At 71.6% G+C, this 57,671-nt stretch carries 44 protein-coding genes, 1 rRNA gene and 1 pseudogene (1 of these 46 running past the window's edge); 33 read left to right on the forward strand and 13 right to left on the reverse strand.

Going from position 1 to position 57,671, the window contains the following annotated elements:
* A 5S ribosomal RNA gene (rrf, locus tag BC793_RS09840) occupies nucleotides 1-88 on the forward strand; the annotation flags it as partial.
* 99 nt (nucleotides 89-187) lie between these two features.
* Here the strand turns inward: rrf and BC793_RS09845 are convergent.
* Complete coding sequence (locus BC793_RS09845; protein WP_239169834.1) at nucleotides 188-844, reverse strand: hypothetical protein; 657 nt, start codon at nucleotides 842-844, stop codon at nucleotides 188-190.
* A gap of 432 nt (nucleotides 845-1,276) precedes the next feature.
* Between BC793_RS09845 and BC793_RS09850 the strand changes: the two genes are divergently transcribed.
* The 3 genes from BC793_RS09850 to BC793_RS09860 are packed head-to-tail and all read left to right on the forward strand — an operon-like array spanning nucleotide 1,277 to nucleotide 5,675.
* Nucleotides 1,277-3,916: a valine--tRNA ligase gene (locus BC793_RS09850; protein ID WP_109591540.1), complete on the forward strand. Its 2,640-nt coding sequence runs from the start codon at nucleotides 1,277-1,279 to the stop codon at nucleotides 3,914-3,916.
* Nucleotides 3,917-3,957: 41 nt separating this feature from the next.
* Nucleotides 3,958-5,283, forward strand: a complete 1,326-nt coding sequence (locus BC793_RS09855) for a bifunctional folylpolyglutamate synthase/dihydrofolate synthase (protein ID WP_109591542.1) — start codon at nucleotides 3,958-3,960, stop codon at nucleotides 5,281-5,283.
* Nucleotides 5,280-5,675, forward strand: coding sequence for a DUF4233 domain-containing protein (locus BC793_RS09860; RefSeq protein WP_109591544.1), 396 nt, complete (start codon nucleotides 5,280-5,282; stop codon nucleotides 5,673-5,675). The genes BC793_RS09855 and BC793_RS09860 overlap by 4 nt, the downstream gene beginning before the upstream one ends.
* Nucleotides 5,676-5,723: 48 nt before the next feature.
* Here the strand turns inward: BC793_RS09860 and BC793_RS52775 are convergent, their stop codons facing one another.
* Nucleotides 5,724-10,124, reverse strand: a complete 4,401-nt coding sequence (locus BC793_RS52775) for a VOC family protein (RefSeq protein ID WP_239169835.1) — start codon at nucleotides 10,122-10,124, stop codon at nucleotides 5,724-5,726.
* 144 nt (nucleotides 10,125-10,268) lie between these two features.
* On the opposite strand from BC793_RS52775, the gene ndk reads away from it, so the two are divergent.
* On the forward strand, nucleotides 10,269-10,685 hold the full coding sequence (gene ndk, locus BC793_RS09875; RefSeq protein WP_109591546.1) for a nucleoside-diphosphate kinase: 417 nt from the start codon (nucleotides 10,269-10,271) through the stop codon (nucleotides 10,683-10,685).
* Between the two features lie 9 nt (nucleotides 10,686-10,694).
* Here ndk and BC793_RS09880 read toward each other — a convergent pair whose 3' ends face one another.
* From BC793_RS09880 to BC793_RS09895, 4 genes are read right to left on the reverse strand one after another with little or no spacing between them, the layout of a single operon-like run.
* Entirely contained in the window at nucleotides 10,695-11,480 is a 786-nt protein-coding gene (locus tag BC793_RS09880) for an ABC transporter permease (protein WP_109591548.1), read from the reverse strand.
* A complete protein-coding gene (locus BC793_RS09885) occupies nucleotides 11,477-12,247 on the reverse strand; it encodes an ABC transporter permease (protein ID WP_170167220.1) in 771 nt (256 codons plus the stop codon). Before BC793_RS09885 ends, BC793_RS09880 begins: the two co-directional genes overlap by 4 nt.
* Nucleotides 12,244-13,221 (reverse strand): ABC transporter ATP-binding protein, encoded by a 978-nt coding sequence (locus BC793_RS09890; protein WP_109591552.1) that lies wholly within the window; start codon nucleotides 13,219-13,221, stop codon nucleotides 12,244-12,246. Before BC793_RS09890 ends, BC793_RS09885 begins: the two co-directional genes overlap by 4 nt.
* Before the next feature lie 29 nt (nucleotides 13,222-13,250).
* Entirely contained in the window at nucleotides 13,251-14,249 is a 999-nt protein-coding gene (locus BC793_RS09895) for a helix-turn-helix domain-containing protein (RefSeq protein WP_109591554.1), read from the reverse strand.
* Nucleotides 14,250-14,530: 281 nt separating this feature from the next.
* Here BC793_RS09895 and ileS point away from each other — a divergent pair, with 281 nt between their 5' ends.
* Together ileS and BC793_RS09905 are read left to right on the forward strand one after the other, a co-directional pair.
* Nucleotides 14,531-17,671 (forward strand): isoleucine--tRNA ligase, encoded by a 3,141-nt coding sequence (gene ileS / locus BC793_RS09900; protein ID WP_109591556.1) that lies wholly within the window; start codon nucleotides 14,531-14,533, stop codon nucleotides 17,669-17,671.
* Nucleotides 17,672-17,805: 134 nt separating this feature from the next.
* The gene (locus BC793_RS09905; RefSeq protein ID WP_109591558.1) at nucleotides 17,806-18,480 is read left to right on the forward strand and encodes a lysophospholipid acyltransferase family protein; all 675 of its coding nucleotides are present in this window, start codon (nucleotides 17,806-17,808) and stop codon (nucleotides 18,478-18,480) included.
* 335 nt (nucleotides 18,481-18,815) lie between these two features.
* Here the strand turns inward: BC793_RS09905 and BC793_RS49500 are convergent, their stop codons facing one another.
* Nucleotides 18,816-20,210, reverse strand: coding sequence for a hypothetical protein (locus BC793_RS49500; protein ID WP_158319215.1), 1,395 nt, complete (start codon nucleotides 20,208-20,210; stop codon nucleotides 18,816-18,818).
* 299 nt (nucleotides 20,211-20,509) lie between these two features.
* On the opposite strand from BC793_RS49500, the gene BC793_RS09920 reads away from it, so the two are divergent.
* The 18 genes from BC793_RS09920 (at nucleotide 20,510) to BC793_RS10005 (ending at nucleotide 41,041) form a co-directional block, all read left to right on the forward strand.
* Nucleotides 20,510-21,283: an alpha/beta fold hydrolase gene (locus BC793_RS09920; RefSeq protein WP_307784566.1), complete on the forward strand. Its 774-nt coding sequence runs from the start codon at nucleotides 20,510-20,512 to the stop codon at nucleotides 21,281-21,283.
* 29 nt (nucleotides 21,284-21,312) lie between these two features.
* Nucleotides 21,313-23,814 carry a SpoIIE family protein phosphatase gene (locus tag BC793_RS09925; protein ID WP_239169836.1) on the forward strand — a complete coding sequence of 834 codons (2,502 nt, stop codon included), beginning with the start codon at nucleotides 21,313-21,315 and terminating at the stop codon, nucleotides 23,812-23,814.
* An 11-nt stretch (nucleotides 23,815-23,825) separates the two neighbouring features.
* The gene (locus BC793_RS09930) at nucleotides 23,826-24,155 is read left to right on the forward strand and encodes an STAS domain-containing protein (RefSeq protein ID WP_239169837.1); all 330 of its coding nucleotides are present in this window, start codon (nucleotides 23,826-23,828) and stop codon (nucleotides 24,153-24,155) included.
* A gap of 20 nt (nucleotides 24,156-24,175) precedes the next feature.
* Nucleotides 24,176-26,119 carry a TIGR03960 family B12-binding radical SAM protein gene (locus tag BC793_RS09935; protein WP_109591569.1) on the forward strand — a complete coding sequence of 648 codons (1,944 nt, stop codon included), beginning with the start codon at nucleotides 24,176-24,178 and terminating at the stop codon, nucleotides 26,117-26,119.
* Nucleotides 26,120-26,180: 61 nt separating this feature from the next.
* Complete coding sequence (locus BC793_RS09940; protein ID WP_109591571.1) at nucleotides 26,181-26,906, forward strand: TIGR03936 family radical SAM-associated protein; 726 nt, start codon at nucleotides 26,181-26,183, stop codon at nucleotides 26,904-26,906.
* 136 nt (nucleotides 26,907-27,042) lie between these two features.
* Entirely contained in the window at nucleotides 27,043-30,396 is a 3,354-nt protein-coding gene (locus BC793_RS09945) for a ribonuclease E/G (RefSeq protein WP_109591573.1), read from the forward strand.
* 109 nt (nucleotides 30,397-30,505) lie between these two features.
* On the forward strand, nucleotides 30,506-30,997 hold the full coding sequence (locus BC793_RS09950; RefSeq protein ID WP_109591575.1) for a hypothetical protein: 492 nt from the start codon (nucleotides 30,506-30,508) through the stop codon (nucleotides 30,995-30,997).
* A 164-nt stretch (nucleotides 30,998-31,161) separates the two neighbouring features.
* Nucleotides 31,162-31,476 (forward strand): 50S ribosomal protein L21, encoded by a 315-nt coding sequence (gene rplU, locus BC793_RS09955; RefSeq protein WP_106316506.1) that lies wholly within the window; start codon nucleotides 31,162-31,164, stop codon nucleotides 31,474-31,476.
* An 8-nt stretch (nucleotides 31,477-31,484) separates the two neighbouring features.
* The gene (gene rpmA / locus BC793_RS09960) at nucleotides 31,485-31,742 is read left to right on the forward strand and encodes a 50S ribosomal protein L27 (protein WP_109591577.1); all 258 of its coding nucleotides are present in this window, start codon (nucleotides 31,485-31,487) and stop codon (nucleotides 31,740-31,742) included.
* A 135-nt stretch (nucleotides 31,743-31,877) separates the two neighbouring features.
* Complete coding sequence (gene obgE, locus BC793_RS09965) at nucleotides 31,878-33,386, forward strand: GTPase ObgE (RefSeq protein ID WP_109591579.1); 1,509 nt, start codon at nucleotides 31,878-31,880, stop codon at nucleotides 33,384-33,386.
* Between the two features lie 57 nt (nucleotides 33,387-33,443).
* Nucleotides 33,444-33,881, forward strand: coding sequence for a GNAT family N-acetyltransferase (locus BC793_RS09970; protein WP_109591581.1), 438 nt, complete (start codon nucleotides 33,444-33,446; stop codon nucleotides 33,879-33,881).
* Between the two features lie 104 nt (nucleotides 33,882-33,985).
* Nucleotides 33,986-36,481: an aminopeptidase N gene (gene pepN / locus BC793_RS09975; protein ID WP_109591582.1), complete on the forward strand. Its 2,496-nt coding sequence runs from the start codon at nucleotides 33,986-33,988 to the stop codon at nucleotides 36,479-36,481.
* Nucleotides 36,482-36,549: 68 nt separating this feature from the next.
* Nucleotides 36,550-38,052: a hybrid sensor histidine kinase/response regulator gene (locus tag BC793_RS09980; protein WP_109591584.1), complete on the forward strand. Its 1,503-nt coding sequence runs from the start codon at nucleotides 36,550-36,552 to the stop codon at nucleotides 38,050-38,052.
* 25 nt (nucleotides 38,053-38,077) lie between these two features.
* On the forward strand, nucleotides 38,078-38,683 hold the full coding sequence (nadD, locus tag BC793_RS09985) for a nicotinate-nucleotide adenylyltransferase (RefSeq protein WP_275416147.1): 606 nt from the start codon (nucleotides 38,078-38,080) through the stop codon (nucleotides 38,681-38,683).
* Between the two features lie 40 nt (nucleotides 38,684-38,723).
* Nucleotides 38,724-39,119 (forward strand): ribosome silencing factor, encoded by a 396-nt coding sequence (rsfS, locus tag BC793_RS09990; RefSeq protein WP_109591588.1) that lies wholly within the window; start codon nucleotides 38,724-38,726, stop codon nucleotides 39,117-39,119.
* The gene (locus BC793_RS09995) at nucleotides 39,116-39,748 is read left to right on the forward strand and encodes a histidine phosphatase family protein (protein ID WP_109591589.1); all 633 of its coding nucleotides are present in this window, start codon (nucleotides 39,116-39,118) and stop codon (nucleotides 39,746-39,748) included. The genes rsfS and BC793_RS09995 overlap by 4 nt, the downstream gene beginning before the upstream one ends.
* Before the next feature lie 34 nt (nucleotides 39,749-39,782).
* Nucleotides 39,783-40,166, forward strand: coding sequence for a hypothetical protein (locus BC793_RS10000; RefSeq protein WP_239169838.1), 384 nt, complete (start codon nucleotides 39,783-39,785; stop codon nucleotides 40,164-40,166).
* A 29-nt stretch (nucleotides 40,167-40,195) separates the two neighbouring features.
* Nucleotides 40,196-41,041: a DegV family protein gene (locus BC793_RS10005; RefSeq protein WP_109591592.1), complete on the forward strand. Its 846-nt coding sequence runs from the start codon at nucleotides 40,196-40,198 to the stop codon at nucleotides 41,039-41,041.
* A 711-nt stretch (nucleotides 41,042-41,752) separates the two neighbouring features.
* Here the strand turns inward: BC793_RS10005 and BC793_RS10010 are convergent.
* Both BC793_RS10010 and BC793_RS10015 read right to left on the reverse strand, forming a co-directional pair.
* Complete coding sequence (locus tag BC793_RS10010; protein ID WP_109591594.1) at nucleotides 41,753-42,784, reverse strand: hypothetical protein; 1,032 nt, start codon at nucleotides 42,782-42,784, stop codon at nucleotides 41,753-41,755.
* A 7-nt stretch (nucleotides 42,785-42,791) separates the two neighbouring features.
* Nucleotides 42,792-43,571, reverse strand: coding sequence for a putative protein N(5)-glutamine methyltransferase (locus BC793_RS10015; protein ID WP_109591596.1), 780 nt, complete (start codon nucleotides 43,569-43,571; stop codon nucleotides 42,792-42,794).
* A 457-nt stretch (nucleotides 43,572-44,028) separates the two neighbouring features.
* On the opposite strand from BC793_RS10015, the gene BC793_RS10020 reads away from it, so the two are divergent.
* From BC793_RS10020 to BC793_RS10035, 4 genes and pseudogenes are all read left to right on the forward strand, one after another.
* Complete coding sequence (locus BC793_RS10020; protein WP_373871198.1) at nucleotides 44,029-44,760, forward strand: ComEA family DNA-binding protein; 732 nt, start codon at nucleotides 44,029-44,031, stop codon at nucleotides 44,758-44,760.
* On the forward strand, nucleotides 44,760-47,252 hold the full coding sequence (locus BC793_RS10025; protein ID WP_109591600.1) for a ComEC/Rec2 family competence protein: 2,493 nt from the start codon (nucleotides 44,760-44,762) through the stop codon (nucleotides 47,250-47,252). The genes BC793_RS10020 and BC793_RS10025 overlap by 1 nt, the downstream gene beginning before the upstream one ends.
* Before the next feature lie 207 nt (nucleotides 47,253-47,459).
* Entirely contained in the window at nucleotides 47,460-48,443 is a 984-nt protein-coding gene (holA, locus tag BC793_RS10030; protein WP_109592385.1) for a DNA polymerase III subunit delta, read from the forward strand.
* A pseudogene (locus BC793_RS10035) lies at nucleotides 48,440-48,679 on the forward strand (hypothetical protein); the annotation flags it as partial. The gene holA and the pseudogene BC793_RS10035, both read left to right, overlap by 4 nt.
* Nucleotides 48,680-50,232: 1,553 nt before the next feature.
* On the opposite strand, the gene rpsT reads toward BC793_RS10035, so the two are convergent.
* A complete protein-coding gene (rpsT, locus tag BC793_RS10040) occupies nucleotides 50,233-50,499 on the reverse strand; it encodes a 30S ribosomal protein S20 (RefSeq protein WP_109591602.1) in 267 nt (88 codons plus the stop codon).
* A 163-nt stretch (nucleotides 50,500-50,662) separates the two neighbouring features.
* Nucleotides 50,663-51,667, reverse strand: coding sequence for a phosphotransferase (locus tag BC793_RS10045; RefSeq protein WP_109592387.1), 1,005 nt, complete (start codon nucleotides 51,665-51,667; stop codon nucleotides 50,663-50,665).
* 54 nt (nucleotides 51,668-51,721) lie between these two features.
* Here BC793_RS10045 and BC793_RS10050 point away from each other — a divergent pair, with 54 nt between their 5' ends.
* The 4 genes from BC793_RS10050 to BC793_RS10065 all read left to right on the forward strand — a co-directional run bounded on the left by BC793_RS10050 (nucleotide 51,722) and on the right by BC793_RS10065 (nucleotide 55,506).
* Nucleotides 51,722-52,255, forward strand: a complete 534-nt coding sequence (locus BC793_RS10050) for a DUF4240 domain-containing protein (protein ID WP_109591603.1) — start codon at nucleotides 51,722-51,724, stop codon at nucleotides 52,253-52,255.
* Nucleotides 52,256-52,318: 63 nt separating this feature from the next.
* Nucleotides 52,319-53,173 carry an MOSC domain-containing protein gene (locus BC793_RS10055; RefSeq protein ID WP_109591605.1) on the forward strand — a complete coding sequence of 285 codons (855 nt, stop codon included), beginning with the start codon at nucleotides 52,319-52,321 and terminating at the stop codon, nucleotides 53,171-53,173.
* Nucleotides 53,174-53,261: 88 nt separating this feature from the next.
* The gene (gene lepA / locus BC793_RS10060; RefSeq protein WP_109591607.1) at nucleotides 53,262-55,142 is read left to right on the forward strand and encodes a translation elongation factor 4; all 1,881 of its coding nucleotides are present in this window, start codon (nucleotides 53,262-53,264) and stop codon (nucleotides 55,140-55,142) included.
* An 82-nt stretch (nucleotides 55,143-55,224) separates the two neighbouring features.
* A complete protein-coding gene (locus BC793_RS10065) occupies nucleotides 55,225-55,506 on the forward strand; it encodes a GlsB/YeaQ/YmgE family stress response membrane protein (protein ID WP_109591609.1) in 282 nt (93 codons plus the stop codon).
* A 253-nt stretch (nucleotides 55,507-55,759) separates the two neighbouring features.
* Here the strand turns inward: BC793_RS10065 and BC793_RS10070 are convergent, their stop codons facing one another.
* Entirely contained in the window at nucleotides 55,760-57,400 is a 1,641-nt protein-coding gene (locus BC793_RS10070) for a PAS domain-containing protein (RefSeq protein WP_109591611.1), read from the reverse strand.
* A gap of 113 nt (nucleotides 57,401-57,513) precedes the next feature.
* Nucleotides 57,514-57,671, reverse strand: partial view of a hypothetical protein gene (locus BC793_RS10075; RefSeq protein ID WP_109591613.1) — the 3' end only. It continues 703 nt past the right edge of the window; only the last 158 of its 861 coding nucleotides appear in the window; its start codon lies beyond the right edge, outside the window — the gene reads right to left on this strand; it ends in the stop codon at nucleotides 57,514-57,516.

Consider the following 57,671-nt stretch of genomic DNA (forward strand, 5'->3'; position numbering starts at 1 on the left):
CGGTTACATTCCGAACCCGGTAGCTAAGCCCTCCAGCGCCGATGGTACTGCACTCGGGAGGGTGTGGGAGAGTAGGACGCCGCCGGACTCAACGTAAGGAAAGGCCCACCCGGGTAACGGGTGGGCCTTTTCTTTTTGTGCGGATTCGCCTTTCTGAGGCCTGTGGAATGCAGGCCTCAGAAGAAGTTCAGCCGCGGGTCTGAATGGCGCTGCGAAGCTCGCGCATCAGCGGGGCGGCTTCAGCCTCGGTCCGGCTCGGGAACAGGGCCAGGGCGATGCTGCCGTGGTCGGCCCAGCCGCAGACCGTCATGTCGCCGTCGGTGGAACGGGAGACGCCGCATTTCATGACTCCGCCGAAGTCGCCGGCGTCCACTTCCTGGAGACCGCTCACCGTGCCCTGGTTGTCGTCCACCAGGTTGAAGGACGAGTCCAGGTCGCTTTCGGGCGACCACAGCAGAGTGGTTCCGCCGAAGAACAGAACGGACCTCTCGTCGCTGCTGTTGTAGACGGCACCCACCGCCTTGTCCAGGGCGATCTCGGCGGACAGCGCGGACTGGAGATAGTCCGCGGTGGAGGTGGCCTGCTCACTGTCGTCGAGCGACAGGGCGCCGATCGTCGAGGGCGTGGACAGCGTGGTCTTCCGCTGAGTGTTGACCTGCCAGCCGAACCAGGCCAGCGTCGACGCGCCGGCAAGCGACACCACCAACAGGCTCGCCAGCACGACGGTACGCGCGGTGCGGGCCGGCGGCGGTGTCTCTGACTCGGCGTCCGGGCCGGTGAGGCTGAACGGTGCGTCACCGTCGTCGGTCGCGCTGAGTTCGAGCGGGGCGTCGAGGCCCGACACGGGCGGTGACTCCGGGGCGTCAGGCTCCAGCAAAGGGGCGCCCGGCTCGACGGGACGGGCGGCAGGCTCGACGGGAGGAGCGGCAGGGGCCCCGGAAGCGGGATCCTCGGTGCGGTCGGGGACGTCGTCCGCTGGGGTGGCGGAAGAGGAAGTGTGCTGGCCGCGATCCGACATCAGGCGAGCCTATCGCGCGGGCACGAGCGAGGCCGTTCGCCCGAGCGGTGAGTCATGACGTCGTGGTACCGGTCGGGGTACGCGACGTACAAGTACCTCCCGCCACCGACAGCTGTCCCGAGTCGGGGCGGCTGTGGACCCGACGGCGCAGTGGCGGGACACGGCGAAAGGGAGCCGTGAACCGGACGGCGGCGGGCCGGGATCCTACGGAGGAGGTGCGAATTCGGTGTGGTCGGCGGGGCTCCGTAGACTTGTCGGGTGACCGATGCGACCGAAACCCGTACCCCCGACAGCCGGCCCACCGGTGGACTCTCCGCTCAGTACCAGCCGGGCGAGGTAGAGCAGCGGCGGTACGAGCGTTGGGTATCGGAGGGCTACTTCACCGCGGACCCGAAGAGTGACAAGCCGCCCTTCACCATCGTGATCCCGCCACCGAACGTGACCGGATCCCTGCACGTGGGCCACGCCCTCGACCACACGATCCAGGACACCCTGGTGCGTCTGAAGCGGATGCAGGGTTTCGAGGTGCTGTGGCTGCCCGGCATGGACCACGCCGGCATCGCCACGCAGAACGTCGTGGAGCGGCAGCTCGCCGCCCAGCAGCTGTCCCGGCACGACCTCGGACGTGAGGCGTTCGTGCAGCGGGTCTGGGAGTGGAAGGCCGAGTCCGGCGGCGCGATCCTGGGCCAGATGAAGCGGCTCGGCGACTCCGTCGACTGGTCCCGCGAGCGTTTCACCATGGACGAGGGCCTCTCCCGCGCCGTCCAGACGATCTTCAAGCGGATGTACGACGACGGTCTGATCTACCGGGCCAACCGGATCATCAACTGGTGCCCGCGCTGTCTGACCGCTCTCAGCGACATCGAGGTGGAGCACAGCGACGACGAGGGTGAGCTGGTCTCGATCCGTTACGGCGAGGGGGAGAACTCGATCGTCGTCGCCACCACGCGTGCCGAGACGATGCTCGGTGACACCGCGGTGGCCGTGCACCCCGACGACGAGCGCTACAAGCACCTGGTCGGCACCGAGGTGGAGCTGCCGCTGACCGGCCGCCGGATCCCGATCGTCGCCGACGAGCACGTCGACCCGTCCTTCGGGACCGGTGCGGTGAAGGTGACGCCGGCCCATGACCCGAACGACTTCGAGATCGGGCAGCGGCACAACCTGCCCAGTCCGGCGATCATGGACGAGCGGGCGATCATCACCGTACCCGGGCCGTTTCAAGGTCTTGATCGTTATGAGGCGCGTCCGGCGATCGTCGCCGCGCTGCGTGAGCAGGGCCGGATCGTCGCGGAGAAGCGGCCCTACGTGCACTCGGTGGGCCACTGCTCGCGGTGCAAGACGACCGTCGAGCCGCGGCTGTCGCTCCAGTGGTTCGTCAGCACCGGGCCGCTCGCGAAGGCGGCCGGCGACGCGGTGCGCGACGGCCGGGTGAAGATCGAGCCGGCGGAGCTGTCCAAGCGCTACTTCGCCTGGGTCGACAACATGCACGACTGGTGCATCTCGCGTCAGCTGTGGTGGGGTCACCGCATCCCGGTGTGGTACGGACCGGACGGCCAGATCGTCTGCGTCGGCCCGGACGAGCAGCCGCCGTCCGGTGAGGGCTGGCGCCAGGACGAGGACGTGCTGGACACCTGGTTCTCCTCGGGCCTGTGGCCGTTCTCCACGCTGGGCTGGCCGGAGCAGACCGCCGACCTGGAGAAGTTCTACCCGACCAGCGTGCTGGTGACCGGGTACGACATCCTGTTCTTCTGGGTCGCCCGGATGATGATGTTCGGGCTGTACGCGATGGACGGCAAGCAGCCGTTCGACGTGGTCAACCTGCACGGCATGGTCCGTGACCAGTACGGCAAGAAGATGTCGAAGTCGTTCGGCAACGTCGTCGACCCGCTGGACTGGATCGACCGGTACGGCGCCGACGCCACCCGCTTCACGCTGGCCCGCGGCGCCAACCCCGGCTCCGACGTGCCGATCAGCGAGGAGTGGTGCCAGGGCTCCCGCAACTTCTGCAACAAGCTGTGGAACGCGACCCGCTTCGCCCTGATGAACGGCGCGACGGTCGACGGCCCGCTCCCGGACCCCGCGGAACTCTCCGCCATCGACAAGTGGGTCCTCTCCCGCCTTCAGCATGTGACCGCGGAGGTCGACGGCTACTTCGCCGCCTACGAGTACGCGAAGGTCTGTGACGCCCTCTACCACTTCGCGTGGGACGACGTCTGCGACTGGTACCTGGAGCTGAGCAAGCCGGTGCTGGCCTCGGACACGCCGGAGGCGGCCCGCAGCCGGCGCGTCCTCGGGCACGTGCTCGACCAGCTGCTGCGTCTGCTGCACCCGGTCATCCCGTTCGTCACCGAGGAGCTGTGGATCGCGCTGACCGGTGGCGAGACCGTGATGACGGCCGCGTGGCCCACCGTCGACCAGACGCTGATCGACGACGCCGCCGAGGAGGAGCTGGCCGCCCTCCAGAAGGTCGTCACCGAGGTCCGGCGGTTCCGGTCCGACCAGGGCCTCAAGCCGAGCCAGCGGGTGACCGCCGCGCTCACCGGCCTCGGCAACGTCGGCATCGACACGCATGAGCCGCTGATCCGGTCGCTGGCCCGGCTCGACACGCCCGGCGACGACTTCACCACCACCGCCACCCTCACGGTGACCGGCGGCATCACGGTCGACCTGGACACGCGCGGCGCCATCGACGTGGCCGCCGAGCGGGCCCGCCTGGAGAAGGACCGGGCCGCCGCCGAGAAGGAGGCCACCCAGTGCCGGGCCAAGCTCGGCAACGAGGCGTTCGTCGGAAAGGCCCCGGAGCAGGTGGTCGCGAAGATCAAGGACCGTCTGGCGGCTGCCGAGGCGGATCTGGTCCGGATCGCGGCCGCTCTCGAGGCATTGCCGGCCGGCTGACCGCTCACCAGCGATCAGCGGCCGATAGAGAAAGCGACAGCATGAGCGAGTACGAAGAGGTCGAGGCCGCGCTGGACAACCGCGGCTTCACCCGCATGGTCTTCGACATGCAGAAGATCCGGGACCTGGTGGACGTGCTGGGCACCCCGCAGCGGGCCTACCCGGCCATCCACCTGACCGGTACCAACGGCAAGACCAGCACAGCCCGCATGATCGACGCGCTGCTCCAGGCGCACGGGCTGCACACCGGCCGCTACACCAGCCCGCACCTGGAGACCGTCCGCGAGCGGATCAGCCTGGACGGTGAGCCGCTCTCCGAGGAGGGTTTCGTCGCCACGTACAACGACGTGGCGCCGCTGGCCGAGCTGATCGACGCGCGCAACCCGGAACCGCTGACCTACTTCGACATGACGACCGCCATGGCGTACGCGGCGTTCGCCGACGCCCCGGTCGACATCGCCGTCGTCGAAGTCGGTCTCGGCGGCGAGGAGGACGCCACCAACGTCATCGAGGCCGGCGTGTGCGTGCTCACCCCGATCGGGCTAGACCACACCGAATGGCTCGGCGACACCATCGAGGACATCGCCTGGCACAAGGTCGGCATCATCCACCAGGGCGCCACGGTGGTCACCGCGTTGCAGACCGAGGAGGCCATGCGGCCGATCCTGGAACGCTGCGCGGACATGGGCGCCACCCTCGCCCGGGAGGGCAACGAGTTCGGTGTCGTCCACCGGGCCCAGGCGGTCGGCGGGCAGGTGCTCACCCTTCAGGGCCTCGGCGGCGTCTACGACGAGATCTTCCTGCCGCTCTTCGGCGCCCACCAGGCACAGAACGCCGCGATCGCACTCGCCGCGGTCGAAGCGTTCCTCGGCGCCGGCCCCGGCAAGCAGCTCGAAGCCGACCTGGTCCGCGAAGGGTTCGCCCGGGTCGACTCGCCCGGCCGGCTGGAACGCGTCCGCAGCGCGCCGACGATCCTGCTCGACGGCGCGCACAACCCGCACGGCATGACCGCCACCGTCGCCGCGCTGGAGGAGGAGTTCACCTTCCGGCACCTCGTCGCGGTGCTGTCGGTCCTCGGCGACAAGGACGTGACCGGCATGCTCGAACTGCTCGAACCGGTCGTCGCCCGGCTCGTGGTGACCCAGAACAGCTCGCCGCGCGCCCTGTCGGCCGTCGAACTGGGCCGCCTGGCGATGGAGGTGTTCGGCGAGGACCGGGTGACCGTCACCTCGGACATGCCGGACGCCATCGAAGAAGCCGTCGTCCAGGCCGAAGAGGACGCGTCCGGCGAGCTCAGCGGTGTCGGCGTACTGATCACCGGCTCGGTGGTGACCGTCGCCGACGCGCGGAAACTGCTCAAACGATGACCGGTCCGGAGGAGGACGCGACGCCGGCCGAGAGCACGCCGACAGCCGCGCCGCGGCGTTCCGGTCTCAAGAATCCACAGGCAGCGGTACGAGGACTCGGCGCCGGAACACTGGTGCTGGAGGTGATCGTGCTGCTGCTGACGATCGCGCCACTGACCGTGATCGCGGGGGACCGCAAAGGCCCGGCGATCACGGCGGTGCTCGTCGCCACGGTGCTGGCGATCGTGCTCGCGGGGTCCATGAAACGCGACTGGGCGTGGACCGCCGGGGCCGTACTTCAGGGCCTGCTGCTGGCCGGCGGTTTCCTGCACTGGACACTGGCGGCCGTCGGGGTGATCTTCGGGCTCACCTGGGCGTACGCCATGCATGTCCGTCGAAGCATCCTCGGGTGACGAAAAGGGCGGCCGGAGATCCGGCCGCCCTTTCTTTTGACCCACTGCTCAGAGGATCGCCCGCCATTGGGTTATCGCGATGTTGTGGTTGTCCGGATCGCGGAACGTCGCCGACCACAGCTCCAGCTTGTCGCCGCGATTGACCGGCCGGGGTGAGTGGACGAACTTGACGCCCTTCTCCCGCAACTCGGCGTGGACCGCCTCGATGTCGCCGACCTCCAGGTTGAGGTAGATCAGGCGCCCCGCCTCGGCGGTCAGATTGTGCACGGTCCGCAGCACCAGCCGGGTGTCGCCGGACGCCAGCACCGCGCTGCCGTCACCATTGTCGATCTCGTGGAAACCGAGGATGTCCCGGTAGAACTCCATCGACCGTCCCAGGTCGGTGACGAGCACCGTGATACCGACCCCGTGGATCGAGCCGGCGGTGGCCGGCCGGGCGCTCGGGTAACCGGTGATCACGTCACCGGCGTGCTCGTCGGGACGGCCGCTGAAGTCGCCCCACGGGCCGCTGCGGCGCTGTTCGCCGCCCTCGGCGCCCCGCTCCTGGCCCGCGCTGGGCTGGCCCTGACGCGTGCCGGGTCGTTCCTGGCTCGGGCCGGGTCGCTCCTGGCTCGGGCCGGGCTGTTCCTGGCCCGCGTTGCGCTGGCCGTGGATGGGGCGGGGCTGTTCCTGACCCGCGCCGGGCTGTTCCTGACCCGCGCTGGGCCGGCCGTGGATGGGGCTGGGCTGATCCTGACTCGTGCCGGACTGTTCACCCTCTGTGCCGGCCCGCTCCTGGTGGGTGCTGGGCTGCTGGGTGCCCGCGCCAGGGCGCTCCTGGCCCCTGCCCGGTGCCGGGATGTCGTCGAGGTGTGAAGTCGGGAACGCGTCGGGGGAGACCGCGGCACGGCCCACGGCGACCCCCAGAATGCCGTCACGTAGCGCGGACGGGCGCGGGATCTCCTCGGCGGGCCGGGCCATGATGCCCTCTGCGCGGGCGGCGGCCGCCTGCGGCTCGTCCTCCGGTGGGGGCGTCGGATCCGCATCGATCGGCACGGTGTGGCCGCGCAACGGGAAGTTATCGAGCGGGATGTCGATCTGGTCGATACCGGGCCGGGGTGCGGGGCGCGGGGTGGGCGGGGGGGCGCTCGGGAACGGGCGATCCGGTTCCGGGGCGGTCGGCGGTGGTGCCACCGGCGACGGCGTCGACGCCGCGTACGAGGGGGTGGGCTCCGGGCGCGGCGGCGCAGAGGGTGCCGACTGCGAGCGGGCCTGCTCGGCGTCTTCCGTCTCGAACGACTCCGTCTCCTCACCGGGCTGCGCGAAGAAACGGGTCCGGCTGCCCAACGGCCGGGTCTCGACGTCCGGCGGAACCGTCGAAGCCGCCTGCCGCGCCGCCGAACCGTGGGCCGGTGCCCACCGATCCTCGTCGTCCGGAGCCGACTGGACGGGCGTGGGTCGGGTGGGCTCGGGCCGGGCGGGCTCAGACCGGGCGGGCGAGGGCTGCACCCAAGCGGATCCAGCCGGCGTCGAGCCTGGTTGCTGCCTGAGGGCGTCAGCCGTTGCGGGGCCGGATCGGGTCTGGGCCGTTTCGGTCGGCGCCGGCCCCGACTGCGCCTGAGCTGTGCTGGTCGGAGGCGGGTCGGCCTGCTGCCGAACGTTGTCAGCCGGCGCGGGTCCGGCCTGCCGAACGTTGTCGGCTGGCGTGGGTGCGGGCTGCCGAAGGTTGTCGGCTGGCGTGGGTGCGGCCTGCCGAACGTTGTCGGCTGGCGTGGGTGCGGCCTGCCGAACGTTGTCGGCTGGCGTGGGTGCGGGCTGCCGACGGCCTGTCTCGGCCGGCTCTGAGCCGGGTTCTGGGGCCGGCGAGACAGGACGGTTCGGGGCTGCCCAGCGCTCGTCAGCGGAGGCCGGCGAGCGGGGCGACGGGGTCGGCCGGGCCTCCGGGGTCGAGGAGGCCGGGGACTCGGGCGGGCGGGCCCAGGCGTTCTGCTCATGGGTGCCGGTGCCCGGCCGGGCGGAACGGGACGGGGCCGGGGGCGGCGGAGCGGCGTGGCCGGGGCGCGCGGCCGGCGGAGGTGGCGGGGTCGGTGCGTCCGCACGGCGTGCCGTCGGTGGTGGCGGCGGTGTGAGGCCCGGTTCGCGCGCGCCGGCCCGCGACGACCGGCCCGCCGGCGAGACGGGGTCGATCGGCCCGGTGGTGCGGCCCGCCGGAGAGATCGGGTCGGCGGAGCGGCCCGCCGGCGAGACCGGCTCGGCCGATCCGGTGCGGCGGCCTGCCGGTGACACCGGATCGACCGGCCTGCGGGGACGGTCGTCGGTGTATCCGGTGGTGTGGGCTGCGGGTGAGGTGGGGTTGGCCGTGCCGGTCGTGCGGTCGTCGGTGAATGCGGTGGTGCGGGGTGCCGGTGAGGTGGGGTTCGCCGTGCCGGTGATGCGGTCGTCGGTGTATCCGGTGGCGCGGGCAGCGGATGTGGTCGAATCCCCGGAGCGGGTGTCCGGCTCGGGACGGACATCGGTGGCTGTACCGGCAGAGCCGGTCACGGGGCCCTCCGGAGCGTCCTGAGTCGGGATGCCCGCGGTGGTGGGGCCGCTTCGGCTGGTGTGTTCGGTGGATTCCCGGCCGGTGGATCTGATGCGGCCGTGGGTGCTCTGCGCCGGGATCGGAGAGACCGGGCTGGTGGGTGGGCCGTCCAGGTCCAGGTCGATGTCGATGGCCGGGTCGGGGCGGGACTCGGTGGACGTGCGCTGTGCCGGGGGCACCTGGCCGGACGTCTGCGTCGCGGTGGTCGTGGTTGCGGTCGGTGAGGCTTCGGCCGTACCGGATGGGGTGTCTCGTTCGGCCGTCGCGGTGGCTGAGGCGCCTCGCGGGCGTGGGCTCGGGCGGGAACCCGGCGGGCGGCCGGAGGCCGAACCGGACGCGGGCCATGAGCCGGACGCCGGGCCCGGACCCGTGCTCGGCGGGGCGTCGCCCTGTGGAGAGGTGACGAACGCCGCAGTGGTGCGGGCCGCCGTCTCCGGCTCGGCCGCACCGAACGACCGCGGGCTGGAGGAAGCCGCACCGAACGACCGCGGGCTGGAGGAAGCCGCGCCGAACGACTCTCGTCCGGAAGGGGCGGCATCGAACGACTCTCGGCCGGAAGGGGCCGCGCCGAACGACTCTCGGCCGGAAGGGGCCGCGCCGAACGACTCTCGGCCGGAAGGGGCCGCATCGAACGACTCTCGGCCGGAAGGCGCTGCCTCGAAAGCATCCGGGCCGACCGACGCTGCACGGGAGTCGACATCCGCACGGGAGTCGGCATCGGCAGGGGCTGGGCCGGACGAGGCGGAGGTTGGGCCGGACGAGGCGGAGGTTGGGCCGGACGAGGCCGCGGCGGCGGCGCGGGAATCGGCGGCGGCGCGGGACGTCGCCGTGCCGGACGGGGCGGAAGAGCCGGTGCCCAGATCCGGATCCGGGTCGAGGTCCGGGTACAGGTCGGGGGCGGCCGGGCCGGACGGGGACGGGGCGGAAGAGCCGGTGCCCAGGTCCGGGTCCGGGTCGAGGTCGGGGGTGGCCGTGCCGGCGGGCGCCGGGTCGGCGTCCGGGGAGCGCCAGGGCGGCTCCGGGTCCGGCCAGTCGGCGTCCGGGTCGAAGTCGGGGTCGGGGTCGGTCCGCGCGGCGGGTGCCGGCCGCACCGGCTCCTCGACGGGATCGGCGACGGGGATGCTCTCGGCCGCGTAGGTGGTGGTCTCCGGCTGGACCGGGCGGGCCCGGCGGGGCAGTGGGGACGGTTCCTCGTCGGTGCCGACGACGTGGCCCTCGACGATGGTGCCGGCGGCGGTCTCGCGGACCACGACGGGCGCGCCGGTACGCCGGGCGTACGCGGTCGTGGTGCCGCGCGGACCGGACGACCCGCCGGGACCGTCGGGGTCGACCTCCCAGTCGTCGTCGCGGCCCTCCCAGGGCTCGTCGACGCTGCCGAACACCTCGTCGTCCAGGTCGTCCGGCTCGTTGCGGCCGGCCGGGGGCGGGGGCGGTGGCAGGTCGTCGCTCTCGCGCCGTGCGGGGGCGTCGCGCCAGCTGACCCGGACCCGGCGGGTGTCGTCGACGTCGACGGTGATGGGCACGGTGGCGCCGGGCAGTGGCCATTTCTCGACCGGGATGCGCGGCTCGCGGACCGTCGTCTCGAAGGTGCCGAGCCCGGGGGCGACCACGATCAGCTGGACGGTGGCGCGGCCGTAGGCGCCGGCGACCGGGGGCGGGGTGATCGACCGGACCTCGGCGGTGCCCGCCACCGTGGCGCGCCCGCCTCGCCGGGGCGCCGGCATGAACGCCACCGCGACGGCTATGGCCAGGACGGCCACCCCGAAGAACGCGACCGGTGAACTCGACATGCCGAGGCCGAGTGCGATCACGAAGGCCGCGATCGTGCCGATGATCCAGGCAACCAGCTTTCGCGCCGGGGCGATGGGCCGGCCGGTCTGGTTCTTCACTGTGGACCTCCCGGTAGTTCCCGTCAGGTTATGACCCGGCGGCGCCTCCGCGAAAGTGCGGCAGTCCGGACATCGCCGCTCGCCTGGTTCCCGGTACCGATAGGCTGAACCTCCGCGTGTCTGCCCTTGTAACGGAGGAACTGCGTGTCCAGCACCACCGAGCGTTCGCTCGTCCTGATCAAGCCGGACGCGGTGCGCCGCGGTCTGCTCGGCGAGATTCTGTCCCGTTTCGAGCGTAAGGGCCTGGTCGTCGAGGCGCTGGAGTTGCGCACGATGGACGCGTCGCTGGCCGACGCCCACTACGCCGAGCATGTGGACAAGCCGTTCTACCCGCCGTTGAAGGACTTCATGACGAGTGGCCCGCTGGCCGCGCTGGTCCTCACCGGTGACTCGGTGGTCGAGGTGGTGCGCGCGATGATCGGCGCGACCGACGGCCGCAAGGCGGCCGCCGGCACGATCCGTGGGGACCTGGCGCTCTCCAACCGGGAGAACCTGGTGCACGCCTCCGACTCGCCGGAGAGCGCCGAGCGTGAGCTGGCCCTCTGGTTCCCCAAGCTCTGATCCGGAGGGTCAGAGTGTGTCGAGGCTGGCCCGCCGGCGGGACTCGGCTTCGAAGAACTTGAGCAGCAGCGCGGCCACCACCGCGTAGGCGGCGGCGACCAGCAACTCCTGCCCGATCGCGGGCGCGGCCGCATCGAGGCCGCGCCCCGCGGCGAGCATCCGGGCCGCTTCGGCCGCATGGGTGACCGGCAGGCCCTGCCCGACGACGACCATCCACTGCGGCAGGTTGCCGGGCGGCACGTTCACCCCGGTGAGCAGCAGGAGCACCGCCACCGCCACGTTCGAGATCACGAAGACGTCGCGGAACCGCAGCCCCAGCGCGCCCAGCGTGAGTCCGAAGAAGCCGCAGGCCAGGGAGCCGGCCGCCATCGCCAGGGCCAGGCCGGGCAGGGCGCTGAGCGGGATGCTCAGGCCCAGCATCAGCGACGCCACGGTCAGGGTGAAGACCGAGATCAAGAGCCCGTTCCCGGCGTACGGCAGAACGCGCCCCCAGAAGATGGCGGTGCGGCTGCGGGGCGACAGCAGCACGTGCCCCAGAGTGCCGAAACGGCGTTCGTTGGCGACCGCCATCGTCCCGCCGAACACGCACGCCAGCGAGGCGGTCAGGACGGCGTTGCCGACGAGGAAGAACTGGTCGTCGCCGACGCGCAGCTGCCGTCCCAGGTAGGCGAAGAAGAGCAGCTGGAACAGCGGCCCGATGAACAGGGTGCCGATGAAGAGCGCCGGGCGGGTCCAGTTGAACAGGGCTCGGTAGGCGATCATGCCGCCCACCGTCACCAGTCGCAGCCCGCTCATGCCAGTGCCAGGGTCGCCGTGGCGCGGGCACGCCGTTCGACCACGGTGAGGGCGGCGGCGCCGAGGGCCAGGCAGATGCCGCTGATCGCCAGGCACATCGCGACCGACGGCCAGACCGGGCCGCCGGTGGTCGCCTCGTGCAGGGCGCGGGCGCCCCAGGTGGTCGGCAGCACCGCGGCGATCGGGCCGGTCCAGGTGGGCAGCACGGTCAGCGGTACGAGCATGCCGGAGACCAGCCACACCGGGTATTCGAGGACGTTGGCCAGCGCGTTGGCGTTGCGCATCAGCACGAAGGTGGACGCCAGCAGCAGCCCGAACATGCCGAGCGCGACGATGCAGACGACCGCGGCGATCGGGAAGGCGACGGGGTGCGCGAAGTCGAGCCGGATACCGAACAGCAGCCGTCCCCAGATCAGGGTGGCCAGCAGTGAGTAGGTGCCGGTGATCCCGGTGGCGATGGTCAGCGGGAGGATCACCACGACCGGCCGCCGGGGAGCCATCATGATCATTTCGAGGGTGCCCTGCCAGCGCTGGTTCTGGATGGCGCCGCCGGAGCCGAAGAGGACCGACGACCACACTCCCATCAGGCCGGCACCGACCGCGGCCTGCAGCAGCCGGTCCTGCTCGCCGCCGGAGCGGAACAGGTAGACCGCGAGGACGGCCTGCACCACCGGCACGACCAGCGAGATGGCGATCTCGAACGGCGACCGGCTGAGGTGCTTGGCGTGCATCAGCGTGCCGACGAGCAGCATGCGCAGCGTTCTCATGAGGCGTTCACGATCGTCACGTACGCGTCCTCCAGGGTCGGTTCCCGGCTGTCCACCCGGCCCAGCCGGATCCCGGCCAGCTCCCGCAGCACGTCGCTCTGCACGTCCACGTGCGCGTCCGACTGCACGGTCAGCACCTGGAGCGTGCCGCGGGTCTCCACCGCCGTCTCCCGTACGCCCGGCAGGTCCCGCAGCGCGGCCAGGGCGGTGTCGGGCACCCCGTACGCCTCCACCTCGACGACCCGCCGCCCGTCGGCCCGGCTCCGCAGTTCCGACGGTGTGCCGAGGGCCTGGATCCGGCCGTCGGCGATCACCGCGATCCGGTCGCAGAGTTCGTCGGCCTCGGCCATGTAGTGCGTGGTGAGCAGGACCGTGGTGCCGGTGGCGGCCAGGTTTGCCACGGTCTGGCGCAGCTCGCGGGCGGCGACCGGGTCGACGCCGATCGACGGCTCGTCGAGGAACAGCACCTCCGGCGCGTGCAGCAGCCCACGGGCGATGTGCAGGCGCTGCCGCATGCCCCGGGAGTAGCCCTCGACCCGGTCCTGTTCACGGCCGGCGAGCCGGACCAGGTCGAGCAGTTCGGCGATGCGGCGTCTCTGGTCGCGCGCGGGTACCCCGTAGAGCTCGGCGAAGTAACGCAGGTTGTCCAGCGCGGAGAGACGGTCGTAGAGGCCGCGGTCGCCGCCGAACACGTACCCGATCCGTCGCCGTACCTCCCGGGTCTGCTTCTCCACGTCGAAGCCGCAGATCCGGGCCGTGCCGCCGGTCGGGATGAGCAGGGTGTTGAGCATCTTGATGGTGGTGGTCTTGCCGGCGCCGTTCGGTCCGAGCAGGCCGAACAGCTCGCCGCGCCGGACCGTGAAGTCGACGCCGCGGACCGCGTCGACCGTGGTGAGGCGTGGCCGGAGCCAGCCGGTCCGGGATCGGTAGGAGCGGCGCAGACCGTCCGCCTCGATGGCGTAGTCGCTTTCCATAAGGGGAAAGCTAGGCAACCCCGCCGATGTCAGGAAACGAATTCGGCGCGGGCCGAATCCTCGCCGAGCAGTTTCACCAGGGCGAGACCGGCCGGTTCCAGGCCGTAGAGGACGCGTCGCCCGACCCGCCGCCGGTGCACCACCCCGGCCGCCTGCAGCCCGCCCAGGTGCTCGGAGACGGTGCTCATCGCCAGGCCCAGGGTGGCGGCCAGCCCGGTGGTGGTCGACGGCGTGGTCAGGGCACGGAGCACGGCGGCCCGGCCGCGGCCGATCAGCAGCGCCAGCCGGTCGTCCGGCGCCGGGGCCGGGTTGTCGGCCAGCACCGCCGAGCCGCGGGCCTGGTAGGTCACCATCTGCGTCTCGCGGTCGTCGGTGGAACAGAGCAGACCGCCGCGCGAGAAGATCAGCGGCACCAGCAGGATCCGGCTGTCGGTCACCGTGAAACCCTGGTCCAGGCGCTTGATCAGGGTGAGGACGGGCCGCTCCCAGATGATCCGCTCGTGCAGGTGGGAGAGCAGCGCGTCCGGGCCGTCGGCGGCGAGCGCCCGGGCCCGGAGCAGCACCTCCTCGTCCAGTGCGGCCCGCATGGCCGGCCAGTGCGGTGCCAGCGCGGCGTCCCACCAGGTGGCGAGGCCGTCGGCGAGGCGGTCCAGCGCGGTTTCCGGGTCGTCCCGGAACGGGCGCAGGAGGGCCGGCAGCGAGCCGTCCGGGTAGTGGATCCCGAGCTGGGCGTCGACGACCCCGGCCGGAGTGCGGCGCAGCAGTTCCAGCTGGTCCTCCATCGTCGGCGCCGGGGTGAGCGGCATCGGCGCGAGGAAGTCGGGCATCCGTTTGGGCAGCTGGAGGTGGAGCCGGGCCGGCTCGGGAACCGGGATGTCCCGGACCCGCCGGACCCAGTCGGTGAACGGCCACGACAGGTGGGCGGGGTCACGGCCCACCAGCCAGAGGCTGCTCACCGTCTCGAGCAGCGGGCTGATCGCGATGCGGGTGCGCGACAGCGTCGGCTCGTCGAGCTCGATCCGGATCACGGCTGCAGTGTAGGCGCGCGGTGGTAATGCGGATGAGGGAATCGGGGCGGGGCCGGTATCGTTGTCCGCACGCAGGCTTTGAACCGGCCATCACCGGGGAGCCTCCGGAAGAAAAGATCCACGGATCCCAGTAGAACCGGGCGGACACCGGACCGCGCAGGTCATCCGGCGAATGAGCGGGCGGGTCTCCACGAACCGTCAAGCGAGGTGGTACCGCGGGTCTTCGTCGAAGGCTCGTCCTCGCAGTCACGTCATGTGAACTGCTTGAGGGGAACACCAGAATGGCCTACCCGAAACACACCGACGCCACCGGCGTTCCGGCGAGCCCGGACCTGCCGGCGGTCGAACGTGCCGTCCTCGAACACTGGGCGGCCGACAAGACCTTCGAGGCGTCCGTCGATCAGCGGCCGGCCGGCGAGAACGGGTCCAACGAGTACGTCTTCTACGACGGCCCGCCGTTCGCCAACGGCCTCCCGCACTACGGGCACCTCTTCACCGGCTACGTGAAGGACCTGGTCCCGCGCTACCAGACGATGCGCGGCAGGCGTGTCGAGCGGCGCTTCGGCTGGGACACCCACGGCCTGCCCGCCGAGGTGGAGGCCGAGAAGCAGCTCGGCATCACCTCCAAGGCGCAGATCGTCGACCTGGGCATCGACAAGTTCAACGAGGCCTGCCGCACCTCCGTGCTGGCCTACACCAAGGACTGGGAGCGTTATGTGACGCGCCAGGCCCGGTGGGTGGACTTCGCCGACGACTACAAGACCCTCGACCCGGAGTACATGGAGTCGGTCATGTGGGCGTTCAAGACGCTCCACGAGAAGGGCCTGGTCTACGAGGGCTTCCGGGTGCTGGCGTACTGCTTCCGCTGTGAGACGCCGCTGTCGAACACCGAGACCCGGATGGACGACGTCTACCGGGACCGCACCGACCCCGCGCTGACGGTGAAGTTCCGCCTGTCGGCGGGTTCAGGGCCGGAGGCGCTCAAAGAGGGTGCGGACATCGCGGTGTGGACGACCACGCCGTGGACGCTGCCGTCGAACCTGGCGCTCGCGGTCGGCCCGGACATCGAGTACGCGGTGCTCGAGAAGGACGGGCGGAAGCTTCTGCTGGGCGCGGCGCGCGTCGGCGCGTACGCCAAGGAGCTCGAAGGTTTCGAGCAGACCGGGACCGTGCTGGGCCGGGACCTGGTCGGTCGCCGGTACACGCCGCTGTTCGACTACCTGGTGGAGCAGGGCGGGCCGAACGCCTTCCAGGTGCTCGGCGCGGACTTCGTCACCACCGAGGACGGCACCGGTGTCGTCCACATGGCCCCGGCCTTCGGTGAGGAGGACCAGAACGCCTGTAACGCGGCCGGCATCCCGACCGTGGTCACCGTCGACGACCACACCCGGTTCACCTCGCTGGTCCCGGACTACCAGGGGCTGCAGGTCTTCGACGCCAACAAGCCGGTGATCGCCACGCTGAAGGAGCGCGGCGTGGTGCTGCGCCACGACGGGTACACGCACTCGTACCCGCACTGCTGGCGCTGTGACACCCCGCTCGTCTACAAGGCGGTGTCGTCCTGGTTCGTCGCGGTGTCGACGTTCCGGGACCGGATGGTCGAGCTGAACCAGGAGATCAACTGGACGCCCAACCACATCAAGGACGGCTCGTTCGGCAAGTGGCTGGCCAACGCCCGCGACTGGTCGATCTCCCGCAACCGTTTCTGGGGCTCGCCGATCCCGGTGTGGAAGTCCGACGACCCGCAGTACCCGCGCGTCGACGTCTACGGCTCCTTCGAGGACATGGAGCGCGACTTCGGGGTCAAGGTCACCGATCTGCACCGGCCGTACGTCGACGAGCTGACCCGGCCCAACCCGGACGACCCGACCGGGAAGTCGGTCATGCGCCGCGTCCCCGAGGTGCTGGACTGCTGGTTCGAGTCCGGGTCGATGCCGTTCGCCCAGGTGCACTACCCGTTCGAGAACAAGGACTGGTTCGAGCACCACTACCCGGGCGACTTCATCGTCGAGTACATCGGGCAGACCCGCGGCTGGTTCTACACCATGCACGTGCTGGCCACGGCGCTGTTCGACCGGCCCGCGTTCCGGAACTGCCTGAGCCACGGCATCCTGCTGGGCGAGGACGGCCGGAAGATGTCCAAGTCGCTGCGGAACTATCCGGACGTGTACCGGGTGTTCGACACGTACGGCTCGGACGCCATGCGGTGGATGCTGATGTCGTCGCCGGTGCTGCGGGGTGGCGACATGCCGGTCACCGAGCCCGCCATCCGCGACTCGGTGCGCCAGGTCCTGCTGCCGCTCTGGAACGTCTGGTACTTCTTCAGCCTCTACGCCAACGCCTCCGGCCATGAGGCGCGGCTCCGGACGGATTCCCAGCACCTGCTCGACCGGTACGTGCTGGCGAAGACGCGGGAACTCGTGGAGGACGTCCAGCGGCAGATGGACGACTACGACATCTCGGGTGCGGCCGTCTCCATCAGGTCCTACCTCGACGCGCTGACCAACTGGTACGTGCGTCGATCCCGGGACCGGTTCTGGGAGGGCGACGAGGACGCCTTCGACACCCTCGCCACCGTGCTGGAGACGGTCACCCGGGTGGTGGCGCCGCTCGCGCCACTGACCGCCGAGGAGATCTGGCGTGGCCTCACCGGCGGCCGTTCGGTGCACCTGACCGACTGGCCCTCGGCGGACGCGTTCCCGGCCGACCACGAGCTGGTCGCGTCGATGGACGCGATCCGGGACGTCGCCTCGGCGGCCCTGTCGCTGCGCAAGGCCAAGGGCCTCCGGGTCCGGCTGCCGCTGGCGTCCGCAACCGTCGCCACCCCGCAGGGCGCGGCTCTGGCCGGGCTCGGGGACCTGCTCAAGGACGAGGTGAACGTCAAGGACGTGGTCTTCACCGACGACGTCGCGGCGTACTGCCAGCAGGTCCTCACGGTCGTCCCGCGGGCGCTCGGCCCCCGGGTCGGCAAGCAGGTCCAGCAGGTGATCAAGGCGGTCAAGGCCGGCGAGTGGCAGCTCGTCGACGGCGCCCCGGTCGCGGCCGGCATCACCCTGGCCGAGGGGGAGTACGAGCTGAAGCTGGTCGCCGCCGACGTGGAGAACTCCGCGCCGCTGCCGGCCGGTGGCGGCGTCGTGGTCCTCGACACGGTCGTCACCGACGAGCTGGCCACCGAGGGCCTGGCCCGCGACGTGATCCGCGTCGTGCAGCAGGCCCGCCGCGACGCCGACCTGGACGTCAGCGACCGCATCACCCTCGTGCTGTCGGCCTCGCCGGCGGTCCGGGCAGCGGTCGAGACGTTCCGGGACTTCATCGCCGGTGAGACGCTCGCCACGGCACTGGAGTTCGCCGAGCTGACCGGCGGCTTCGCCGGCGAGGTCGGCGACGGCGAGCAGGTCACCGTGACGGTCACCGTAGTGTGATTCAGCCGATTGGCCCGGATGTTCGCCTCGAAGTGGGCGAACGTCCGGGCCAGTCCAAGATCACTAGGTACATCCCGGCCACTGTCAGCTAACCTCACAGCACCACACACCCCCCACGCGTCCCGGAGGACGAGTTGCCCCTGCTCTACTCGATCGCCAAAGCCACGCTGGGCACGGCCCTGAACTTCGGCTGGCGCCCGCACGTCGAAGGCATCGAGCACATCCCGCACACCGGCGGCGCGATCTTCGCGGGCAACCACCTCTCCGTCGCCGACGAGCTCCTCCTGGGCACCGTGGTTCCCCGTCACCTGGCCTTCTGGGCCAAGTCCGACTACTTCACCGGCGCCGGCGTCAAGGGCTTGCTCAACCGCAAGCTGATGGAGGGCCTGGGCGCCATCCGTGTCGAGCGGGAGGGCGGCCGTGCCGCGCTGACCGCCTTCGACGCGGCCATCCCGGCGCTGAAGGGCGGCGACCTGATCGTCGTCTACCCGGAGGGCACCCGGTCACCCGACGGCCGCCTCTACCGCGGCCGCACCGGCGTCGCCCGCCTCGCCGTCGCCGCCGGCGTCCCGATCATCCCGGTCGGCGTCCGCGGCACCGACAAGGTGCAGCCGATCGGCCGCATGGTGCCCAAGCTGGAACGCGGCGTGATCACGGTCAAGTTCGGCAAGCCCATCGAGACGGTCGGCCGCTCCGAGGACCGCACCGCTCTGCGTGAGCTCACCGACTACGTGATGACCGAGATCCAGAAGCTCACCGGCCAGGAATACATCCCGCGCTACGCCCCGAAGCGCGACGAAACCGAATAAAAGCCTCATATCGTACGGCTACCCGTCCCGTCTCGTGCTGAGACGCGAGGCGAGTGACACGTGCGGTCCCAGCGCGCCTTGCGGGCTGAGGCGATCGGTCACCGTGAGCCCCGGCTGGCTCCCACCGCTGTCTCAGCGCTGCTGAGACAGCGGTGACGGCCAGCCGGTGACGGCTGGCGGTGCAAGCCAACCGGGCCGGCCGGCCGGGACGGACGCATACGCCCGGCGGTCGCGCTGTCGGCCGGGACGGGGCGCCTGCCTCGCGGATCAGCACGAGGCGGGGCGGGTGGCCGTACCGTATCGCCGTTTGTTGCGGATGGTGACCCAAGGCCTGGTCAGGCGGGCTCGAGGATCCTTTCGCGGATGCGCGCCACCAGGTCGGCGCTGTCGGTCAGCGAGCGACGGGTCAGCAGGACCGTGGCGAGGCTGCCGTGGTCGGCCCAGGTGCAGGCGACGACCGAGGTGTCGTCCAGGCGGCCGGTGCCGCACCGCTGGTGTGCACCGAACTCACCGAGGTCGAAGGACTGGATCTTCTTCAGGTTCAGTGAGTCGGTGAGGCGGCTGAGCTGCGCGTCCACGTCGGTGTCGGGACTCAGGCGCAGGCCGGTGACGCCGAAGACGGTGACCCGTTTGCCGCGGCCGTCGGTGTAGATCCCGGCGAAGGTGTCGCCGTCGGCGCCCTGCAACTGGTCGGCGAGACGCTGCGCGGCGCGCCGGCCGGCCTCGTTGTCGCGCAGGCTCAGGTCGGAGAAGGAACTCGGCAGGACGGCCCTCACCGGGTACTGCCGCAGGCCGGGCACATACCAGTAGGCGCCGGCCAGGGCCAGGACCACCACCAGGAACAGGCCCAGCCGGCGGAACCGACGGCGGCGCCGGGGCCGCGACGGTGCCCACGGCGCGGCGACCGGGGTGCGGGGCTGCACCGGGATCCGCGGCGGGGCGGACGGCGCGGGCCGGCGGTTCAGCAGGCGCAACCGGCCGGGAGCGGCCGTGGCGACCTGCTGGCTCTTCGTCGCGGCCTGCTGGCCCAGTGACCGCAGCCGGTCCGGCGTGTCGGCTGCCACCCGCTGGCCCCTGGCGGCGGCCTGCTGACTCAGCGACCGCAACCGGTCCGGGGCGCCGGCCGCGGCCTGCTGGCCCTTCGCGGCGGCACGCCAGCCCCATGCGCGGACCTTCGGCGGGATCAACGGCGGCAGGCCGGTGCCGGTCGCCGGGGGCGGATAGGTACCGGGCGCCGGCAGGGACGACGGCGTGGTGCCCGCGGCGGGCGCCGCCGGTTTCGGGAGAGGGGCCGGTGCCGGTTCGGCGGCGGGCGCCGCGGGGTTCGAGACGCTCGTCGTCGCCGGGCCCGCCGGTTGCGCGGCGCGGGCCGGTGGTGCGTCGTCGACGGGGGTCGGTGCCGGGTTCTCGATGCGGGTGGGCGGCAGGGGCGACGGCGGGGTGGTGTACGCGTCCGGCCAGACCGGAGTGTCCTGATCGGCCCACGGGTCGACGGCCGGGATCGTGGTGCGGTCGTCGGCCGGCGCGGCCGGAGCCGCCGGCTCGGCCCCGTTGATCCGGTCGACCACGCGGGACCACAGCGACCGGCGGGGCACCGGCTCGGGAACCGGGGCGGCGCCGCTCCACCACCCGGGCACGTCAGCCGTCGGTGGTTCGCCCGATCCGGCGAATCGGGTGCGGTCGGGCACTCCTGCGGCCGGGGTGGTGTCACCCGGCTGCTGGTCGGCCATGGATCGATCTCCTCCCGCGTGCCTGGAGGCGGCACTCTTCGATCCAGGTTAGGCCGGGTGCGCCAGTGGGACGGCAGGTCGAGATCCGGACGCCGGACATGAATGCCGGACAACGAGGGCGATGTGCGAAACGCTCTGGAGTCGTATGGTTACCCGGACTTGGCTTCGATCCGGCTCTCCAGGCCGGAGAGTGCCCGGGGTCACCCGGGCATGCGACACCTCGATTCGCCACAGGAGGGAGGGGCGCACCGGTCACAGCGGTGCGCCGGAATCGCATGGGTGCGACGGAGAGAAATGCGGTGACCATCTCGGGTGCCGAGTCCGGCCGGCCGATGGTGTTCGCCCACGGCTACGGCTGCGACCAGAACATGTGGCGGTTCGTCACCCCGGCGTTCCAGGACACCCACCGGATCGTCCTGTTCGACCACGTCGGCAACGGGCGGTCGGACCTGTCCGCCTACCGGGACTCCCGGCACGGCTCCCTCGGGGGGTACGCCGAGGACGTCCTGGACATCGTCCGCGAGCACGACCTGCGCGACGTGGTCTTCGTCGGCCACTCGGTGAGTGCGATGATCGGCGTGCTGGCCGCGAACCGGGAGCCGGAGCGGTTCGCCGCGATCGTGATGATCGGCCCCTCCCCGCGCTACATCGACGACGAGGCGACCGGTTACGTCGGTGGCTTCGCCCGGGATGACATCGACGGGCTGCTGGAGTCGCTGGACAGCAACTACCTGGGCTGGTCGAGCGCGATGGCCCCGGTCATCATGGGCAACCCGGAGCGTCCCGAGCTGGGCCGGGAGCTCACCAACAGCTTCTGCGCCACCGACCCGGAGATCGCCAGGAAGTTCGCCCGCGTGACGTTCCTCTCCGACAACCGGGCCGACCTGCCGCACCTGCGGGTCCCGTCGCTGGTCCTCCAGTGCTCGGACGACGTCATCGCACCCACCGCGGTCGGTGAGTACGTCCACAAGAACACGCCGGACAGCACGTTCCTGGCACTGAACGCGACCGGTCACTGTCCGAATCTGAGCGCGCCGGAGGAAACGGTTGACGCCATCAAGTCCTGGTTGTAGACAGCGGGCATGATCGGCGGAGCATCGGCGTGAGCGAATCTGGTGGGCCGGACGTGACACAGGAGTTGCGACTGCCCTGGGACGACGATCCCGAGGACCTGTACGAACATGCGCCGTGCGGTTATCTCACGACGCTTCCGGACGGCACCGTCGTCCGGGTCAACGAGACGTTCCTGAACTGGACCGGCTACACCCGGGCGGACCTGATCGGTCACCGTCGGTTCCGTGATCTGCTGACTCCGGGTGACCAGATCTACCACGAGACCCACTACGCGCCGTTGCTGGCGATGCAGGGCGAGGTGCACGAGATCGCCCTCGAGGTGGTCGGCGCCGACGAGCGCCGGCTGCCCACGCTGGTCAACTCGGTCCTGGAACGCAGCCCCAACGGATCACCCCGGATGATCCGCACGATGGTCTTCAACGCCACCGAACGGCGCAGCTACGAGCGGGAACTGCTGGCCGCCCGCCGGGCCGCGGAGGCGTCCGAGCAGCGGGTCCGGGTGCTGCAGCAGATAGTGGCCGACCTGGCGGCGGCCCCTACCGAGGCCGAGGTCGCGGAGGCGGTGGTGCGTGCGCCGGAACCCGCCTTCCAGGCCACGAGCACCAGCATCTACCTCGTCGACGCGGAGCGGGACCAACTGGTCGCGGTCGCCTCGACCGACCCGACCACCGGCAACTGGGACGACATGCCGCGCTCGTCGGCCCGGGCCGTGGCCGAGGTGGCCCGGCGTGGCGACCTGCACGTGATCGGCACGCTGACCGACGCCGAGGCGCACTTCCCGGATCTGGCCGAGTCGATGCGCCGGTCAGAGCGGGGCACCGTGGTGCTGCTGCCGCTGACCACGGGGTCGGCCGACGAGCAGGGCGGACCGGCCGTGCTGGGCGTCCTCGCGTTCAGTTTCCGTGACGAACGGGTCCTCACCGACGGTGAGCTGCGAGTCATCCGGTTGCTCGGCCAGCAGGCCGGCCAGGCGCTGGACCGGGCCCGTCTCTACGACGACGGCCGCCGGCGTGAGGAGCGGTCCTCGTTCCTGGTCCGGACCACCCGCGCGCTCGACGAGGAGCACCGGCTGCTGCAGCGGGCCCGCCGGCTGGTCGAGCGGGTGGTGCCGGAGATCGCCGACTGGGCGCTGGTGCGGCTCCAGGTGGGCCCGGCCGGGCTGGTCGAGCACCACGGCGGCCCTGCGCCGGACCCGGCCCGGATCGAGGCCCGGACCGCCGAGGCGATCGAGACGGTGGCGCCGGTCTTCGCCACCGACGGCGACGGACTGGGCTGCACCGTGCTGCCGCTCATCGCCCGCGGCCGGGTGCTCGGCACGCTCGCCCTGCGGATGGCGCCGGACCGCCGCGGCGACGAGGCCGAACGGCAGTTCCTGATCGACCTGGCCGACCGGGTCGCCCTCGCCTGTGAGAACGCCCGCCTCTACGAGCAGGAGCGGGCCATCGCCCGGACGTTGCAGCGCAGCCTGCTCGCCGCGGACGTGCCGGGCACCGACCCGCGGTTCGTGGTGGAGACCTACTACCAGGCCGCGGCGCAGGACATGGAGGTCGGCGGCGACTGGTACGACGCCTTCCTGATCACCGCGAACAAACTGGCCGTGGTGGTCGGCGACGTGGTCGGGCGGGGCATTGAGGCGGCCACCACGATGGGCCAGCTGCGCAGCGCGATCCGTGCGCTCGCCTCGGCCGAGAACGGGCCGGCCCGGCTGCTGGAGGGCCTGGACCGGTTCTGTGACCGGGTCGACTCGGCCCGGATGGCCACCCTGGTATACGCCGAGGTGGACCTGCTCAGCAGCGAGATGGCGTTCGCCTGCGCCGGTCACCTGCCGCCGCTGCTGCACGAGCCGGCCGGCTCCCCGGAATACCTGCTGCAGGCCCGGTCGGCGCCGCTCGGCTCCCGGGCCGGGGACGTCCGCCGGACCGAGCACCGGAGGCGACTGGCCGCCGGGAGCCGCGTGCTGCTCTACACCGACGGCCTGATCGAGCGCCGGAGCCGCGGCATCGACCGCGGCTTCGAGATCCTCGCCCGGGAGTACGCCCGCCGCCGTGACGCCCCGCTCAAGGGCCTGACCGCGGGCCTGGCCGACACCCTGGTCGGCCGGGACCACGCCGACGACGTGTGCCTGCTCTGCCTGACGCTCGGCACCGAGGAGCGACTGGAGCGCTCGATCGGCGCCGACCCGCTCCAGATAGCGCTGCTGCGTGCCGACATGCGCGGCTGGCTGGCCGGGCACGGCGTCGACCCGGACTGCCTGAACGCGGTGCTGCTGGCCTGCTCCGAGGCGGTGGCCAACGCGATCGAGCACGGCTACCAGGACGACCCGTTCGGTGTCGTCGACGTGGCCGCCACGATCAGCCCGGACACCGTGGAGATCCAGGTCACCGACCGGGGTCGCTGGCGCGGTCCGGTCTCCGACCTGGCCCGCGGGCGCGGGCTCCAACTGATCTACGAGGCCATGGACGAGGTGGCCTTCGACCGGACCGGGGAGGGTACGACGGTGATCATGCGCCGGCATCGGGGGACACCGTGACGGACCAGTGGGTGAGTTTCTCCCGCCGCGGGGCGGCCGAGCTCGTTCATCTCAAGGGTGAGATCGACCTGGCCAACGCCAATGACATCGGCCGGGCCATCGTGGCCCGGACCTCCTCGGCCAGTGCCGTGCTGATCGACCTGACCGCGGTCTCGTTCCTGGACAGCGCCGGGGTGCGGCTGCTCGACTGCATCGTCGGAGATCTGAACGACCGGGGGAAGCCGATCCGTCTGGTCGTCGGCGAACGCGGGGCCGCACGGATGACGTTGCAGCTCTGTGCGTTCCGGGCCGACCTCCTCGACACCGACCTGGACCGGGCCGCGACGGAACTGGGCGGGTAGTCCGCGTACCCTGGACACCCATGAGCGTGAGTTCCGTCTTCCCGCAGCTGGAGCAGCTGCTGCCCCGGGTCAGCAAACCGATCCAGTATGTGGGCGGCGAGCTCGGTGCCGTCGTCAAGGACTGGGACGCCACCACCGTCCGGTGGGCGCTGATGTATCCGGACGCGTATGAGGTCGGCCTGCCCAACCAGGGGGTGCAGATCCTCTACGAGGTGCTCAACGAGCAGGAGGACGTGCTCGCCGAGCGCACCTACTCGGTCTGGCCGGACCTCGAGGCGCTGATGAAGGAGAACGGCGTCCCGCAGTTCACCGTCGACGCGCACCGCCCGGTGAAGGCGTTCGACGTGCTCGGGCTGTCGTTCGCCACCGAGCTGGGCTACACCAACATGCTCAGCGCGCTCGACCTGGCCGGCATCCCGCTGCACAGCGCCGACCGTGACGAGAACCACCCGATCGTTCTCGCCGGGGGCCACGCCAGCTTCAACCCGGAGCCGATCGCCGACTTCATCGACGCCGCGGTGCTCGGTGACGGCGAGGAGGCGGTCCTGGAGATCACCGGGATCATCCGGGAATGGAAGGCGGAGGGGCGCCCCGGCGGCCGCGACGAGCTGCTGCTGCGCCTGGCCCGGACCGAGAGCATCTACGTGCCCCGGTTCTACGACGTCGACTACCTGCCCGACGGCCGCATCCAGCGGGTCGTGCCGAACCGGCCGGACGTGCCGTTCCGGGTCTCCAAGCGCACCACCATGGATCTGGACGCCTGGCCGTACCCGAAGAAGCCCCTCGTCCCGCTGGCCGAGACGGTCCACGAGCGCTATGCCGTGGAGATCTTCCGCGGCTGCACCCGCGGTTGCCGGTTCTGCCAGGCCGGCATGATCACCCGCCCGGTGCGGGAGCGGTCGATCACCACGGTCGGCCAGATGGTCAAGGAGGGCCTGGAGTTCTCCGGCTACAGCGAGGTCGGTCTGCTCTCGCTCTCCAGCGCCGACCACTCCGAGATCGGCGACATGTGCTCCGGCCTGGCCGAGCAGTATGCGGACACCAACGTCTCGCTGTCGCTGCCGTCCACCCGGGTCGACGCGTTCAACATCGACCTGGCGCAGGAGCTGTCCCGCAACGGACGGCGTACCGGTCTCACCTTCGCCCCCGAGGGCGGCTCGGAGCGGATCCGCAAGGTCATCAACAAGATGGTGACCAAGGAGGATCTGATCCGGACGGTCGTCACGGCGTATTCGAACGGCTGGCGCCAGGTCAAGCTGTACTTCATGTGCGGCCTGCCCAGCGAGACCGACGAGGACGTCTTGGAGATCGCCGAGATGGCGCACGAGGTGATCCGGGCCGGTCGCGAGGCCGCCGGCACCAAGGACATCCGCTGCACGGTGTCGATCGGCGGCTTCGTGCCCAAACCGCACACCCCGTTCCAGTGGGCGCCGATGGACACGCCGGAGACCATCGACCGCCGGCTCAAGATGCTGAAGAACGCGATCAACAGCGATCGCGGGCTCGGCCGGGCGATCGGGTTCCGCTACCACGACGGCGAGCCGTCACTGATCGAGGGCCTGCTGTCCCGCGGCGACCGCCGGGTCGGCAAGGTCATCCTCCGGGTCTGGGAGAAGGGCGGCCGCTTCGACGGCTGGTCGGAGCACTTCTCGTACGCCCGGTGGATCGAGGCCGCCGACGAGGTGCTGCCCGGCTTCGGGGTGGACCTGGACTGGTTCACCACCCGCGAGCGCGAGGAGCAGGAGGTCCTGCCCTGGGACCACCTGGACTCCGGCCTCGACAAGGACTGGCTCTGGCAGGACTGGCAGGACTCCAAGAGCGAGTTCGAGCAGGACGACTGCCGCTGGACCCCGTGTTTCGACTGCGGTGTCTGCCCGTCGATGGACACCGAGATCCAGATCGGCCCGACCGGCAAGAAGCTGCTGCCCCTGACTCCCGTGAACAATCTGCGGGTTCCCGCTTAGGAGATAGACGATTCCCCCGAAGAACCAGCCCGTCGGCGGCCAGGCCCCGGTCGTCCAGCGGATCCGCCTCCGGTACGCGAAGCGTGGCCCGCTGCGCTTCACCTCGCACCGTGACTTCGCCCGCGCGTTCGAGCGGGCGCTGCGCCGTGCGAACGTGCCGATCGCCTTCTCGCAGGGCTTCACCCCACACCCGAAGATCTCGTACGCCAGTGCCGCCCCGACCGGGGTCGGTAGTGAGGCGGAGTACCTGGAGATCGGCCTACAGGCCCCGGTCGACGCGGAGGCACTGCGGGTCGCGCTGGACGCCGCGCTCTCCCCGGGTCTGGACGTGCTGGAGGCGGTGATCGCCGGGCCGGGCAGCCTCGCCGACCGGATCGACGCCTCCCGCTGGCGGCTGGAGCTTCCCGGGGTCGAGCCCGAGGTCGCGGAGAAGGCCGTCGCGGCGTTCCTCGGGTCCTCGGAAGTCCTGGTGGAACGCATGACCAAGCAGGGCCGCCGCAGTTTCGACGCGCGGGTGGCGGTCACCCGTTGCGAGGTCGCCGATGCGCCGGACCTACCTTCCGAGGCGGTTGCGGTACCGTGTGCGATAATCGACCTTGTCGTACGGCAGGTGACTCCGGCCGTGCGGCCCGATGACGTCCTCTCCGGCCTGCGCGTGGTGGCTGGCCTGGAGCCGCCGGTACCCCCACGGGTGACCCGGCTGGCCCAGGGCACACTCACCGCTCAGGGGGAGATCGCTGATCCGTTGGACGCGGATCGCGAGGACGTCAGCATCGGAGAACGCTAGCCGGGAGCCCGGCCGGCGTTCGTTGGCAGACTTCGGCAAGCCCGACTTGACAAGGCCGGGCCCGAAAAACTTTGCAGCGATCCTGCGTGGCAGCGCTCACCCGCGCCCGGGGTCGCCGAGAACTGGAGAGCGCCCCATGCTCGATAACGAGCCCCCAGCCAACCTGGGAGATCAGGGCGGTGAACGGGATGGAGCCACCACTCCTCCCGGAGACGCCGCCGCAAGCACCACCCCGGTCCGCCGGACGCGTGCCCCGCGCCGTAAAGCCGCCGCCCCGCCCGCAGAGCCTGCGGAGACCACGGGGACGAGCGGTGCCGAGCCCGGCGCCGCGATCGAGGCGGCGGCCGCGGGAGACGCGGCCGACACCCCGGAGGCCCCGCCTCCGCCGGTGAAGAAGGCCACCCGGGCCCGCCGTAAGAAGGTGGAGCCGGCCGCCGAGGTCGCCGAGACACCCGACGCCGTCGAGACGCCGGCCGGTCCCGCCGCGGAGACGGCCGCCGGTCCCGCCGCCGAGACCGCGGACGCTCCGCCTCCGCCGGTGAAGAAGGCCACCCGGGCCCGCCGTAAGAAGGTCGAGCCGGCCGCCGAGCAGCCCACGCTCGTCGACGTCCCGGCCGAGGACCCGACTCCCGCCGACGTCCCGGTCGAGGTGGCGGTCACCCCGCCGGTGCCGGTCGCCGAGGAGGAGCTCTCCGAGGAGGACGAGGCCGCCCTCATCGAGGAGGCCGCCGTGCAGGCCGCCTCCGCCGCACGTGCCGCCGGTGTCCCGGTGGTCGGCATCCTTCCGCTCGACGACGAATTCGTGGAGGAGCAGCCGGCCGTTCGCACCCGGGGCCGTCGCGCCCCGCTGCCGCCCGCCGTGCTGTTCATGCCGCCGGAGGCCACCGAGGCCGAGCCGGCCGCTCCGGTGACCCGTCGCCGCCGTACGGCCGCCGTGCCGGAACCGGTCGTCGAGCAGGTCGCCGCCGAGGAGACGGCCGCACCCGAGATCATCGCGGAGGAGCCCGCCGAGGGCGCCCGCCGCAGCCGTCGCCGTCGCCGTGGCGCGGCCGAGGAACCCGCCGAGGTCGCGGTCGTCGAGACCGAGCCGGTGGTGGACGAGGCCGACGAGAGCGCCGACGACGTCGAGGACGGCGACGAGGACGACGACGAGGACGGTGGCCTGGCCCGCCGGCGCCGCCGCCGTGGCCGTCGTGGCCGTGGGCGGGGCAAGGGCCCGTCCGACGACGCCGAGGACGGCGACGCCGATGCCGAGTCCGACGCGGAGGAGGGCGCCGAGGCGTCCGCCGACGAGGCCGAGGCCGAGGACGAGGAGGAGCCGGAGGACGGCGAGAGCGAGGGCGACGGTGTCACCCGCCGCCGGCGTCGCCGCCGCCGCAAGGGCTCCGGTGACACCGAGACCGGTGGCATCGAGGACGGTGTGCACACCGTCGTCCGGGTCCGTGAGCCGCGTCGCACCTCCGACGAGGTGCAGGGTGTCTCCGGCTCGACCCGGCTGGAGGCCAAGCGCCAGCGCCGCCGGGACGGCCGTGAGCAGCGCCGTACCCGCCCGCCGATCCTGAGCGAGTCGGAGTTCCTGGCCCGCCGGGAGGCGGTGGACCGGGTGATGGTCGTCCGGCAGAAGTCGGATCGTCTCCAGATCGCGGTCCTCGAGGACGGGATCCTGGTCGAGCACTACGTGGCCCGGGCGACGTCCGGCACCATGGTCGGCAACGTGTACCTGGGCAAGGTGCAGAACGTGCTGCCGAGCATGGAGGCCGCGTTCGTCGACGTGGGCCGTGGCCGTAATGCCGTGCTCTACGCCGGTGAGGTCAACTGGGACGCCACCGGCCTGGAGGGCCGTGCCCGCTCGATCGAGCAGGCGCTGCGCTCCGGCGACTCGGTGCTGGTGCAGGTCACCAAGGACCCGATCGGCCACAAGGGTGCCCGGCTGACCAGCCACATCGCGCTCTCCGGACGGCACCTGGTCTACGTGCCGAACGGCAACGCCTCGGGCATCAGCCGCAAGCTGCCGGACAACGAGCGCAAGCGGCTGCGCGACATCCTGAAGAAGCTGGTACCGGACGGCGCCGGCGTGATCGTCCGGACCGCGGCCGAGGGCGCGAGCGAGGACGAGCTGGCCCGCGACGTCAAGCGGTTGCAGGCGCAGTGGGAGGACATCCAGGCCAGGGCCGCCGAGGGCAACGCCCCGCGGGCGCTCTCCGAGGAGCCCGACCTGGTCATCCGGGTGGTCCGGGACCTCTTCAACGAGGACTTCCGCGAGCTGGTGGTGCAGGGCGAGCAGGCGTACGCCGAGGTGGAGAACTACCTCGACTCGGTCTCCCCGGACCTGGTGGAGCGACTGCGGCGGCACACCGGCGTGGCGGACGTCTTCGCCGAGTGGCGCATCGACGAGCAGATCCTCAAGGGCCTGGACCGCAAGGTGTTCCTGCCGTCCGGTGGTCACCTGGTGATCGACCGGACCGAGGCGATGACCGTCGTCGACGTCAACACCGGTAAGTACACCGGTGCCGGCGGCAACCTGGAGGAGACGGTCACCCGCAACAACCTGGAGGCGGCCGAGGAGATCGTGCGCCAGCTGCGGCTGCGCGACCTCGGTGGCATCGTGGTGATCGACTTCATCGACATGGTGCTGGAGAGCAACCGGGATCTGGTGCTGCGCCGGCTGACCGAGTGCCTGGGCCGGGACCGGACCAAGCACCAGGTAACCGAGATCACTTCGCTCGGCCTGGTGCAGATGACCCGGAAGCGGATCGGTGCGGGCCTGCTGGAGGCGTTCAGCGAGACCTGTGACCACTGCAAGGGCCGCGGTGTGGTGACCTTCCCGGAGCCGGTTCCGGAGAAGCGCTCCAACGGTGGCGGTGGTGGTGGCGGCGGCGGTGCTCCCGCGAGCCCTCAGGTGAAGGCGGTGGCCGCCGCGGCACCGCGCACCGAGACGCCCGTCCAGCAGCCGCCGGCTCGCCAGCGGCGGCGCCGGGGCGGTGGCGACAGCGTCGCCGTGGAGCAGCCGGCCGAGGCCGTGGAGACGGTCACCGAGACCGCCGCCCCGGTGGTCGAGGTCACGAGGCAGGCTGTCGAGCCGGTCGCCGCGCCGGTCGTGGCCACCGCGCCGGTCGTCTCGCCTGTCGTGGCCCCCGAGCCGGTCGTGGCGACCGAGCCGGGTCCGGCCGCGGAGGTGGCCGAGGTGCCACCGGCCCCGGTCGTGGGTTCGGGCATCGTCCGGCGGGCGCCGAAGCCGGCGCTGACCACCGCGGACGATGACGACGGCTACGACATCAGCGGGTACGACCTGTCGCGCTATGAGGCGCCGGCCGAGCAGAACGGTACGAACGCGGCCGACGAGGAGCCCCTGCGGCTGACCGGTGCCGACGACCCGGACGCGGCCGACGAGGACGACGACGAGGGCGAGGACGACGAGGCGGTGGGCGCCGGCACGGGCACCCGCCGGCGGTCACGGCGCGGCGGCACGAGGCGGCGTACGCGTCCCTGAGCTGTGTGAACCCGGCCCGGTAGTTACTTGTAAAGAAAGTTAACTACCGGGCCGGGTTTTCCGTTACCCTCGGCGGATCGATCCCTGTCCCCCGAGGAGACCGAGTTCCATGCGTATCCCTGCCCTCGCCGCCGTGGCGATCTCCGCGGTCATGCTGACCGGCTGTTCCGGCGGCGACGAACCGTCGGCCCCGGCCGCCCAGGCCCCCGCCGCGGACGCCGGTGCGCCCGCGTCGCAGCAGTCCGAGAAGCCGACCGACACCGCGCTCTCCGAGGACACCGAGGCCATCTGCGCCCAGGCCAGCCGGACCAGCAACGAATTCGGCAAGACGTTCGCCGAGGACTACCAGTTGCTGATCAGGGCCGCCGCGGAGGGCAAGGAGGCGAAGGCCAAGGCCCAGGAGAAGGTCACCCGCGACCTGCAGAACTTCTCCTTCGCCCTGCTCGACATGTCCAAGCTGGCCGCCGACCCGGCGGTGAAGAAGGCGCTGGGCACGATGGGGGCCCAGGTCACCGCCCTCAAGGGCGACGTCACCAAGGTCGACGAGAAGAAGCTGGCCGACCTGCACACCGTGCTCGACAAGGCCTGCGGCCGCGGGTGACAGCCCGGTTTGGGTCTCAGCCCTGCGATGAAGTAGTCTTTCCGACGGCGCCTTTTAGGCGCTAGCTCCGTGCGCGCTCCGGGAACACTTGAGCGCCCGCCGGATTCTCAGCACCATCCGCCAGCAGCCTTATGGCTGCGTAAGTCTCAGGGAGTCCGCGTCCGATGTACGCGATCGTCAAGACCGGCGGCAAGCAGTACAAGGTTGCCGAGGGCGACGTGATCGAGGTCGAGAAGCTCGCGGGTCAGCCCGGCGATGCCCTGACCCTCGCCGCGGTCCTCCTCGTCGACGGTGACAACCTGGTGACCGAAGCGGCCAAGCTTGCCAACGTTACGGTGTCCGGCGAGATCGCCGAGCACACCAAGGGTCCGAAGATCCGGATCCACAAGTTCAAGAACAAGACCGGTTACCACAAGCGCCAGGGGCACCGTCAGCCGCTGACCCGCGTCAAGGTCACCGGCATCAAGAGCGGGAAGTAGGCGCGGACATGGCTCATAAAAAGGGTGCATCCAGCTCGCGTAACGGCCGTGAGTCCGCTGCTCAGCGGCTGGGCGTCAAGCGGTTCGGTGGCCAGCTCGTGAACGCCGGCGAGATCCTGATCCGCCAGCGGGGCACGAAGTTCCACCCCGGCGACCTGGTCGGCCGTGGCGGCGACGACACGCTGTTCGCGCTCGCTGCCGGCAACGTCCAGTTCGGCACCGCGCGCGGTCGCAAGACCGTCAGCATCGTGCCGGTCGCGCAGTAGATTTCTCTACAGCGGGCCGTGGACCCTCGGGTCCGCGGCCCGCTGTCGTTTTCCGGAACCCGGCGGCTGCGTCACCGCCGTCTCAGCAGCGCTGAGGCAGCGGCGAGAGCCGGCCAGCAGTAGTAGGAGTCGCAAGTGACCACGTTCGTCGACCGGGTAGTGCTGCACCTACAGGCGGGTGACGGCGGCCACGGCTGTGCCTCCGTGCACCGGGAGAAGTTCAAGCCGCTCGGCGGGCCGGACGGTGGCAACGGTGGGCACGGCGGCAGCATCACCCTGGTGGTGGACCCGCAGCAGCACACCCTGCTGGACTTCCACTTCCACCCGCACATCAAGGCCAACAACGGTGGTGGCGGCGCCGGATCGAACCGGGACGGCGCGACCGGCCGTGACCTGATCCTCAAGGTGCCGGACGGCACGGTCGTGCAGACCGAGGACGGCGAGGTGCTGGCCGACCTGGTCGGGGCCGGGACCGAGTTCACCGTGGCCCGTGGTGGCCGCGGCGGCCGGGGCAACGCCTCACTGGCCAACGCCCGGCGCAAGGTGCCCGGTTTCGCCGAACTGGGCGAGCCCGGCGACCAGCTGGACGTGGTGCTGGAGCTGAAGAGCGTCGCCGATGTGGGCCTGGTGGGTTTCCCGTCGGCCGGCAAGTCGTCGCTGATCTCGGTGATGTCCGCGGCCAAGCCGAAGATCGCCGACTACCCGTTCACCACCCTGGTGCCGAACCTGGGCGTGGTGCAGGCCGGCGAGCACACCTACACCATCGCCGACGTGCCCGGCCTGATCCCGGGTGCGGCCACCGGCAAGGGCCTGGGCATGCAGTTCCTGCGGCACATCGAGCGGACCTCGGTGCTGGTGCACGTGCTGGACGCGGCGGCACCGGAGATCGAGCGTGACCCGCTGGCCGATCTGGACGCGATCGAGGCCGAGCTGGCCGCGTACGGGGGGCTGGAGGACCGGCCGCGGATCGTGGCACTCAACAAGATCGACATCCCGGACGGGCGTGACCTGGCCGAGATGGTGCGGCCCGACCTGGAGGCCCGTGGCTACCAGGTGTTCGAGGTCAGCGCGATGACCCGGGAGGGCCTGCGGGAGTTCGGGTTCGCCCTGGCCAAGCTGGTCGCCGAGAACCGTGCGGCCAAGCCGGTCGAGGAGGCCACCCGGGTCGTGATCCGCCCCCGCGCGGTCGACGACAGCGGCTTCACGGTCGAGAAGGACGACGAGGGCGTCTTCGTGGTCCGCGGCGCCCAGGTGGAGCGCTGGATCAAGCAGACGAACTTCGACAACGACGAGGCCATCGGCTACCTCGGTGACCGGCTGGAGCGACTCGGCGTCGAGGCGGAACTCGGTAAGAAGGGTGCCCAGGCCGGCGACCCGGTCCGGATCGGCGAGCGGGTGTTCGACTGGCACCCCAATGCCGGTGAGTACATCTCCGGCCCGCGTGGCACCGACTCCCGTCTCGAGGAGCTGGACACCCGGCCCTCGGCGGCGCAGCGGCTCGCGGCCCGCAAGGCCCGTCGCGTCCGTAACGAGGACGAGATGGTGCACATGTCGGCCGACGGCACGGTCAGCACCATCTCGAACTCCAAGCTCCCGGTGTTGGTGAGTGACGAGGATGACAGCGAGGGCGACACCGACGAATAGGCATCCGTCCAGATCAGCGCAACCCGCCGGAAACGGTCGTCACCTAGAGTCACGTCCGTGCTGATCGAAATCCGCCCCGCCCTGGACCCGGAACTCGCCGCCCTCATCACTGCCCAGCAGCGGGAGTCGGCCGAGTCCGGTGTCCCGGCGGGACAGCGGATGTTCCAGCCGGACGAGGACGTCGCCTATCTGGTCGGTGTCGTGAACGGCCGGGCGGTCGCCTGTGCCGCCTGGCAGGCGGTCGGGCCGGCCGCCGCCGAACTGCGGCGGATCTACGTGCGCCCGGCGTTCCGCGGTCGCGGCCTCGCCCGCCAGATGATCGTGGCGATCGAGGAGGAGGCGCTCGCCGCGGGCCGCCCCCTGCTCCGGCTGGAGCTGGAGGCCGGCATGTCCGCGGCCATCGCCCTCTATCAGTCGTCCGGGTACCGGCAGGCCACGTCGGCCGCCCCGGACCGGGTGCGGTTCGAGAAGCGGCTGCCGGCGCTGGTCCAGTAACCGGCCGGGGCGGCTCGGGTACGGCGTACCGTCGCGCGGGCGTGTGGCCGGGCCCACGCCGCCCGTCGCGCGGGTGGCGCTCCCATACCGGCATGATTGTCGTCATGCCGACCCTGAACCGTGCCGAGGCTGTCGAACGAGCATCACTCGTCGACGTCGAGGAATACCATGTCGACCTGGACCTGACCGGTTCCGGTGACACCTTCCGATCCCGTGTGGTGGTCCGTTTCCGCGCCCGGGCCGGCGCCGCGACGTTCCTCGAGTTCGAGCCGGTCGAGGTCACCTCGATGACGCTGAACGGTGCGGCGGTCGATCCGGCGGCATCCACCGGCGCCCGGCTGGAGCTGACCGGCCTGGCCGAGGAGAACACGCTCGTCGTGGACGCCGTGATGGCGTATTCGAACGACGGCGAGGGCCTGCACCGCTACACCGACCCGGGTGACGGCAACACCTACCTGTACCAGCACCTGTTCATCAACAACGCCGGGCGGGTGCTGCCCAGCTTCGACCAGCCCGACCTGAAGGCGGTCTTCCGGGTCAGCGTCACCGCGCCCGAGGACTGGCTGGTCGCCACCAACGGTGAACTCGTCTCCCGCGACGGCGGCCGGTGGGAGTTCGGGCCCACCAGGCGCATCTCCACCTACCTGGCCTCGCTGATCGCCGGGCCGTACCACGTGGTCACGAGCGAGCACGACGGCATTCCGCTGGCGCTGTACGCGCGGGCCGCACTCGCCGAACACCTGGACGCCCAGGCGCCGGAGATCTTCGAGCTGACCCGGCAGTCGCTGGACCGGTTCCACGAGATGTTCCGGATCCGCTACCCGTTCGGGCACTACCAGCAGGCGTTCGCCCCCGAGTTCAACTTCGGCGCCATGGAGTACCCGGGGATCGTCGTCTTCCGGGACGAGCTGATCCCGCGCTCGGCGGTCACCGACGCCGACCGGGAGCGCCGGGCCAACATCATCGCCCACGAGATGGCGCATATGTGGTTCGGCGACCTGGTCACCATGGCCTGGTGGGACGACCTGTGGCTGAACGAGTCGTTCGCCGAGTACCTGGGGTCCCGGGTCACCGCCGAGGCCACCCGGTTCACCGACGCGTGGACCACGTTCGCGATGCAGCGCAAGGCGTGGGGCCTGCGTGCCGACCAGCGGCCCTCCACCCATCCGGTGGCCCCGTCCGAGGTCGACGACACCGAGCAGGCGCTGCTCAACTTCGACGGCATCTCGTACGCCAAGGGCGCCGCCGTCCTCAAGCAGCTGGTCGCCTGGCTCGGCGACGACGCGTTCCTGGCCGGGCTGAACGCCCACTTCGAGGCGCACGCCTACGGCAACGCCACCCTGGCCGACCTGCTCGGTGCCCTGTCCACGTCGAGTGGGCGCGACCTGTCCGGCTGGGCCGACGTGTGGCTGCGCCACGCGCAGGTCAACACGCTGCGCGCCGAGATCACCCGGGACGGCGCGGACTACGCCGAGGTGGCCGTCGTGCAGACCGCCCCGGACGGGTACCCGACTCTGCGTCCGCACCGGATCGGCGTCGGCCTCTACGACCGGTCGCCCGACGGTGGTGTGGTGCTGCGGGAACGCCTCGACGTGGAGGTGGACGCCTCGGGGCGTACCGTGCTGGCCGGCCTCGCCGGGAAACCGGCCGCCGACCTCCTGCTGCTCGACGATGGCGATCTGACGTACGCCAAGATCCGTCTCGACGACGACTCGGCGGCCGCGGTGCCCCAGCTGCTGCCGCACCTGGACGACTCGCTGGCCCGCGCGGTCGTGTGGGCCGCCACGCTGGACGCCGTGGTGGACGGCGAGCGCCCGGTCGCCGAACTGGTCGCCCTGGTCCTGGCCGCGCTGCCGGTGGAGACCGAGGTCGTCGTGGTCGAGGACGTGCTGCGCGCCACCCGCTGGCTGGTCGACCGGTACGCCGGCCCGGCAGCCCGCCCGGCCGCCGTGGAGACGCTCGCCCTGGCCGCCGACCGGCTGCTCGCGGCCACCGGCCCCGGCGACTCCCGGCAGCTCGCCGCCGCCCGTGGCCTGATCGGCACGACCGTCGACACCGCCCGGCTGCGCGGCTGGCTGGCCGGCGAGGACGTGCCCGACGGCCTGGCCGTCGACGCCGACCTGCGCTGGCTGATCCTCTACCGGCTGTCGGTGCTGGGCGCGGCCGGTGCCGCCGAGATCGATGCCGAACTGGAGCGCGACCGCAGCGCCTCGGGGGAGCAGTGGGCCGCCACCTGCCGGGCCGCCCGTCCCGACGCCGAGGCCAAGGAAGCCGCCTGGGCCGCGATCGTCGGCGACGCCACGCTCTCCAACCGGCTGGCCGAGCGCACCGCGAGCGGGTTCTGGCAGCCGGAGCAGCTGGATCTGCTGGAGCCGTACGTGAAGCGCTACTTCGCCGACATGCCGGAGATGATGCGGATCCGGGGCGGGATGAGCGCCGAGCACATCGCCGCGATGGCCTATCCGTCACCGGCCGTCTCCGACCGCACCCGGCAGCTCGCCGCCGACCTGCTGGCCACCCCCGGACTCAACCAGATCCTGCACCGGGTGGTCCAGGACGCCGACGACGACATGCGCCGGGCGCTGCTCGCGCGCGGCTGACCGGATTCACCCGTCTCCACCCCCGTGCCCGCACGGTCCTCGTAGCCTGTGGCTACGGGGGTGGATGCGTGGAGTGGTCCGAGGAGCTGTCCAGCGGCCTGCTGCAGGCCGCGCCGGACGCGATCCTGGTCCTGGACAGCGGCCGGATCGTGCTGGCCAACGACCGTGCCGGGCAGATGTACGGCTGGCCCACCGCCGAACTCGTGGGCCAGTCCGTCGAGGTGCTGCTCACCGACGACTCCCGCGCTCTCCTCCAGGAGCGCCGGCGCCTGCTGGCCGAGGCCGAGGCCGGTTCGATCGGCCGGATCGTGACCACCGCACGTCGCCGTGACGGCAGCGAGTTCCCCTGCGAGTCGTCCACCACCCTGGTCGACACCGCCAAGGGCCGGGTCGCCGTCGCCGTGGTCCGCGACATCACCGATCGGGTGCACGCCGAACACGAGAAGGCCCGGCTGCGCGCCGAGGCGCAGGCCCACCGCAACCAGCGCCTGGAGAGTCTGGGGCAGCTGGCCGGCGGCATCGCCCACGACTTCAACAACATGCTCGGTGTGATCCTCAACTACGCGAACTTCGTCATCGAGGAGGCGGAGGCGGACGAGCCGGACGTCGCGATGATCGCCTCCGACGCCAAGCAGGTGGTCCGGGCCGGCCGTCGCGGCACCGACCTCACCCATCAGCTGCTCGCCTTCGCCCGGCGTGAGGTGGTCCGCCCCCAGCCGGTCGACCTGAACGCGCTGATCACCGGCGCCCAGGACCTGCTGCGCCGCACCCTCGGCGAGCACATCCACCTGATCTTCCGCCCCGGCCCGGATCTGCCGACGGTCACCTGCGATCCCAGCCAGATCGAGCAGATGCTGGTCAACCTGGCCCTCAACGCCCGGGACGCGATGCCGTCCGGCGGGCAGCTGGTGATCGACACCGGCGTGCTCGACACCCAGGTCCGGCTGCGGGTCGGCGACTCCGGCCGTGGTATGCCCGCCGACGTGGCCGAACGCGCCTTCGAGCCGTTCTACACCACCAAGGGCAGCGGTGAGGCGACCGGCCTGGGCCTGGCCACCGTCTACGGCATCGTCACCCAGGCCGGCGGCGAGGTCACCCTGACCAGCGAGGTCGGCCTCGGCACCACGGTCACCGTGCTGCTGCCGGCCGGAGCCGCGGCGACCGAGCCGGAGACCCGCGGCGAACCGGCCGCGACCGCCGGCCGTGGGGAGACGCTGCTGGTGGCCGAGGACGAGGACGCGCTGCGTGACGTGGCCGGCCGGATCCTCACCGGCGCCGGCTACCGGGTGCTGCTGGCCGAGGGCGGGGCGCAGGCGCTGGAACTGGCCGCCCACCACGAGGGTGACATCGACCTGCTGGTCAGCGATGTGGTGATGCCCGGGATGCTGGGCAAGGAACTGGCCGAGCGGCTGGTCGTGGCCCGCCCCGGCACACGGGTGCTCTACATGTCCGGCTACGCCCAGCCGGTCCTCGCCTCCCAGGGCACCCTCGACCCCGGGGTGGCCCTGCTGGAGAAGCCGTTCACGGCCGGTGACCTGCTCACCGCGGTGCGCCGCCGCCTCGACGGTTGATCCACCGGCGGACTATCCTTCGTCGGTGTCTGGACGGCGTGTAGGGATCATGGGCGGGACCTTCGACCCCGTCCATCACGGTCACCTGGTCGCGGCGAGCGAGGTGCTGGCCCGCTTCGACCTCGACGAGGTGATGTTCGTCCCGACCGGCCAGCCGTACGAGAAGGGCCGCGTCTCGCCGGCCGAGGACCGCTACCTGATGACCGTCATCGCCACCGCCTCGAACCCGCGGTTCCACGTGAGCCGCGCCGACATCGACCGGGACGGCCCCACCTACACCGTCGACACGTTGCGTGACATGCGCGCGGTCTACGGGCAGTCGGCGGAGCTCTACTTCATCACCGGGGCGGACGCGCTGGCCCGGATCATGTCGTGGAAGGACGCCATGACGATGCTCGACCTGGCCCACTTCATCGGGGTGACCCGGCCGGGTTTCGAGCTCACCAACGAGCACCTGCCGGCCGAGAGCGTCACGCTCGTCGAGGTCCCGGCGATGGCCATATCCTCGAGTGACTGCCGAAACCGGGTGGCCGCCGGACTTCCGGTCTGGTACCTGGTACCTGATGGTGTCGTGCAGTACATCAACAAGCGGGGCCTGTATCGGGACTCGGGTATTGCCGGGCCGGTGTGAGACGCTTGATGTCCTGTAACCCTACTGAGGGGACCCTCTTTTGCCCGTCACCGAACGCGCTCTCGAACTAGCCCTGACGGCCGCACAGGCCGCCGCGGACAAGAAGGCGCACGACATCACCGTCATCGACGTCGGCGAGCAGCTCTACATCACCGACGCGTTCGTCATCGCCTCGGCCTCCAACGAGCGCCAGGTCATGGCGGTCGTCGACGCCATCGAGGAAGCGCTGCTCAAGCTTCCGGAGAAGGCCAAGCCCGAGCGCCGCGAGGGACACCAGCAGGGCCGCTGGGTGCTCCTCGACTTCGTCGACATCGTGGTGCACGTCCAGCACGACGAGGAGCGGGAGTTCTACGCCCTCGACAAGCTGTGGAAAGACTGCCCGATCATCCCGTTCGTCGACCGCGATCTGGCCGAAGCCGGCGCCGAGGCGCCGTGACGCGCCTCATCGTCTGGCGGCACGGCAACACCGACTGGAACGCCCAGGCCCGCGTGCAGGGGCAGACCGACGTGCCGCTCAACGACCTCGGCCGACGGCAGGCCGTCGACGCCGCTGAGCTGCTCGTCCGCCTGCGGCCGACCGCCATCGTCGCCAGCGACCTGAGCCGGGCCGCCGACACCGCCGCCGCCCTCGCCGCGCTGACCGGCCTCACCATCAGCACCGACGAGCGGCTCCGCGAGCGGCACTTCGGTGAGTGGCAGGGCCACACCATGGCCGAGGTCGCCGCCGAGCGGCCCGAGGAGCACGCCCGCTGGACAGCCGGTGAGGACGTCATCGGCGGCGGCGTGGAGACCCTGGAGGACCTCGGCAAGCGGGTCTGCGACGCCCTCCAGGCCGCTGCCCGCCTGGCCCCGCCCGGCGGTACGGTCGTCGTCGCCACCCACGGCGCCGCGGCCCGCTCTGGTGTCGGTCACCTGCTCGGCTGGGGGCGCGAGCAGCTTCGCACCCTGCGCGCGCTACAGAACTGTCACTGGGTGGACCTGACCCACGACGACTCCCGCGGGTGGCAGATGGCGGCGTACAACGTCGGGGTCCTGGGTGATCGCCCGGTCCCGCCGCCGGTGTAGGGAACCCGGATATGTCCGGTAACGTCTGAACATCATGCTGATCCGTAGAACCGTCGTCCCCGCCGCGCTGCTTCTGGCGCTCTCCGCCGGTTGCGCGAACAACACCGACGCCCCCATCGCCGCCGGCGGCACTCCCGAGTCCGCCGTCACGTCGCCCGCAACCTCCCCCGCCGCGGTGGTCTCCGCCGCTCCCGGCGAGACCACCCTCACCGGCACCGTGACCGCCGGTGTCGAGCCGAACTGCCTGCTTCTCAAGGACGCCACCGGTGACCATCTGCTGATCACCGAGGACGTGAGAGTGAAGTCCGCGCTTCAGCCCGGCGCCGAGATCACCGTGGTCGGCAAGTCGGAGCCGGGGCTGATGACCACGTGCATGCAGGGGAAGCCGTTCGTGGTCTCCTCGGTGGCCGGCAGCTGACGTACATCTGAATCAAGTACCTTGCCTGCATGACCATCGCGGTCGTCACCGACTCCACCGCGTACCTGCCGGCCGAGCTGAGCGGCACGTATGAGCTGACCATCGTGCCTCTCACCGTCGTGATCAACGGCTGGGCCGGCCTGGAGGGCCTCGAGGTCTCCCCGGCCGAGGTGGCCCGGGCGCTCACCGCGCGCCGGGCCGCCGTCAGCACCTCCCGGCCGGCACCGACCCAGTTCGCCGAACAGTACCGCCGGCTTCTCGCCGCGGGCGCCGACGGCGTCGTCTCGGTGCACCTGTCCGCCAAGCTGTCCGGCACCTACGAGGCCGCGCAGCTCGCCGCGGCCGAGGTCGGCCCCCGAGTCCGGGTGGTCGACAGCCGGACCGCCGCGATGGGGCTCGGCTTCCCGGCGCTCGCCGCCGCGGCGGCCGCCCGCAAGGGCCACGACCTGGCCGCCGTCGCCGCCGCCGCGGCCGATCACGCGGCCCGGGTGACCACCCTGTTCTACGTCGACACGCTCGAGTTCCTGCGCCGCGGCGGCCGCATCGGCGCGGCGTCCGCCCTGCTCGGGACGGCGCTGTCGGTCAAGCCGATCCTGCACGTGGAGAACGGCGCCATCGTCGTCCGCGACAAGGTCCGCACGGCCGGACGGGCTCTCACCCGGCTCGTCGATCTGGCGATCGAGGCGGCCGGGGACGGTGAGGCCGACGTCGCGGTTCATCATCTGGGCACGCCGGACCGCGCGTCCGCGCTGGTCGACGACCTGAGCGCCCGGCTAGGCGATCGCTTGCGCGATTGTTATCTCACCGAGGTGGGCGCGGTGGTCGCGGCACACACCGGTCCCGGTCTGGCCGGGGTCGTCGTCCACAAACGCTGATCTCGTACGGAGTCGACGGCCGCCCCCGACCGCATCCAGGCGTCCCGTGCGCCCCGGGTCCCACGCCTTACCTCGGTAGATTCGCGCGAAGCCCCGCCCCCGACGGCCGCCGTCACGCGCCCACCCACTGACGCCCCGCCCGGACACCACGGCTGGTCCTCACCGCTGCCTCAACACCGTTGAGACGTCGCTGAGAGCCAGCCGGTCCCGATCTTGGTTGGCCGGTCCGCACCGTCCCGATCTTGCACGGCTGGTTCTCACCGCTGTCTCGGGGCTGTTGAGACGTTGGTGGGAGCCAGCCAGTTTCGATCTTGCACCGCTGCCCCTCACCGTCTCGATCTTGCACGGCTGGTTCTCACCGCTGTCTCGGGGCCGTTGAGACGTTGGTGGGAGCCAGCCGGTTTCGATCTTGCACGGCTGACCCCCACCGTTCCGAATCTTGGGCGGCTGGTTCTCAGCGCTGTCTCGGGGCTGTGGAGGCGGTGGTGGGAGCCAGCCGGTTGGGATCTCGGGGGGCTGGTTCTCAGCGCTGTCTCGGGGCCGTTGAGGCAGCGGTGGGGGCCAGCCGGTGACCGTCGCATGCGCCCGGCGGGCGCGTTGCGGCCGGGAGTGGGCAGCCACCTTGCGGTGTAGCCCGGGTGCTCCTACTGGCTCGTACCAGATCAGGGGTGAGCGGGAAGGGATCGCGGCGGCCGCGGTAGACGCTGGGGGTCACGGCGGCCAGGCAGTGGCCAGCCAGCGGGTGGGGGTGTGGGTGGTGGGGGTGAGATGTGGGGCGAGGGCCGGCCACGGGATGGTGCGGTCGCCGGCCTGGACCTCGTCGGCCTGTGGGAGGAGCGTCGGGGTGTTCTCCGGCCAGACGGCTCGGGTGCGCCAGCCTTCCGACGGGCTGCCGAGCAGGTGGAGTTCGGCGGACGGCAGGGACGGGTCCGGGGGCTGCTGGTGGTACTCGTGCATGGCCAGCAGGCGCTCGGCGCGACGGACCGTCTGGTGCAGCGGATGGCCCTCCGGGGCGACGTAGGGCACGGTGCAGCCGTTGTCGTCACTGCGGTAGGCCATCGGGCTCAGCAGGTGCGGCGACGTGACGAAGATGGCCTCCGCCTCCGCGAACAGAGCCGCCAGCAGAGGGCTGTCGTCGGCCGTGACCAGGAGCGTTCCCCGTTCCGGGGCGAACGCGACCGGCACGCCGCCCACCTGACCCGCCAGCCGGGCCAGCCAACCCTGAAGCAACAGGTGCGACGTCCAGTACGCATTACCGTCGTCGACGAACCGCACGATCACCGGGCCGTCGGCCGCGCCGTGCAGCACCGCGCCGGTCAGGTTGGCGCGGGCGGTGGCGAAGATCTCGTCGGGCGGCATCTTCCAGGCGGTGGCCTGCGCCTCCGTCACATAGGTCATCGTGTCCGGCTGGTCGACCACCACGAACTCGGACAGGAAAGGCAGAACCGGACGGCGCAACGGGGTACCCGGTGCCGCGCCCCGCAGCACCGGACGCAGCAGTCCGGCGGCGGCGTCCCACCGGGGCGGCACCCGCAACCGGCCGATGACCAGGTCGTCCACGGCCTTCCGACGGCCCAGCAGCGGCGCCAGCGGCAGGATGGTCGCCTCGTCCTCGCCCGGCACGGTGAACCTGACCTCGAACGGTCCCGGATAATAACGGGCATCCCGGACACCGGCGCGGCGCAGACGCCGGATCACCCGGCCGGCCAGCCGGGCGCGGGCGATCCTACGCAGCAGGCCCACGGGGTCCTCAGGGATTCTCGTCGGGTTGTCGGGGGCGGCGCGCCAGGATCGCGCGGGCGTCGAGATCATCGTCGGTGGCGACGGCAGCCGTCAATCCGTTCCCATCAGCGATCGCCGACGCGATCCCGGTCTGCGCCTCGGTGATCTCGGAGATCAGCAGACCGCCCGGGGCCAGCCATTCACCGGCCCCCGCGGCGACCGCCCGGAACACGGCCAGACCGTCGTCGCCGCCGTCCAGCGCCGTGCGCGGCTCGTGGTCGCGGGCCTCGGCCGGCAGGAACGGGAGGTGGCCCGTCGCGACGTACGGGACGTTGGCCAGGAGCAGGTCGATCCGGCCGCGCAGAGTCGCCGGGAGAGCCTGGAAGAGGTCGCCCCGGTGGACGTTCCCGGCCAGGTTCTCCCGGGCGCAGGCCACCGCCGCCGGATCCACGTCGGAGGCGTGCAGCACGATGCCCGGGACCCGGTGACGGACCGCCAGGCCGAGCGCGCCGGAACCGCAGCACAGATCCACCACCAGAGCGCCCGGGTGGACCTCGGCGGCACCCAGGCGGACCAGTAGCTCACTGCGGACGCGCGGAACGAAGACTCCGGGGCGCAGGCGGACCCGGACACCGGCGAAGTCGGCGTACCCGACGACCTGCTCCAGCGGCTCGCCCGCCACCCGGCGCCGCACCATCGCGGCCAGCGGCGCTCCGGCGGACGCGGCCTCGATCAGGACGTCCGCCTCGTCCTCGGCGAACACGCAACCCGCCGCCCGTAACCGGGAAATCGCCTGCTCTCGTGTCACACACAGTCCTCGGGGAGTTGTCCACAACGCTGGTTCGTCCACAGGGCCGCGAGCGGGGGAGCGGTGCGGTTCCTACGGTCGGCCCGTGCGAGAGGCGAAGGATAGCGGTGACGTCGTGGGATCGCGGCTCCGGGCGGTGCTCGACGCGGGAGCGGCCGGCCGGCCGGAGCCCACGGAGGGCCCTCTGGACTGGGCGGACGTCGTTCCGGCATGGTCGGCTGAGGAGGATGATGTCGCCCCTTTAGGGGACGGTGCCTCCTCGGGTCGGCGCGGCGCCGGTTTGCGGGCGTCTTCGGCGTATCCCTGGGACTCCGCGGTTCCCGCGGGCGGGCTGGGCAGGGCTTCAGAGGCCGGGGTGAGCCGTCTTTCGGGCGCCGGGCTGGGCCGGGCTTCAGCAGCCGGTTCTTCGGATGCCGGGTTGGGCCGGGCTTCAGGAGCCGGTCTTTCGGACGCTGGGTTGGGTCGGGCTTCAGAGGCCGGTCTTTCGGACGCTGGGTTGGGCCGGGCTTCGGACGCTGGGCTGAGCGGGGAAGGGGCGTTCGGGAGTGGGCGGCGGCAGTGGCTGCACGCCTTTGATCCGGGGCGGCCGGGAGTGCGGGCGATGGCCGCGGTGGCGGTCGTCGTCGTCCTGGTGGCGGGTTTCCTGGCCTGGAAGTCACGGCCACAGGTCTCCGAAGTGGCGTCGGATGCGGCCGCCACGGCCTCCGGTCCTGCGCCCGACAGTGCCGGTGCCGGCCGGGCTCCCGCCTCCGGTGCAGGCCCCGGCGGAGAGATCGTCGTCGCGGTCGGTGGGAAGGTGCGCAGGCCCGGTCTGGTGCGGCTCGTGGCGGGGGCGCGGGTGGCCGATGCGCTGGAGGCGGCCGGGGGCGCGGAGCCGGGTGTCGACGTGGCGCCGCTCAACCTCGCCCGCAAGGTCGTCGACGGTGAGCTGATCATGGTGGGCGCCTCGGCACCGCCCGGGGTGATCCCCGGCGCCGCCACCCCGGGTGCTGCCGGCGGGCTGATCAACCTCAACACGGCGACTCTCGGCCAGTTGGACTCGCTGCCCGGAGTGGGGCCGGTGCTCGCGCAGCGGATCCTGGACGCGCGGGATGCGCAGGGCGGTTTCCGGGCGGTCACCGATCTGCGCAAGGTCGACGGGATCGGGGAGTCCCGCTACGAGCAGTTGAAAGACCTGGTGACGGTCTGATGGCCGGGTCGTCCCGGGACGTGGCGGAGTCCCTGCGGGTTCCTGATCTGCGGCTGGCGGGGTTCACGGTGGGGCTCTGGTCGGCCGCGCTGGGTTCGCTCCACCTGTCGGCCGCCTGGGGGCTCGCGGTCGGCGTGGTGGGGCTGGCGACGGCGGCTGGGCTCATCGGGCTCGGGCGGGCCGGGTCTCTTGGACGGGCCGGGCCCTTCGAGTGGGCCGGGCTCTTCGGGCGGGCTGAGCTTGCAGGGCGGGTCGGGTTTGTCGGTCGGGCTGGGATTGACGGCCGGGCTGGGCCCGGTGGGCGGTGGTGGGCCGGGGCGGTGCGGTGGATCGGGGTGGCCGTTGCTCTCGGGGTCGGGTGTGGGGCGGTGGCCACGGCGGCCCGGGTGTCGGTTCGGGAGGCTCCGGCGCTGGCGGGTCTGGTCGGGGCGGGCGCGACCGTACAGGTGGAGGTGGTGATCAGGGATGATCCGCGGCTGTTGGCCGTGTCGGCGGGGCCGCCGACGTATCTGGTCGCCGTCGATCTGGAGTCGGTGACGGCCGAGAACGCCGCGCCGGTCCGGCTGTCGGCGCGGGCATTGGTGCTCGGTGCCGACCCGGGCTGGCGTGGGCTGCTTCCCGGGCAGCGGGTGGCGGCGTCCGGACGGCTCATGCCGCCACGCCCCGGTGACCTGCGGGCCGCTGTCCTGTCGGCACGGAAGCCACCGCGGCTGCTCGGCCGGCCGTCGTGGGCGCAGCGGGGTGCCGGCGTGTTGCGTACCGGCCTTCAGCTGGCCTGCGAGCCGCTCCCGGACGATTCCGGCGGGCTGCTCCCCGGCCTGGTGGTGGGTGACACGAGCCGCCTCGACCCGGCGCTGGAGGAGGACTTCCGGACCACCGGCCTCACGCATCTGACCGCGGTCTCCGGCACCAATGTCGCGATCGTGCTGGGTGTGGTGCTCTTCGTGGTGCGGCGGGCGAGGGCCGGGCCGGTGCTCTGCGCAGTGCTGTGTGCGGTCGCGCTGGTCGCGTTCGTCATCCTGGCCCGGCCGTCGCCGAGCGTGATCAGGGCCGGGGCGATGGGGGCCATCGGGCTGCTCGGGCTGGCCACCGGGCGCAGCCGGGCGGCGGTTCCGGCGCTGGCGGCGGGCGCGGCGGTGCTGCTGATCGCCGATCCGGAGCTGGCCGCCGATGCCGGGTTCGCGCTGTCGGTGATGGCCACGGCCGGTCTGCTGCTGATCGCCCCGGTCTGGCGGGACGGGCTGCGCCGCCGTGGCTGCCCGGCGGGGGTGGCGGAGGCGCTGGCCGTACCGGCGGCCGCCCAGATCGCCTGCGGGCCGGTGGTCGCGGCCATCTCCGGCACGGTCAGCCTGGTGGCGGTACCGGCGAACCTGGTGGCGGTACCGGCGATCGCCCCGGCCACGCTGTCCGGCGTCGCGTCGGCCGTGCTGTCGCCGTTGTGGCCGGCGGGCGCCGAGTTCGCCGCCTGGGTCGGGCACTGGCCCACCGAGTGGCTGGTGCTGGTCGCGCACACCGGGGCGGGGGTGCCCGCGGGGGCGCTGCCGTGGCCGGGTGGTGCGTTCGGTGGGGTGCTGCTCGCGGTGCTGACGGTCGTCTTTCTGGTGGCGGCGCGGCGGGTGGTCGTACGCCGGGTGGCCATCGTCGTCGCTCTCGGCGCGATCCTCGGTGCTCTGCCGGTGCGGCTGCTCGCGCCCGGCTGGCCGCCGCCGGGCTGGCTGGTGGTGGCGTGTGCCGTCGGTCAGGGCGACGCCGTGGTGCTGGCCGCCGGAGCCGGACGGGCGGTGGTCGTCGACGCCGGGCCGGAGCCGGACGCGGTCGACCGGTGCCTGCGGCGTCTCGGGGTGGAGCAGGTCGCCGTCCTGGTGGTCAGCCACTTCCACGCCGACCACATCGGTGGGGTCACCGGGGTGTTCCGCGGCCGGAAGGTGGATGCCGTCATCGGGCCGGACTGGCCGGAGCCGGCGAGCGGGCGGGCCGCCGTGGAGAAGGCCGCGGCCGCATCCGGGACCGCCGTGCAGTCGGTGGGGCCGGGATGGTCCTGGGCGGTCGGCGGGTTGAGCCTGGAGGTGCTCGGGCCGGTCACGCCGATGCGCGGCACCAACTCGGATCCGAACAACAACTCGCTGATCCTGCGGGCGGTCGGCGCCGGCCGGTCGGTGCTGCTGCTCGGCGACGCGGAGACCGAGGAGCAGGAGGACCTCGTGACCGTGCTGGGGCCGGCGGGGCTCCGGGCCGACGTGCTGAAGGTGGCGCACCACGGGAGCGCACTGCAGGCGACGTCGCTGGTGGACGCGGTGCAGCCGGCGGTGGCGCTGGTGTCGGTCGGGCGGGACAACGACTACGGGCACCCGAACGCGATGCTTCTGGGGAGGATCGCCCAGGGCGGGGCGCGGGTCCTGCGGACCGACGAGTCGGGGGACGTGGCGGCGGTCGTGACCGGCGGAGGGCTCGCGGTCGCCGCGCGCGGTGCCGATGGTGACACGCCCGGGTGAGACCTCCGGGCGGGCAGATTTTATGCGGTATCACTTCGATAAGACGCGAAACACCCAAATAGAATAGGCGGAGTGTTCGGCCTGGGTTGAGCGACTCTACGGTGGTCAGGGCATGTTCGGTCGCCGATATGTCTGGTTTCGCGTTCGGTGATCAGCGGCCTGCGCTAACGAGTGAGGCTCGCGGAACTGTCGGTCCCCCGTGCGACGATGTTGCACGTGAATGCCGCGCCACCCCCCTCGTTGCTGCTCGTCCAAGGCGATGAGGAGCTGCTCGCCGCCCGTGCCGTCGCCGAGGCGGTCGAGGCCGCGCGAGCCGCCGACCCGGGCGCGGACGTCCGGGAGTATGAGGGCGGTGCGCTCGCCGCCGGTGAGGTCGCCGAGATGCTGAGCCCGTCGCTGTTCGGCGGTCGCCGCGTCCTGGTGATCAGAAGCGGTCAGGATGCGCGGAAGGATCTCACCGCCGCGCTGCTGGCCTACGCGAAGAACCCCGACCCCGAGGTCACCCTGATCGTCACCCACGTCGGCGGGGCCAAGGGCAAGGCGTTCGCCGACGGGCTGCGTGCCGCCGGCGCCACGGTCGTGCCGGTGATGAAGCTGAAGAAGGACTCCGACCGGGTCGCGTTCGTCCGCAACGAGTTCCGCAGCCACGGCGTGCGGTGCGACGACTCCGCCGCGGCCGCGCTGCTCCAGGCCGTCGGCACCGATCTGCGCGAGATCGCCGCCGCCTGCTCCCAGCTGCTCGCCGACACCGACGGCAGGATCACCGAGGCGGTCGTCGCGCGGTATTACAAGGGGCGCGCCGAGGTCACCGGTTTCGCGGTTGCCGACGCGGCCATGGTCGGCGATCTGCCCGGCGCGCTCGAGGCGCTGCGCTGGGCCCTGCACGTCGGGGTCGACCCGGTGCCGATCGCGGACGCCCTGGCCGACGGCGTGCGCACCGTGGCGCGGGTGGCCTCGGCGGGGCGCGGTAACCCGTACCAGCTGGCGAGCAGTCTGGGCATGCCCGCCTGGAAGATCGAGAAGGCGCAGGCCCGCAGCCGCGGGTGGACCCCGGAGGGCCTGGTCGACGCGATGCGCGCCGCCGCCGACTGCAACGCCGCCGTCAAGGGCGGCGCCGAGGACCGTGGCTACGCGCTGGAGCAGACCGTCTTCGCGATCGCCGCCGCCCGCCGGGACGGAGGCGCCCGATGACCCGCACCATCCGCGCCCGGCGCGCCGAGCAGACCCACCAGCCGCTCTACGCCCGCATGCTGCGCCTGCGCCACCTGGCGCCCAGTGGCCTGCTCTGCTTCGTCTTCCTCGAGGGCGCCGTGGTCCTCGGCATCCTGCTCGCCCTCGCCGAGCTGGTCAGCTGGTGGGGCGTGGTCGTCCTGCCGATCACCGTCGCGTTGATGGTCAAGTTCAACGATCTGGTCGCCGGGGCGATCGCGCCTCGCCCGGCCGCCCCCGGGACCACGTCGGCGCGGACGGCCGTGCTGCGCCCGGCGGCGATGGCCACACCGCCCGAGGACGAGGCGGTCCGGTCGCCCGAGGGCGAGGGCTTCCGGCCGGCGCTCTCCCGTGCGGCCGGAAACCCGGCACCGTCGGCGGAGCGGCCGCGAATCTACGACCCCGTCCGGACCGACCGGCCCGGGGTGTACGGGTCGGTCACCGCCGAACGGTCGGCCGCCTACCGGCCGGTCTTCGGGGGACGGTCCGGTGCCTACGGGCGGCCACTCGTGGAGGCGTCCGGCGGCTACGGCGGCCCACGCGGGGAGGGTTCCGGTGGCTACGGTTCGCTGGCCGCGGAGTCGGCCGGTGCTCACGATTCCCTCTCCGCGGAGGCCGGTGGATGCGGCCGGGCGACATCGGAGACGTCCGGTGCCTACGATCCGCTCTCCACGGAGGGGTCTGGCTCCTACGACCCTTCCGGCACCTATGGATCTGCCGCCGACGAGTGGGCCGGTGTTCATGGGGAGGGCAGCGACGACCGTGGGCCGTTCTCTGCCGAGCGGTTCGGTGGTTCTGAGCGGGAGGTCACATTGACGGACGGCCGGGGCGGCGGGTTCACGCCCACTGCCGCGCCGGCGCCCGGTGGGTTCGTGCCTGCGGCCATGCCGCTCGCGGGCGGTTACGCGCCGATCGTCTCGCCGGAGCCGTCCACCCTCGGATACGAGTCGGGTGCCCCGGGTGACCTCGGATACGAGTCGGGCGCCTCGGTCGACGGCATGTCGGAGGCACCGGCCGTCGGTTACCCCGGGTCGTACTCGCGCGGCCTCTCCGGAAGCGGGTACTCGTCCGGCGGCAGTGGGATCAGACACTCGCCGGGCGGTGGGGACGGGCACTCGCCGGGGGACGGCGGATACGGGGACGAGGGGGCGTACCAGGTGCGCTCGACCATGGAACCGGCCGTGGAGGAGCCTCGCACGAACAATGCGCCGATCCGCCGCGCGTGGGCCGATGACCTGGATGTTCAGCAGCAGATGGCTCGTCAGGCCGCGTCGCGTCGCTACGAGTAGGTCCGGCGCGGCGGCAGCCTGTTGCGTGAGGCGGGGCTGCGGCCCTGTTCCGCGGGAGGCGGCCGCTCGGCGAGAAAGCGGTCCGCGGCGCTCGGCGAGAAAGCGGTCCCGCGCCGCTTGAGAAAGCGGGCCTGTGTGACGAGGCGGTGGCCTGCGTGGGGCGAGGTAACGGCTCGTCCGCCGAAAAACGGCCTGCCTGTGGTGGGCCGCGGCGGTCGTCCGACGAGGTCGCGTGGGCCACATCCCGCTGGTGTCGCGTGGGCCACGTTCCGCGGCGGAGAGCGACCTGCAAGATCGAGAGATGACTGTCCCGGCCGCCGGGCGTACCGAAAAAGCCGGAAAGCCGGAAAACGAAACCGGGCACCGTCGCGAACCGTGAGGTCCGGCGGTGCCCGGGTCTTGTCCGAGCCGGCCCGCCTCAACGGCGGGCGCGGGTCATCAGCCGCGTCCGTGCGGCTGTGACCTGATCCAGAACGAGAGGATCAGGCGGACAGCGAGGCGATCTTCTTGGCGATGGCCGACTTGCGGTTGGCCGCCTGGTTCTTGTGAATGACGCCCTTGCTGACGGCCTTGTCCAGCTGACGCGAAGCGGTACGCAGCAGCGCGGTGGCCGACTCGACGTTGCCCGAGTCACTCGCCTCGTGCAGCTTGCGGATCACGGTCTTCAGCGAAGACTTGACCGACTTGTTGCGCAGACGGGCCTTCTCGTTCTGCCGGTTGCGCTTGATCTGGGACTTGATGTTCGCCACGCGACAGCCTTGTCCTGACTAGTTCGGAAACAATGGTCTCAAACGAGTGGTCACCGCGCGGCCGTCTCGATCCGGCGAGGCCGGTGCAGGAAACAACAGCGTGTCACCACACGCGAGGTACCAGGTTACCAGCACGCCAACGAGCCGCCAAAACGGCTCCGGTTCAACGGCGGAACCAGCGGCGTTTACCGGGTTCGCCGTCCCATCCGCGGCGTTCGGCGAGCCAGGCGAGCGCCTGCTCACCGCTGAACCGCTGATGCTGGCGACTGTGCGGAGAGGCACTGCTCGGGCCGTCGCCGGCACGCGTCAGCCAGTATCCGGCGAGCGCGGCCAGCGCCCCGTCCACACCCTCGTCCGGAGCGCCCCACGCGCGCAGCACCGCGTCGGTGTCCCGGCCGCTGGCGTAGGCGCTGACCATCAGCGTCACCGTGTCGAACCAGGGTGCGCCGAGACACGGCCACGTCCAGTCGCACAGCCAGGCCCGGCCGTCCCGGTCGATCAGCACGTTGTCGACCCGCAGATCGCCGTGGCACATCCCGTCGCCGGCGGCCAGGGCGGGCAGCGCCCGTTCGAGCCGGGCGAGGTCGGTGAGCCGGTGCGGCGCGATCGTCGCGAGGGCCGGTTCGGGCATCGGCGCACGGCGGGCGGCGATCAGCGACCACCACGACATCTCGTCGCGGAGGATCTCCGGAAGCGTCGGCATGCCGATCCCGAGGAGGTGCGGCGACGGGTGGGCGAGCGCGGTCGCCGCGGCCGACCAGGTGCGCAGGGCCGCGTCCAGGTTCTCCGGTGACCACGGCAACTCCGGGATCCGCCCGTCGATCGCTTCCAGACACAGCACGAACCAATCGGATCCGGTCATCGTCCAGAGCGGCCGGGCGGCGGTCACCTCCGGCGGCAGGGCCGCGGTGAGGGCTGCCTCGCGGGCATACCACTGCGACACCGGGTCGCTCTGCGGCGCCGCCTTCACGAACACCCGGGTGCCGGCTCCGGTCTCGAGCACCGCGGCGAAGGCCCGGGTGAAACCGCCACCGGCGCTGTGCGCGGCGGACACCGGCGATCCGAGACGCAGGCTGATCGCCTCCCGCACACCGTCCGGCAGGTCGGACCACTGCGGTCGTACGGCGGTCGCGTCGTACGGAACGTCGGGCAGAGTGATCGGCCGCATGAACCCCATCCTGCCGCCCGCGAGAATGTCGTACCGCACTGGCAGGATCGCAGCATGCGAACCGACGATTTCTGGGCGGTCATCGACCGTGCCACCGCCGACCGGCCGGCCTCACCCGCTGAGGTGGCCGAGCGTGCCGTCGCCGAGCTGGCCGCGCGCGATCCGGAGGAGATCGTCGCGTGGGGCCGTCACCTCGACAAGGTGATGGTCGCCTCGGGGACGGAGGATCTCTGGGCGGCGGCCTACCTGATCAACAGCGGCGCCGACGAGGCCGGGTTCGACGCCTTCCGGGGCTGGCTCATCGCGCACGGCCGCAAGGCGGTGGCCGCGGCCGTTCAGCAGCCGGACGTGCTGGCCAACGTGGTGGTGATCAAGGAGGCCGCCGATACCGGTGCGGTCTTCGAGGCCGAGGAGGTGCTCGGCATCGCCGCCCGGGCCTATGCGGAGGCCACCGGGCAGCCGCTGCCGGTGGAGGAGCGGCCACCGAGCCGGCCCGATGTGGCCGATCTGTGGGACTTCGACAACGAGGACGAGATGCGCCGCCGTCTGCCGCGCCTGTCCGCCCTGTTCCTGGAGCCACCGGACTGAGCGCGCGGCCATCTACCGGGAAACGGGTCGAGAGGGGTGGCCCGCGCTGGCGAGACTCGGGGCATGAGTGATGCACGGGGGATGGTCGCCGCGGTCAGCCGCAACGATGCCTACACGTTCACCAAGCCCAACCGGGACGCGATCGTGCTGGTCGCGGGCATCGGCGTGGAGGGTGACGTGCACGCCGGGGTGCATGTCCGGCATCGCGGCCGGGTGAGGGCGGATCCCACCCAGCCGAATCTCCGGCAGGTCCACCTCATCCAGGAGGAGCTGTTCGCCGAGATCGCGGAGAAGGGTTACGACGTGCCCGCCGGTGGGCTCGGGGAGAACGTGACGACCCGCGGCCTCAACCTGCTCGGGATGCCGCCGGGCACGATCCTGCGTTTCGGCCCGCCGGCCACTGAGGGGACGGCGGGCGCCTTGACCGGGCGGGCCGCCGAGAGTCGGCCGGGCGCCGCGACCGGGTCCGGCGCCGAGACCGGGCCGGACGTAGTGAGTGCGCGGGCCGCCGAGAGTTGGCCGGGCGCCGAGAAGGCGCCGCGCGGGGGCGAAGGTAGGGGGAAGGGCTCGGAAGCCGGGGTGGCGGTGTTGCGCGGGGTGCTCGCGGCGGCCGGGGCGACGAGTCTGGACGAGGCGACGGCGCGCGCGGTCGCCGCGGTGGCGGCCGCTGCCGGGCGAGATGCGGGGGACGACCCGCGGCCGGCGGTCGTGCTGGCCGGGCTGCGGAATCCGTGTGTGCAGATCAACGGCTTCCGGAGCGGGCTGCTGAGGGAGGTTCTCACGCAGGACGCCGCCGGGAACGTGGTTCGCAAGGCCGGGGTGATGGCCGTCGTGCTGCGTGGTGGGGTGATTCATCCGGGGGATCCGGTTGCCGTCGAGCTGCCGCCGGGTTCGCACCCACCGCTGGAACGGGTGTGATCGGACCTGCCCTTCCGGGCGTGGGACGATAGGTGATGCCGGCGGTTGAGCCGGCGCCCGCAGCCAAGCCCGAGAAGAACGGAAGACCGTGCCTGGACCGCTCGACCCCGGCGTGAACGTGATCGGATCGACCGATCCCAGCCGCATCCGCAATTTCTGCATCATCGCGCACATCGACCACGGCAAGTCGACGCTGGCCGACCGGATGCTGCAGATCACCGGGGTGGTCGACCCGCGCCAGATGCGTGCGCAATATCTCGACCGGATGGACATCGAACGCGAGCGCGGCATCACCATCAAGTCGCAGGCCGTGCGCATGCCCTGGACGATCCGCGAGGGCGACCGCAAGGGTGAGACCGCCGTCCTCAACATGATCGACACTCCGGGGCACGTCGACTTCACCTATGAGGTCTCCCGGAGCCTGGCCGCCTGTGAGGGCGCGATTCTGCTGGTCGACGCCGCTCAGGGCATCGAGGCGCAGACCCTCGCCAACCTGTACCTGGCGATGGAGAACGATCTGCGCATCATCCCGGTGCTCAACAAGATCGACCTGCCGGCCGCGCAGCCCGAGAAGTACGGCGAGGAGCTCGCCAAGCTGATCGGTTGCGAGCCGTCCGACGTGCTGCGGGTCTCGGGCAAGACCGGCGTCGGCGTCGATCACCTGCTCGACGTGGTCGTCCGGGAGCTTCAGGCGCCGGTCGGCGACGCGGCGGCCCCCGCCCGGGCGATGATCTTCGACTCGGTGTACGACGTGTATCGCGGCGTCGTCACCTATGTCCGGGTCATCGACGGCCGGATCGAGGCGCGCGACAAGATCAAGATGATGTCCAACGGCACCGTGCACGAGCTGCTGGAGATCGGTGTCGTCTCGCCCGAGATGGAGAAGGCGGGCGCGCTCGGCGTCGGCGAGGTCGGCTACCTGATCACCGGTGTGAAGGACGTGCGGCAGTCCCGGGTCGGTGACACCGTCACCCGCAGCCTCCGGCCGGCCACCGAGCCGCTCGGCGGCTACAAGGACCCGAAGCCGATGGTCTACTCGGGTCTCTACCCGATCGACGGCTCGGACTACCCGGCGCTGCGCGACGCTCTCGACAAGCTCCAGCTGAACGACGCCGCGCTGACCTACGAGCCGGAGACGTCGGCGGCGCTCGGCTTCGGTTTCCGCGTGGGCTACCTCGGCCTGCTGCACCTGGAGATCATCGGCGAGCGGCTGGAGCGGGAGTTCGGCCTCGACCTGATCTCGACCGCGCCGAACGTGGTCTACCGGGTCCTCACCGAGGACGCGAACGAGACGGTGGTCACGAACCCGAGCGAGTTCCCGAACGGCAAGATCGCGGAGATCCACGAGCCGGTGGTGAGGGCCACGGTCCTCGTACCCAACGAGTATGTGGGCGCCGTCATGGAGCTGTGCCAGAGCCGGCGCGGCCATCTTCTCGGCATGGAGTACATCTCCACCGAACGGGTGGAACTGCGCTACACGCTCCCGCTGGCCGAGATCATCTTCGACTTCTTCGACCAGTTGAAGAGCAAGACCAAGGGGTACGCGTCACTCGACTACGAGCCCTCCGGTGAGCAGGTGGCCGACCTGGTGAAGGTGGACATCCTGCTGCACGGCGAGCCGGTGGACGCCTTCAGTGCGATCGTGCACAAGGACAAGGCGTACACCTATGGCACGACGATCGCCGCCAAGCTGCAGAAACTCATCCCACGGCAGCAGTTCGAGGTGCCGATCCAGGCGGCCATCGGCTCCCGGATCATCGCCCGCGAGACGATCCGCGCCATCCGCAAGGACGTGCTCGCGAAGTGCTACGGCGGTGACATCAGCCGGAAGCGCAAGCTGCTGGAGAAGCAGAAGGAAGGCAAGAAGCGGATGAAGATGGTCGGTCGCGTGGAGGTGCCGCAGGAGGCCTTCATCGCCGCACTGTCGACGTCCGACAGCGCTGACACCAAGGGGACGACCAAAAAATAGGGCGGTTTGATTTCTCGGAGGGTCGGGAACACAGGGGCTCGACGGACGCAACCAACAAGCTCCACCCCCGAGGAGGATCCCGATGGAACTCACGCTTACCGGCATCATCGTCGCCCTGATCGTCGGCCTTGTCATCGGTGCGCTCGGCCGGCTCGTGGTACCCGGCAAGCAGAACATCCCGCTGTGGCTGACCCTGGTCGTCGGTGTCGTCGCCGCTCTGCTGGGCACCGTCCTGGCCCGGGCGCTCGGCGTTGCTGACACCCGCGGCTTCGACTGGATCGAGCTCTTCTTCCAGGTCGTGCTGGCCGCCATCGGTGTGGCTCTGGTCGCCGGCACCCGTGGCCGTCGCCACCTGACCCGCTGACGCAGGGTCTGACCCGAACGCGAGAAGCCGACCCCAACGGCGGGGTCGGCTTCTCGCGTTTCCGGCTGTGAAGAAAAGCCCGAAACGACAAGGCCCCGGACGGCCAAGCACGGACGGGCGAGCCGCGGACGGCCAAGCACGGAGCGGGCCGCCACCGGACGAGCCGCGGCCGGGGAGCCAAGGCCGGACGAGCCGCGGCCGGGCGAGCCGCGGATGGGCCGCCCGCGAGTGCGGGACAGATGGCCTGGAAGGGTCAGTAGCGGAACTTGTCCCGGGCGCTGCGCCGGTTCACCCAGGCGGGTAGTTCGCCCTGATGTTCGTGGTGCGGCGCGGGATCGGTGACGTCGCCGGTGTTGCCGACCGGCCGCAGCGTGACGACGAGGCCCTGGACGAGGCGGTCGTGTCGCAGGTCGCGATACGCCATGGCGACGAACACCTGGATGCCGTCCGCCCGGTTCAGGGCGCAGTACACCGTTCCGTCGCCCTCGGCACGCAGCGCCTCCCGTACCGTCTCGCGGTCGTCGGAATGAACCAGATCGTCGAGGATGGTGAGCGGCGGCAGGTCGCCGCCGCCGAGCAGACGTCGCAGGCCCGGACTGGCGTAGCGGATCCGGTGGTCGGAGTCGACGACCGCCATGATCTCCGCGGTGTTGCCGGTGACGGCCCGCAGGTAGAGGTCGCTGTCCCGGCGGCCGACCGCCTCGACCAGCGTGACCCGGTCCAGGGCCAGGGCGGTCTCGCCGGCCAGCACCTCCAGCGCGTCACGGCCGGCGACCAGAGCCTCGCGCCGCCCGGTGATGACGAGGGCGCCGCCGCTGGGCCGGGCCACGGCGAGCGGTTCCAGCCGGAGCGGGCAGATCAGGGTCTGCTCGTCGGAGTCGGCGGAGTCGGTCCACCAGCTGTGCCCGCCGGTGCCGGCGGGGGCGGCCGGCAGACCCTCGCGGGCGAGCCGCCCGTCGTCGGTGGCGAGGATCACCCGGCGGACGCTGCCGGGCGGCAGCAACCGGATGACGGCGGCGCGGACCGCCTCCCTGACCGCGGGGGCGTCGGCGGCCGCGACCAGCGCGGTGTTGGCGGCGCGCAGGCCGCGTTCCCGGGTCAGGGCCTGACTGTGCTGATGCACGGCGTCGGCGAGCCGGGTGATGGTGAGCAGCAGGGTGAGCGCCCCGGCGGCCGCGATCACCACACCGTTGCGGACCGGCCCGGAGACGGCCTCGATGATCAGCACGACCGGCGGGGTGGCGGCGGACAGGGCGAGCAGAATGGTGTCCCGGAACCGCCACGGCGACAGCCGGGCCGGCCGCGGCTCGGTCAGCCGGGCCATCGACGGATGCAGCGCGGACAGCCCCCACGCCAGGTAGAGCAGCACGAAGGCGGACTCGGCCACCGGGCTCTCGCCGCTGAGCGGGTAGAGGACGTCACCGGCCAGCATCCCCGCCGAACCGGCGGCCAGCAGGATCGCCGCGACGTTGCGGCGGTCGGCGGCGACCAGGCGCACGGCGACACCGATCAGCAGCAGGTCGCCGATCACGTCGCCGGGGGAGACGGTGTCGAACCGGCTGTCCACGCTGATCACGAAGACCCAGACGACCAGCATGCCGGAGCAGGCGAACGCCATCAGGTCGATGAGGCGGGCCCGGTCGACGAGCAGCGCGCCGCCCCGGGTGAACTGGAGCAGGCTCAGCGCGACCAGGACGAACATCACCAGGTAGGAGGTGTCGGCGAAAGCCATCCGGTCGTACGCATACCAGACGTCCCCGATCGCCAGGGTGGCCACCGCCCCGGCCAGCAGCAGCCAGGGGGAACGCCGGGTGGGGCGGTGCCGGTGAACGCCCCAGAGAATGGCGCCGGCGCTGCCCGCTCCCAGCAGGATCCACTCGATCGCCCTCAGCACGACCTACTTAGTACCAGGGTGGTTGCACAGTGTCCATGTGGATGTATACGCAGTGCTACCACTGTCGGGCAAGCGAGACATTACGGCTAGTCACCGATAGTTCCGGGGTCGTCTCAATGGAAGACCTCCGCGACGACTCGGGCCTGACCGCCCCCGCTGCCATCGGTTACCGGCTGCCACTTTCCCTCCGGTGCATGCCACTCGAGGTCGCCGAAACGTACCCGTTCGAGGCCGGTGGCCGAGGCGTGCGAGACCAGCCAGTGCGCGAACC

Source organism: Actinoplanes xinjiangensis, from assembly GCF_003148685.1.
Taxonomy (GTDB): Bacteria; Actinomycetota; Actinomycetes; order Mycobacteriales; family Micromonosporaceae; genus Actinoplanes; species Actinoplanes xinjiangensis.

What these genes read in the sequence shown, in the direction of transcription:
- BC793_RS10005 (WP_109591592.1), top strand. Translation starts at nt 40,196, where the DNA reads ATGACCATCGCGGTCGTCACCGACTCCACCGCGTACCTGCCGGCCGAG.
- BC793_RS09890 (WP_109591552.1), bottom strand. Translation starts at nt 13,221, where the DNA reads ATGGAAAGCGACTACGCCATCGAGGCGGACGGTCTGCGCCGCTCCTAC.
- BC793_RS09885 (WP_170167220.1), bottom strand. Translation starts at nt 12,247, where the DNA reads ATGAGAACGCTGCGCATGCTGCTCGTCGGCACGCTGATGCACGCCAAG.
- BC793_RS09945 (WP_109591573.1), top strand. Translation starts at nt 27,043, where the DNA reads ATGCTCGATAACGAGCCCCCAGCCAACCTGGGAGATCAGGGCGGTGAA.
- BC793_RS09950 (WP_109591575.1), top strand. Translation starts at nt 30,506, where the DNA reads ATGCGTATCCCTGCCCTCGCCGCCGTGGCGATCTCCGCGGTCATGCTG.
- BC793_RS09880 (WP_109591548.1), bottom strand. Translation starts at nt 11,480, where the DNA reads ATGAGCGGGCTGCGACTGGTGACGGTGGGCGGCATGATCGCCTACCGA.
- rpmA (WP_109591577.1), top strand. Translation starts at nt 31,485, where the DNA reads ATGGCTCATAAAAAGGGTGCATCCAGCTCGCGTAACGGCCGTGAGTCC.
- BC793_RS09860 (WP_109591544.1), top strand. Translation starts at nt 5,280, where the DNA reads ATGACCGGTCCGGAGGAGGACGCGACGCCGGCCGAGAGCACGCCGACA.
- BC793_RS10025 (WP_109591600.1), top strand. Translation starts at nt 44,760, where the DNA reads ATGGCCGGGTCGTCCCGGGACGTGGCGGAGTCCCTGCGGGTTCCTGAT.
- BC793_RS10000 (WP_239169838.1), top strand. Translation starts at nt 39,783, where the DNA reads ATGCTGATCCGTAGAACCGTCGTCCCCGCCGCGCTGCTTCTGGCGCTC.
- BC793_RS49500 (WP_158319215.1), bottom strand. Translation starts at nt 20,210, where the DNA reads ATGGCCGACCAGCAGCCGGGTGACACCACCCCGGCCGCAGGAGTGCCC.
- pepN (WP_109591582.1), top strand. Translation starts at nt 33,986, where the DNA reads ATGCCGACCCTGAACCGTGCCGAGGCTGTCGAACGAGCATCACTCGTC.
- BC793_RS10065 (WP_109591609.1), top strand. Translation starts at nt 55,225, where the DNA reads ATGGAACTCACGCTTACCGGCATCATCGTCGCCCTGATCGTCGGCCTT.
- rplU (WP_106316506.1), top strand. Translation starts at nt 31,162, where the DNA reads ATGTACGCGATCGTCAAGACCGGCGGCAAGCAGTACAAGGTTGCCGAG.
- BC793_RS10055 (WP_109591605.1), top strand. Translation starts at nt 52,319, where the DNA reads ATGAGTGATGCACGGGGGATGGTCGCCGCGGTCAGCCGCAACGATGCC.
- BC793_RS09855 (WP_109591542.1), top strand. Translation starts at nt 3,958, where the DNA reads ATGAGCGAGTACGAAGAGGTCGAGGCCGCGCTGGACAACCGCGGCTTC.
- BC793_RS10045 (WP_109592387.1), bottom strand. Translation starts at nt 51,667, where the DNA reads ATGCGGCCGATCACTCTGCCCGACGTTCCGTACGACGCGACCGCCGTA.
- BC793_RS09935 (WP_109591569.1), top strand. Translation starts at nt 24,176, where the DNA reads ATGAGCGTGAGTTCCGTCTTCCCGCAGCTGGAGCAGCTGCTGCCCCGG.
- BC793_RS10050 (WP_109591603.1), top strand. Translation starts at nt 51,722, where the DNA reads ATGCGAACCGACGATTTCTGGGCGGTCATCGACCGTGCCACCGCCGAC.
- ileS (WP_109591556.1), top strand. Translation starts at nt 14,531, where the DNA reads ATGGCCTACCCGAAACACACCGACGCCACCGGCGTTCCGGCGAGCCCG.
- holA (WP_109592385.1), top strand. Translation starts at nt 47,460, where the DNA reads ATGTTGCACGTGAATGCCGCGCCACCCCCCTCGTTGCTGCTCGTCCAA.